The sequence below is a fragment of the Veillonella sp. LMAG:90 genome, assembly GCF_008679445.1.
Taxonomy (GTDB): Bacteria; Bacillota; Negativicutes; order Veillonellales; family Veillonellaceae; genus Veillonella_A.
The window spans coordinates 1390515-1448185 of the sequence record NZ_NAND01000001.1; the positions used below are offsets into that span (position 1 = coordinate 1390515).

A 57671-nucleotide genomic window follows, 5' to 3' on the forward strand; every position below is an offset into this window, starting at 1 on the left:
TGTATCGCAAGCTGTTTATGTTGGCAAGACGGCGCGGTGAGAGGGGGATTGTGCTCTATGGCTGGTAATTCGTGGTTTAATCATAATGAATGTTTACAAAGTTGTGCCCTTGCCGGTGCTGCCGCTATGGCTGCTGGCATTACCGATGCGTATATTGTCGCGAACGGCCCTACCTGGTGCTACTTTTATGCTATGAAGGTTACTGACCGCCCGGGTCTAAACTTGGGTCAACGCTTTCTGTGTACCTATCCATCCAATGGGGCTATCGTGTTTGGTACTGAAAAAGAATTGCTGCAGACGTTGGCAGATTTAACTAAACTGCCAAAAGCACCGGGATTAGTATTAGTTGAAAATAGTTGTGCTTTTAGTCTGATAGGCGATGATTTGTCGAGCATTGTCAGCGAATCTGATTTGACTTGTCCTATACTTACTATGGACTCAGGTGGTACTTTGGGTGACTTTTGGGCTGGCTATCGTAAAGCCTTGCTTGATTTGCTGAAATTGGTGGATTTTCAAAATGTTGAAAAATCTGCTGATACCAAAAAGAATGGCAAAGTCCATAACGAAGAGTGTGGCCAAGAAAATGGCAATGATAGAATGACTAAGTCACAGTATACGGTAAATCTAATCGGTTGTTCCGTCACGTATTATAATGAAATAGACGATTTGGCAGAGTTGGAACGGCTTTTGAAAATAGTGGGGATAGACGTCAATCTGATATTGGCCGTCAATCATAATATGGCTGATTTGAAGTGTTTGTCGCAGGCTGATTTAAATGTAGTCATTCATCCTGAACTCAGTCATGAGGTGGCTGAGTGGTTATTGAAAAAACTAGCCATGCCGTATATTGAACCGGTTTTGCCATATGGCCTGGAAGGGACGCTTACATGGGCACATGAAATAGTGACGGCACTCATGAAACAGGCCCATGCTGCAGGTTCTCAAGCTGATGAATCTGATACATTAACTAAGTCCGACGATAGAGATGAAGCGCAAATTGAAATACGCTTAAAGCCCCTAACAGACCTTATTCAAAGCGAAAAGGCCCGTCAATTTGAACGGACTAAAGAGATTCAACGTTTATGCGGTGAACCTTGGTTTGATTCTGTTTTAGTATCAGCGCCAAGTTCAGTTGTGCGTGGTATGGAACGGGCCCTTAATGATGAATGGCTTGATGCGGGGCAGTTTACTTATGTTGTGCATGACGATAGCAAATCTAATCCGGACTATTATTCCTATGTACAAGGCCATGATTGGCAGGCCGCTTTGCAAACCGGCGAGAATGGTTTATTATTAGGAAGTGATCAAGAGCGACGTTTATGTGTGCCGGATAAGCATATTGCATATCAAACAATCAGTAATCCGGAACCGGCTGAGATTGTACTGGCTGAACGCCCTTTTATGGGGATTAGAGGTCATCGCCATATGCAAGAAATTATTTGGAATTTATATATTCACAGTTTAGAAAATGGATAAGGACTAAAGAGTCATGGATACTGACAATAAGGCAAAAATACCTGCTTTTGATACTGATATGAAGCATACAGCTACAAATATTGTCGGTGAGCACGGTTTGGATACTCCAATGAATCTGAGTATTGAGGGGGGCCATGAAAAAGCGATAACTGAAGCGATTGTGATGGACGAGTCAATCCACGACAATTTACTCAGCATTAGTGATATGGCGAAACTTCATGGCTTAACGCGTCCAACGCTTTTGTATTACGATTCTATCGGGCTTTTTTCACCGGTTTTTACGGCATCAAATGGTTATCGTTATTATAGCCGTGTGCAGATTCCGCTCTTGCGTGAAATTTGTTTTTTAAAAGCTTTAGGTATCAGTTTGAAAGAGATTCAAGGACATTTAAATAATCGTACACCGGAAGCAGAATTAGAGTTATTGGCCGAACAGGAATTAAAGATTCAGAAAGAAATGCAAGAGTTAGGGCGTAAGCGTTTAGCTTTGCAGCAGCGACTCTATATGTATAAGGAAGCGGTCAACGCCGTGCCGAGACCACAGGGGGAACCGTTTTTGCGACATTACAAAGAACGTACCATTATTTTTAAAACATTTTTAGAAAACGACTCAGGTGATGTGGATCGTCAAAATATCCACTTAACGTCTATGGAGCTTTGGCGCGATTTATATAATCATGAGTTTTTGCCGGCCTATAGCTATGGTTTTTTGATAAAAGAAGAAGCACTTAAAACGGATAACATGCTTAAAGACGGGGGCTGCTATATTCGAGTTCCCGTGGGGAATTTTGAATTTGAGTCAACTGTCTTGAATTTGCCGGAAGGCGATTATATTTGCTGTTATAAGCGGGGGCGCCCAACTGATTTAACTGTTTTAAAACAGCTCTTGGCTTGGATTGCGGAAAAGGGGTATACCGTTTGCGGTGATGTGGTGGATTCCTGTTTCTTGGATACGACGTTTGACGAAGTTCTTCATGACGAAATTTTTACAATACTTCAGATTCCGGTAGTCAAAAAGTAACGATTTTACATTGTTTGCGTATTGATTTTGTGTTGCTTTTATATTGCCTTTGTATTGCCTCTGGTGCACATTTATACTGAATATTTAAAATAGTGATAAGATACTATAGAAAATATCATATAAACTTCATCTAATATTTAGGGAAAATCTATTGACTGTAAAGTTACTTTATAGTTTAGAATAGCGTCTATAGAAAAAGTAGTCCCTATGGTAGGACAGTAGTTGAGATGGAGGGATGCAGTATGATGGCAATTTTAATTTTGATTAATAAAGCAATCGAAGATTGGCTCAAAACTTTCTAATGGGAACAAAGAGAATGATGACAACGCAACTAAATAATCGTTACTTTGTAAAAGTGACAGAGAAAGCATCGTAGTTATTTTAAAAATAACTGTGGTGCTTTTTTGTTTACCTATAACTGACAGTAAGTTGACTATGATTATATTTTATTTGAAATATGAATCAGAGTTATTTTATTGACAATACATGTGTTCGCGGTTATTATTAAATAAAGATAAAAAAGATGGAGGATACCTAATGAAACAGTGTATGGATGCGGACAATTTACATCGCCGCCTCAAGAAAATTATCGGGCAAGTGCAGGCGATAGATAGAATGGTAGACGAAGACGTACCATGTGAGGATATTTTATCCCAAATTAATGCTGCAAAATCTGCTTTAAATCGTTGTGGGCAGGTTATTCTGGAAGGCCATATTCGTCACTGTGTATGCGATGGGTTAGAGCACGGCGATGTGGATAAAACCCTTGATAAATTCACTAAAGCAGTAGAACGTTTTGCCAACATGCAGTAGCAGTAACATGTAGATGTAAGGTGATTGATTCGTCGGTGTATGTTTACGAATAAAATTGAATAGTAAGTCCTTAAGGCGAAGAGAAAATCTTCGTCTTTTTTATTTTCTTATTGACAACCTATACCCCTATAGGTATAATGCAAGTGTAATAACTTATACCCCTATAGGTATAAAAGTTCGAAAATAAGCCCATATAGGTAGCGCATAAAGAGTCTGCCTATGTGGGCATTATAAGCAACAACATATGAATACTTGCTTATATATTATGATATGTTCGTTTATATTTCATTATTATCATATCGGTATCATCAGTCAAACAGGAGGTTTATCATGGAAACGGCTATACGAAAGTTGGAAACCAATGTATTTAGCAAATTAGAGTATTTATTGGAATTAGGCGGTATTAAAAAAGATATAGCGTTTTTGGTATTATCCGGCTTAGCTGTATTAGCCAGCTTGTTTGATTATCAGCCGCTACCGTTTGATATTGCTTGGGTGGCGATTATCCTTTGCGGCTTGCCGATTATTATAGAAGCCATTATCGGCCTTGTAACTGAGTTTGATATAAAAGCTGATGTGTTGGTATCCTTGGCCTTGATCGCGGCTGTGGCGACCGGTGAAATTTTTGCGGCTGCCGAAGTGGCGTTTATTATGCAAATTGGTGCGCTCCTTGAAGATATTACGGTAGCTAAAGCAAGAGCCGGTATTGAAAAGCTCGTTAATTTAACACCTCAAGAGGCACGTGTTTTAACGGCTAGTGGGGCTCAATTTGTTAAAGCTGATGAAGTCCAAGTGGGCGATATTTTGCGCGTGTTACCGGGCGAAACGATTCCGGTGGATGGTGAAATTATCGCCGGTGAAACTTCGATTAACCAGGCCGTACTTACCGGGGAATCTTTACCGGTGGATAAAACGGTAGGTGATATGGTGTCCAGCGGTACGGTGAATCAGTTTGGCAGCTTTGATATGCGTGCCGTAAAGGTTGGTGAAGACAGCTCTATTCAACGTATGATTCGCTTGGTTCAGTCCGCTGATGCAGGCAAAGCGAAGATTGTAGGCCTTGCGGATCGTTGGGCTACTTGGGTTGTAGTGATTGCTTTACTTTCCGCTATCGGCACTTGGGCCGTGACCGGTGAAATCCTGCGCGCCGTTACTATACTCGTTGTATTTTGCCCTTGTGCCTTGGTATTGGCTACGCCGACGGCCATCATGGCGGCTATCGGAAATGCCACTAAACATGGCTTCTTGGTGCGTGAAGGGGATGCGCTGGAACGGTTAGCTAACGTGAAGACTGTTACCTTTGACAAAACCGGTACGTTAACGTTCGGTATGCTTAAGGTCATTGCGGTTGAACTGATTGATTCTCCGGTGGGTTGTACCAGTGATTCGGTCTATCGTTTGGCAGCCAGCTTGGAAGCGTTATCGGAGCATCCGTTGGGCAAAGCTATTGTTAAGTCGTTTAAAGAAGGTTCTAAAACGGATATATTGCCTGTTACTGAATTTAAAATGCTACCGGGTCGTGGCGTTTCCGGTAAAATTGCAAGCCAGTTAATCGTTGCCGGTAATGAACGCATGATGGCGGAAGCGGGTATTGAAATTGCATCTTCTGTGAAAACAAGCGGCGCTAGCTATCTTGATCAAGGCGGCACCATTGTTTATGTGGCAGTTGGTCAATATTTGGTAGGTTACTTGGTATTGGCTGATACGGTGCGTAGCGAAAGCCAGGCAGTTATTGATAAACTAAATCGTATCGGTGTTGAGACGGTTCTCTTGACCGGCGATAATGAAAGTGCGGCCTACACTATCGGCTCTCAATTGGGCATCCGCAGTATTCGTGCGAATTGTTTGCCGGAAGACAAGTTAAACTACATTGAATCTCATGAAAATCAATCTATTTGTATGATTGGTGATGGTATTAATGATGCGCCGGCTCTTAAAAAAGCACAGGTAGGTATTGCTATGAGTGGCGTAGGCAGTGATATTGCGGTTGATGCGGCCGATATTGCCCTCGTTGATGATGAAATTAAAGAATTGCCTCATCTTATGGCCTTGTCTAAACGCATGATGAGCACCATTAAGTGGAATTTGGTGTTTGCCATGATTCTAAACTTTACGGCCATCGGTTTGTCCTTCCCGGGCATTTTAACACCGGTAACGGGTGCGTTGGTACATAACGCGGGCTCCGTATTAGTTATTATTAATTCCGCCTTGCTTTTGACGTGGCGTAGCAGAGCGTAGATATATAACAATATTATAGAGGCACATATGGCTTGATAATCTGATTAAAACCTCCTCATAGTTTATGGGGAGGTTTTTGGCGGTTAATGTATAATTCAAATAATGATTTGTAAAAAGGAGTTTAATTGAGATATGTCGAAATCGATAAGAGGGAAGTTATTATGTTACTTTTTTATTAGCATAATTAGCGATTACTACTGTTTATTGGGGAAAGGGGATTATTATGAAAAAGATAGTTTCAGTTCTTGTTGGTGTTAGTGTATTTTTGGGGATAAGTGAGATAAATCTTGTGGTTGACACTAATTTTTCACATGTAGAGGCAGCCGTAGTTGCTCAACAAGATTCAAGTCAAAAGATGCCGGCAAAGAGTAAGGTAAAGAGTTCTTTGATTAATATGACGGGGAAATATGATAATGTCAAACCGGGGCGACTTTATGGAACAATGATTTCTAAAGAAGAGAAAGTTATTGCCGGTGTAAGCTTAGGTTCTTCCTTTGAAAGTATTATTAAAAGTCTGGGTAAACCTGATAAAATTGATTATATTGGCAATAGAATATCAGCTGTAACCTATGGTGGGATTTACTTTAGTAGTTTTATGGGGAGTGAAGAAATGTACATGATTACTGTGTCAAATCGTGATGCAGTGACAGCTCGTGGAGTGGCCGTAGGAGATACCTTGGAGAAGGTTTATTCTTTATATGGCCAACCAGATACAGTTTCTCAAGATAAAGATAGCTGGTTTTATGGTAGATTCATGCCCATGACTGATAATGTAGCCGGAATACGATTTGTGCATGATGGAAATAGAGTAACTAAAATCATTATTCTATAATTAGGGTTATAGAATGTTATAATTAATTACAATTGCTTAATTACAGTTAAAAAATAGATACAGTTAAGAAAGGAATTTTTATGGAAATTATATATTGGTCAGATTATGCTTGCCCGTTTTGTTTCATTGGACGCAAGCATTTAGAGGCTGCCATTGAGAAAATAAATAAAGAAAAAGATGAAACGTTTACAGTAACAATGAAGGCATTTGAACTGGATCCGAGTGCACCTACAGTAGTGGAAGGGACTGCTACTGAGCGTCTTGCATCAAAATACGGTTTAACGATGGAAGATGCAGCTGATAGAATTAATGGCGTAAATATGATGGGGCAGGCTCTCGGTATCGATTTCAGATACGATTTGGCAAAACCTTCAAATACCTTTGATGCGCATCGTATTACGAAGTTAGCTCAGGCAAAAGGCAATGATGTAGCCGAAGTTTTGACTGAATTATTGTATGAGGCGTATTTTGTAAAACATGAAGTGTTGGCAGACCATGCTGTATTAATGTCAAAAGCCAAAGAAGCCGGCTTGGTTGAAGACGAAGTAAAAGCTGTGTTAGATTCGGATATGTATGCTAATGAGGTTCGTGAGGAAGAAGCGTTAGCTGCTCGTTATGGCATTAACTCCGTGCCGTTCTTTGTAGTAAACGATAAAGTAGCATTACCGGGGGCACTGCCAATTGAAGAATTTGAAAAAGTTCTTCGTGAAATGTTGGAAAAAGAAGTCGAATAGTATGTATTTATAAAGTGAGGAGCTGATTATCATGGGCAAGAATATTTTAATCGTTGTGGATATGCAAAATGATTTTATTACCGGTTCGTTGGGGACGGCTGAAGCGCAAGCGATTGTACCTAAAGTGGCAGCTAAGATTGCCGAGTTTGATGGCGATGTTTTCTATACCATGGATACGCATGATGAAGCGTATTTAAATGAACAGGAAGGGCAGAACTTACCGGTATTGCATTGCCAAGAAGGCACGGAAGGTTGGCAATTAGCTCCTGAGATTATAAATGCAGCGCCGATTGATCCGGAAAAAGTATATTGCAAAAATCAATTTGGTTCGGTTGAATTGGCGGAAGATTTGCAATATTTGAATGAGGAAGAAGAAATCGATTCTATTGAACTCGTTGGTCTTTGTACCGATATTTGCGTCGTATCCAATGCCATTTTGTTAAAAGCTTTTTTGCCGAATGTGCCGATTACGGTATGGGCTGATAGCTGTGCCGGGGTAACGCCTGAGAAACATGAAGCGGCTTTGGAAACGATGCGTAGTTGCCAGATTATAGTTAAATAAAAATAAAAAATAAAAAAAGTCCTAAATCAGACCTTTACAAAAGTCCTAATTCGTACTATAATAACTATTGTAGTTAAGTCTGAATTAGGACTTTTTGGTTTATATTATAGTTGGCAAATATGGAATATAGTTTTTTAATAATCGGGAGGTATTATTTTGGAACAATTACGCAAGCAACAAATACAAGCACTTGGTTGCTATTTTGGTCGCATAGTGGAATTATATGCTGATTGGGCTAAACAAGAAGGTCTTAGCTACAATAAGTTAGCTGTGATTATGACTATTTTTTACGGTGAAAAGGCTACACAGCGTGAAATTTGCTCGGAATGGGCCTTGCCAAAGCAGACCGTATCGACGATTTGTAAAGGTTTTGAGCAAACCGGTCTTATTACGTATACGGCCGGTACTGAAGATAATCGTGAGAAGTATATGGCACTAACCGCTAAGGGGCTCGCGACGTATAGGCCCGTTATGGAGAAGTTACAAGCGGTTGAGTTTTATGCTTTGCAAAAAATGGGCGACGAAAAAGTCGCTTTAATGTTAGCTTGTATGGAACAATTTACTTCGGCATTTGCCGAAGGTGCTAAGGAGGTTACTAAATGATTGGTTATTTATTTTTAGGTGCAGCTATTTTATTGGAGATTTTTTCGACATCCATGTTAAAGCTATCTATGGGATTCACTAAGTTGATTCCATCCGTCGTATTTGTAGTGGGTATGAGTTCCTCATTTTATGTGTTGTCCAAGGCATTAAATTTGATTCCCCTCAGCATTGCCTATGCCATTTGGTCAGGTATCGGGACTGCGTTAACAGCCCTTATCGGTGTATATATTTGGAAAGAAGAGCTTTCTATGACAGCTGTAATTGGTATCGCACTCATTGTAATCGGGGTAATATTATTAAACCTAAAAGGTGCAGCCCATTAATTGGTAGATTCAAAGTTTATAACATAATTCCTTGTATTAGGGGCCCCGAGGTGGGCTCCTTTTATTTTACTAAAAAAGAATCTCATTTAAATCTAAAAGTTCACTAAATCTTCATCTTGTTTTAATGTAGCAGGCATAGAGTAATGATTACAGAGTTGTTAAGAGCAACGAAGTAAATAGAACAAATAACAAGGAAGAAGATGATAGAGTAAGGAAACCTTTGTTGATAACGGTGGTAGCTGTTTTAGTAATTCAACATATGAATTATTAGAATTATTATATGGTCGTTGTTTGAAAAACAAGGGTAGATTTATGATTATCGATGTGCTATAATGAAGTTGTAAGTGATAATAAATACTTTTAAAGAATTAATCAAGCTTAGTGATGTGAATCACGGCTCCATTACAGCATGTAAATTTCTGCGTGGTGTAACATTAATTAAAAAATTAATTGAGAAGAAAGGCTTCAGGTGAGTTTACCATGAACAAAAAAATCGCAAAAGCATTAAACGAACAAGTTATTTTTGAATTTAATTCCGCATATTTATATTTAGCATTATCCTTGTCAATGGCTGATGCACGTTTTAAAGGTTTCTCCGCTTGGTTGCGTTTACAGTACCAAGAAGAAATGGATCATGCATTCAAATTTATTGACTATTTAGAAACTCGTAACGAAACAACTACTTTGGGTGACATCAAAGCTCAGGCCGTTGAAGTTAGCGATCCATTGAAAGTAGCTGAAATGGTTTACAACCATGAACAAGTTATTACCGGTAAAATTAACGAAATTTATGCATTAGCTATCAAAGAAGAAGACTATGCAACTGTTAACTTCTTGAACTGGTTCATTAATGAACAGGTTGAAGAAGAAGCCAGCGCTCGTGACTTGGTTGATGAATTCAAATTTGCCGGTGACAGCCGTGCCAGCCAGTTGTTTGTTGACTCTCGTTTGGGTAATCGTCAATAATTCTAAGTTGATTGTGAGTACAATCTGACTTAGTCTAATATCAATAGTTTTAACTGATAAAAAATTACACAAGCTTAAGTAAGCTAAAAGAGACGCTCTTCGGAGCGTCTTTTTTGGCTCTTTGTCAAATTTTGGGGCGCTAAAGAGTCTATGCACTTTGAGGAAGGACATGCGACGTAACTGTTGCGTGTCCTTTTCTTGCATTGATGAATAAAATCCGGTTACGGAAGTAGTGGAAGTTCCGTATCCCAAAAGAGCAACGTTTTAAAACTTTAATTTTGTTATTGCAACCCTCGGTAAAGCCATTTGAATATGGTAAGGTTAAGGCATTAATAATTTCGTCGCTCCAAGAGGAGAACGTTTTTAAGAGGGATTGAAATTCAGGTAGTTCAGAGTCAAAAACTAATGAAAGCCATTCATTTATGGACCTTAGAATATCGGGCCTCCGTTTAAATTTCAACACTGTATGGAAGGCATATTTTAGCATATAGGCACGGTGTAATCTCGATGAATAGTGAAACATATCCATAAGTTTTGCATATTCATTGTCAGTTAAATCCTTAAAATGTTTAGTCAATATTCGCTTATTCGTTTTGAAGGTTCGGCTTGCATTAGTTAAGGTATTTTGCTCAGCTTTACGCACTCGCTCAAGGGCAAAGGTCACCAGCCGGATTAAGTGGAATCTGTCAGCAACAATATGAGCTTTAGGGAAGCATTGCTTCATGACGGAGCGGAATTGGAGGGACATGTCCATTGTGATGTATTTTACGTTGTTTCGTACGTGTCTTGGGAATTGCAAAAAGTACTGTATTAACTTGACCGTATCTCGTTTAGGCAGAATATCCAGTATTTTATGGTCATTAGGATCGGTAAGGATGACCTGGTATTTTTGGCCGGCTGCATTGCCTTTAAATTCGTCAATAGATAATACCGCAGGTAATGTCTTGGGTCGGCTATAGTTAATTTCCTTAAAAATGCGAATAACTTGAGTTACGCTAATATGACAATATCTAGCAACTGCTGTTAGAGATTTTACCTCTGACAATTCAGTAATGACCACTTCTCGTAGTCGGGGCGTAGTCCTAAGATAGCGTGTAGAGAATTCTGTTTTTTCATTAAACGTGCGTCCGCAAGTGCAGCTATACCGGCGTTGACGATAGATAAGGCGAATCGGCTTTTCATTGGTTGTAGTGTGGCGGATTGTGCGATGTGTGTAGCCTTTTATACGAGTTGTTTCCTTATGGCAATTAGGACAAACATGAGGTTTTACCGGTACCATCACATGTAATACATATTCTTCTGAAGTTTCTCTCATATTTTGGATATGTGAATCTTTTATTCCGAGCATTTTTCCTATATAATTAAGACTAGACATATTGAATAAACATCCTTTCGTTAATTGTTAGCACCTTTATTGTATCGGATTTTATTCAATATGTCTTTTTTGTGCAAAAAAAGTAGGCGCCAAGAGGACACGCAACTAGCGTTTCTCTTTAGCGCCCCAAAATAAATTATAGAACCTCTTTTTTGTATTCGGATTTTCTTTGTCTTTTTAACAAGTAGCGTTGTTTGACTTTTGTAATTTTTCACTAAAAGGTAAAAATACAGCTTAGTCTGATGGCTTAAAAAGCCTTATAAATACTGATTAAAATAAAAAGTCAAATTTTTTATATTTTTTTGACTTTTTAGCTTGACAAAAGTCAAAAAGTCAACTATTATATAGACAAGGTCAAAAGAACAAAAGGTAAAAAGGTTAAAAGGTGAGACGAAATAAGTTGAACTAAAAGTTAGCCGAAAGTCGACCGAATCATAAACAGAATGAAGGTATTATATGATGCAGAGTGTATTAATAGATATAAAGTTTGGAGAGATGATGTATGGGAATTTTAGCGGATCGAATTGAAAAGTTTATTTTAGCTAAATTATTGGAAGAGCAGGCAAATAGAGAAGACGGTATTGTGTTACGCCGTAACGAATTAGCTGATGAGCTCAATTGTGCGCCGTCGCAAATCAGTTATGTCTTAAGCACCCGTTTTTCCAACGACCGCGGATTTATCGTAGAATCGAGACGTGGTCTGGGTGGTTTTATCAGCATCACTCGTATTCCGGTGAAAGCACTGTTAGAAGCGCCTAAACAAGATACCAATGAAGAAACAGCCACTGACAAACCATTGACCATGGGTATGATAGATAATTCGTTGTTTGAATTGATGCAGCAGAAGTTCTTACGTAAACGAGAGGCAGCTCTTTTACATGAAGCGTTCGCCATCTTGATGGAAGAACCGGATCGCAAAACGCGGGAAGCAAAAGTTCGTCGTTTGTTTGAACAAGTAGTCTCCATGGTGAAGGAGGTATGATGCGTTATGTTATGTGATAATTGTAAAAAAAATGAAGCCACTGTCCATATGACTCGGGTGGTTAACGGTAAGAAAAGTGAACGTCATTTATGTAATGCCTGTGCTAAACAGCAGGGCGAAGATTTCGGCGGTCAAGGTTTTATGAACTTCGGCCCATCCTTATGGGACAATGATTTCTTTACTAATGACTTCTTTACCAATTCATTATATCCTGACAGCTTATTGAATCCTCGCCAGGAAACGCGTTGCAGTCAATGCGGTATGACATTCAGTGATTTTAATCAAACCGGTAAATTCGGATGCGATCATTGCTATGAAGCGTTTGAAGTACAGATTGCACCTTTGGTAAGACGTTTACAAGGTTCGTTAAATTATGAAGGCCGTGTACCGAGTCGCGGTACGGGCGTTTTCAAAACAAAACATCAAATTAAACGGTTGCGTCAGGAACTTGATAAAGCGGTTAAAGCGGAACAGTTTGAAGAAGCCGTTCGCTTGCGTGATGAAATTAAATCGCTGGAACAATCCTTGGGTAACACCGACAAATAGGAGGGACAATTATGTTAGATAAAATTTTAGATGAACCGCTTAGCGGTTGGCTGAAAAGCAGTGATCCTTTAGGCAAGATGGATTCGCATATCGTATTGTCCAGCCGCATTCGGTTGGCTCGTAACTTCAAAGGATTGCAATTTACTAATCGGAATAACGAAGAGTCGCTGAAAAAGGTCGACACCATGATGCGCGGTGTGCTTGGCACTTTAAAAGCCGCCGATGGTCGCGATTATTCCAATATTAGTTTAGATAAATTATCTGATACGGAACGTGAAATTCTTGTTGAAAAGCATTTGATGAGTCCGCAAATGGGACAAAAAGCGATGTATCGCAGCTTAATTGTTGCCAATGACGCGTCTGTGGCCATCATGGTCAACGAAGAAGATCATATTCGTATCCAGGCTATGGAACCGGGCCTTAAGCTTAAAGAAGCGCTGGAACATGCATTTCTTATCGATGATGCCATCGAAAGCAAATGTGACTATGCGTTTAGCGAACGGTACGGCTATTTAACCGCTTGTCCGACTAATGTGGGGACGGGGCTTCGCGCTTCCGTAATGTTACACTTGCCTGCATTAGCCATGACGGGTCGGATTAACCGTTTGGTTCGTAATATTACGCAGCTTGGCTATTCGGTTCGTGGTCTCTATGGCGAAGGTTCGCAGGCATTAGGTAATATTTATCAGATTTCCAACCAAGTAACGATGGGGATTAGTGAAGAAGACACAATTCAACAAATTCAGAAAGTAATTGAAAAATTAGTTCAAGAAGAAGTGAAGGCTCGTGAGGCCATTAAAAGTAACGACTTTGAAGCGTTTGAAGACCGTGTATGGCGTGCGTTTGGTACTTTGCAATACGCACGGCGCTTATCCGGCGAAGAAGCGCTGAGTCTTTTGAGTGATGTTCAATTAGGTATGGATATGGGCGTGTTGCCACAACATTCCGCTGATGTGTTCAGTGAGCTCGTGGTAACTACAAGACCTAACTTTTTAAGTAAATATGCCGGGAAAGAATCGATGACAGCTCCGGAACGCGACAGTTATCGCGCTAAAGTTGTTCGTGACAGATTAGCCCGCTAAGATATGAGGTGATTATATGTTTGAACGTTTTACAGACGGTGCGCAACGTGCTTTAGGCATTGCGCAGGAGAAAGCTAAGAAGTTCGGCCACGACTATGTGGGTACGGAACATTTGCTCCTTGGCTTATTGGAAGAAGATGACAGCGTAGCATCTAAAGCGCTCCATTCTTTGGGCTTGGAAGATAAAGCTACGGAAAAAGCTGTGTTGGATGCGGTAGGCCGCGGTAACAGCCATGGTAATGAATTGTATATTACGCCGCGTACCAAACGTGTATTGCAATTGGCCGTGGAAATTGCCAACCAAATGCAGCATAACTATGTTGGTGCCGAACACTTATTGCTCGGTATTTTGCAAGATGGCGGCGGGGTAGCTGTCAATGTCCTCTATGGTATGGGCATTCGTGCTAATGACGTTGTCAAAGCTATTAACAGTATTTACGGCTCCGAACAAAACGGTGCTGAAGGCGGATCCGGCAACGGTGCGAATGGTGCCGGCGGCAACAGTAATTTGGGTGATTTAAAAGATTTTGCCACCGATTTGAATGAATTGGCAAAACAAGGCAAGATTGACCCGGTTATCGGCCGTGATAATGAAATTAACCGTGTAATTCAGATTTTAAGCCGTCGCACAAAGAATAACCCGGTACTTATCGGTGAACCTGGTGTCGGTAAAACAGCCATTGCCGAAGGCTTGGCACAGCGTATTGTAACGCAGAACGTACCTGAAATTTTACGTAATAAACGTATTATTTCCTTAAGTTTAACAGCTATGGTTGCCGGTGCTAAATACCGTGGTGAATTCGAAGAACGTTTGAAAAAAGCTATCGACGAAGTACAGAAACACGATGATATGATTATTTTCATCGATGAACTTCATACTTTGATTGGTGCCGGTGCTTCCGAAGGCTCCATGGATGCAGCTAACATTTTGAAACCGGCCTTGGCTCGTGGTACGTTCCAAGTAATCGGTGCTACGACCCTCGATGAATATAAGAAACACATCGAAAAAGATGCCGCTTTGGAACGTCGTTTCCAACCTGTATTGGTCGGTGAACCAAGTGAAGAAGAAGCTCTTGAAATTTTGAAAGGCTTGCGTGACCGCTACGAAGCGTTCCACAAAGCTAAGATTACCGACGAAGCTTTAAAAGCTGCCGTTGAATTATCCAGTCGTTACATTTCCGACCGTTTCTTGCCGGATAAAGCTATCGACGTAATGGATGAAGCAGCCTCTAAAGTACGTATGAAAGTATTTACAGCGCCACCTGATGTGAAAGATTTGGAAACTCGTCTGGCCGATGTTCGTAAAGAAAAAGAAGCAGCCGTAACCGGACAAAACTACGAAGAAGCAGCCAAACTTCGTGATGAAGAAAAGAAATTGGTTGATGAAATCGAAGCTAAACAACAAGCTCGCAGCAAAGAAGACGAAGAAAAACTTGTTGTTACCGAAGATGATATCGCTGCCGTTGTTTCTCAATGGAGTGGGGTACCGGTTGCGAAAATTGCTGAAGAAGAATCGCAGCGTCTGCTTCGTTTGGAAGACGAACTTCATGAACGAGTTGTCGGTCAGGATGAAGCTGTAGTAGCTGTTTCTAAAGCCGTACGTCGTGCTCGTGCGGGCCTTAAAGATCCGAAACGTCCTATCGGTTCGTTCTTATTCTTAGGCCCTACCGGTGTCGGCAAAACAGAATTGGCTCGTGCCTTGGCAGCTAACCTCTTCGGTGATGAAAATGCCATGATTCGTCTGGATATGTCCGAATATATGGAAAAACACACCGTATCTCGTTTAGTCGGGGCGCCTCCGGGCTATGTGGGCTATGATGAAGGTGGTCAGTTGACCGATGCCGTACGTCGTAAACCTTACAGTGTCATCTTGTTTGACGAAGTTGAAAAAGCTCATCCGGACTTCTTCAACATCTTATTGCAGGTATTAGACGACGGTCGTTTGACTGATAACCAAGGTCGTACGGTTGATTTCCGTAATACGGTTATTATCATGACGAGTAACTTAGGCTCCAACTTCTTAAAAGAAGATAGCGCCGCTATGGGCTTCTTAGCTGCCAAGAATAAAGAAGATGCTAAGAAGAACGCCGAAAGCTCCTTTGCGGAAGCCAAGAAAAACACGTTGGATGCCGTTAAACGTCATTTCCGCCCTGAATTCTTGAACCGTATCGATGAAATGGTTGTATTCCATCCATTGACCGGTGAAGATTTAGGTAAAATTGTTAACATCTTGCTTAAAGATGTAACAAAACGTTTGGCTGAACGTAATCTTACTTTGGAAGTATCCCCTGAAGCTCTTGACGTTTTGGTTAAAGAAGGTTCCGACTTTGCGTATGGTGCGCGTCCATTGAAACGTGCTATTCAGCGTTTGGTTGAAGACCCTATTTCCGACTTAATCTTAAAAGGTGATGCCCCTGAAGGTTCGGTTATAAAAGCAAATGTGGTGGACGGCGACATCACAATGGTAGTATAATTAACAGGATTTGATTAACAGTTACAGATTTGGTTGATTATAACGCCGATTTACCAATTTATTCATGAAAAATTACTCCTCTGTTTGAAGGATATTGCACTAAAAATCACGAATACTATTTAAATGGTGTTCGTGATTTTTTTTATAAATAATTATGAAAAAAAGGTTCTCAATTTGAAGTTGATTTACGAGTATATAAAGAAAGGGAATCTATGGCAAAGGTTAAGACAGCATATTTTTGTAATAATTGCGGTGCGGAATCGGCCCGTTGGCTCGGTAAATGTCCGCAGTGCGGTCAATGGAATACATTGGTAGAAGAAGTAGTCCGTGAAACGAAGCAAAAGGGAACCGCCTCTTATGCGCCGGTAGACAAGGCGGCTACTAAGCCGGTGGCGCTTGCGGATATAAAAACGGAAGATTCACCGCGTATATCCACCGGTTACGGTGAGATTGATCGCGTATTGGGCGGCGGTATCGTGCCGGGAGCGCTCATTTTATTAGGCGGCGATCCGGGCATCGGTAAATCGACGATTCTTTTACAAGTATCGGGTAAAATCGCCGATACTCATGGTAAGGTGCTCTATGCGTCGGGCGAAGAATCGCAGATGCAGTTAAAGCTTAGGGCTGAACGCTTGGGCATTCAAGGGCAAAACTTAGCGGTTATGGCGGATACTAATTTGGACTCTATTTTGCAAGAAGCAAGTCAACATAAGCCGTCCCTTCTTGTCATTGACTCGATTCAGACTATGTTTACAGACGCTCTCGATTCGACGCCGGGCAGTGTGGGGCAGGTGCGCGAATGTACGGCTCGTTTACTCCGCTTTGCCAAAGAGCAGGGCGTGCCGGTTATTATCATCGGTCATGTGACTAAAGAAGGTAATATTGCCGGGCCGCGTATGTTGGAGCACATGGTGGATGTAGTGCTCTATTTTGAAGGGGAACGGTCTTATCAGTTCCGTATTTTGCGCGGCATTAAAAACCGTTTCGGGTCTACCTCGGAATCGGGTCTTTTTGTCATGGAAGAGGAGGGCCTTGCGGAGCTTATTAATCCATCGGCGACCTTATTGGCGGAACGGACGGAAGAAGAAACAGGTTCCGCTGTTATGGCCTATTTGGAAGGGATTCGACCGATTCTCGTTGAAGTGCAAAGCCTCGTGGCAACGACCGCTTTCGGTATGCCGCGCCGTACGTCCATTGGTTATGATTTAAATCGTCTTATTATTCTCTTAGCCGTTCTTGAAAAACGTTGTAATCTGACACTGGGAAATAAAGACGTGTACGTTAATGTTATCGGCGGCTTAAAGGTGAATGAACCGGCTTGTGATTTATCGGTGGCCGTGGCTATCGTGTCGAATTTAAAAAATCGTCCGGTACCGGCCGATATGGTGATTCTCGGTGAAGTAGGCTTGACCGGTAACATCCGCAGTATACCACGTATTGAACAGCGTATTGCGGAAGCCGCCAAAATGGGTTTTACTCGTTTTGTAGTGCCGGCGGGGAATGCGAAACAGGTGAAGACGAACCGCAAGGATATTACGATTCACGGCGTTACCACGGTACAAGAAGCGATGCAACTCGTATTTTGACAGCTTTTTTAATAATGATTTAATGATTTATTTATAATTTTAATGTACAATATAGGTGTACACAGTGAAAGGAGGTGAAATGAATGGTATATAAGATTTTACGTTATGTCATAGCCTTATTGGTTGGGATTATGGGTTATATGTTGACGGACAATTTCATGCCCGTATGGGAACCGATTATTGATGTGAAGTTCTGGACAATGGGCTTCTTCGGTATTTCCATAATTAAAATTTTAGCCTTAGCTTTGGGCGGCTTAATTGGTGCTCTAATCGGCTTTGTTATCGCTTTGCCGATTATTAATCAGGGGTTAAAATTGGCCAGAAGAATTGAAAGTCTCTTATCCCGTGTACCTAATCAGGAATTAATGGCCGGCACAGCCGGATTACTTTTTGGACTTATAATAGCAAATCTTATTGGCTTGGCATTTTATCGCGTTCCGATTATCGGTTCGTATATTCCTATTATTTTAAGTGCTATCTTCGGTTATATCGGGATGCGTTTGGCATCGCGCAAAGGACCGGAGCTCTATGCCAACTGGTTGCAGAGCCGCACAGTGGCAAAAGATAAGAAAAAAGACGTTGTACCTAAAGACAGCGAACAGGCGGCAATACCGGTTATCTCTGAATTTGAATCGGTATCGGTAGCAAAGTTATTGGATACGTCGGTTATTATTGACGGTCGTATTGCCGAATTGTGTGAAACGGGCTTTTTGGAAGGGCCTTTAGTAGTGCCTTTATTCGTGCTTGAAGAATTGCAACATATTTCCGACTCAGCCGATGTGTTGAAGCGTAATCGCGGTCGTCGCGGGCTCGATATTTTGCAAAGCATGCAACAAAAAGAGATAATCGCCATCAAAGTAATTGCCGATGATTTTGAGGATATTACAGAAGTAGACTCCAAATTGATGCGTCTTGCTTTGGACAAAAAGTGGAAAATTGTAACGAATGATTTTAACTTGAATAAAGTAGCCAGCTTGCAAGGCATCGAAGTACTTAACTTAAATGATTTGGCCAATGCATTGAAACCGGCCATGATTCCGGGCGAATGGATTCGTGTCCAGGTTATTAAAGAGGGCAAGGAAGATAATCAAGGTGTCGCTTATTTAGATGACGGTACGATGATTGTTATTGAAAACGGGGCCCAATATGTGGATACGTCCATTGATGTTATGGTTACGTCAGTATTACAGACCAGTGCAGGTCGTATGATTTTTGCGCGGGCGAAAGGAACTAAAGAATGATCAGCTGTATTTTATTAGCCGCCGGCGCCGGTAAACGGATGAAATGCGAGGCTAACAAAATATTTTTGCAGCTTGGAAATTATTCCGTGTTGCAATGGAATTTGCATCATATGACGGCAGTGGCTGATATTTCGGAAGTGATAATTGTAGCTGCTGCCGGTGAAGAGCCTGTTATTGCCAAAGAAGTGGCGGCTATGGGCCAATTGCCTTGGGAGCCGCGTATTGTAGCGGGTGGCAAAGAGCGTCAAGATTCGGTGCGAGCCGGCACATTGGCTGTCAGTGAGTCAGCGGATATTATTTTGGTCCATGATGGGGCACGTCCCATGGCAAAACCGGAATTATTCACGGCTGTGGCTAAAGCTGCTGATGAGTATGGCGCAGCGGTAGCCGCTGTACCGGTCATCGATACGATTAAACGCGTGTCGGACGATTTATTGGTTACACAGACGCTCAAACGCAGTGAGTTATATGCGGTTCAAACACCACAAGGTTTTCAGCGTCAATGGCTCATGGACGCACAGGCCTACGCGGCTGAGACTGACTTCTTGGGGACTGATGATGTATCTTTGGTAGAGCATCAAGGTAAACCGGTTCATATCGTACTGAGTGATTATACCAATTGTAAACTCACAACCCCCGAGGATATTATAAGAGCTAAGCAATATTTAGGAGTGACAGAACCTATGATGCGAGTAGGCTTCGGTTATGATGTACATCGTTTTAAAACAGGCAGACCTTGTATTTTGGGCGGTGTACAAATCGAGAGTGAATTCGGCCCTGATGGCCACAGTGATGCGGATGTATTGATTCATGCTTTGATGGATGCTTTATTGGGAGCGGCCGGTTTACCCGATATCGGGTATTGGTTTCCGCCGGAAGATGATGCGTTCAAAGGTATTTCAAGTATGGAATTATTGCGCCGTGTTGTGAAACTACTACACGAAAAAGGATTTAAGGCGTATAATGTAGATGTTATGGTCATTGCGGAAGCGCCTAAATTAAAGCCGCATATCGGGGCTATGAAGGAAAATCTGGCCGGTGCCTTAGGGATTGGTGAAGATTTTATCAGTGTAAAAGCAACGACTCATGAGAAGATGGGGGCGTTTGGTCGCAAGGAAGGTTTGGCTGCTCAGGCGGTAGTAACGCTTTATAAAGCCTAATCATTAGCAACCTGTCACCCTATAAATAAAATGTATTAAGTAAAGGAGCGGATATAAACATGGCAAAGATGAAGGTACGATTTGCACCAAGTCCGACAGGACCTTTCCATATCGGTGGTGCCCGTTCAGCCCTTTTCAACTGGCTATTGGCACGTAAAGAAGGAGGTACATTCCTTCTGCGTATTGAAGATACAGATTTGGCGCGTTCTACGCGTGAAAGCGAAGAGAATATTAAAGCCGCTCTTAAATGGCTCGGCATGGATTGGGATGAAGGTATTGACGTAGGCGGTGAACACGGTCCGTATCGTCAGACTGAACGTCTCGATATTTATAATGAAGTAACGCAGCGTTTATTGGATGAAGATAAAGCTTATCGTTGTTACTGCACCGAAGAAGAATTGGAAGCGGTACGTCAGGAACAATTAGAACGCGGTGAAACACCTAAATACAACGGTCATTGCAGCCATTTAACAGAAGAACAAATCGCTGAATATGAAAAAGAAGGCCGTAAACACACGGTTCGTTTGCGTGTGCCTTTGAATCAGACCATTGCCTTTGATGACATGGTGCGTGGTCATGTGTCCTTTGAATCCAATGGCGTTGGTGATTTCGTTATTGTAAAATCCGACGGGATTCCCGTTTATAACTACGCTGTAGTTATTGACGATCATACCATGGAAGTAACTCACGTAATTCGTGCGGAAGAACATCTTTCCAATACGCCGCGTCAGATTGCAATTTATAATGCTTTGGGCTGGGAAGTGCCGACTTTCGGTCACATTTCCTTAATCCTTGGTAAAGATTACAAGAAGATGAGTAAACGTCACGGTGCTACTTCCGTTGATCAGTATCGTCAGCTCGGTTACTTGCCGGAAGCCATCGATAACTTCTTGGCATTGCTCGGTTGGGCACCGGACGGTGAACAGGAATTATTTACACAGGAAGAGTTGATTCAAAACTTCTCCATGGACCGTGTAGCTAAGAATCCGGCCGTGTTTGATATCGATAAATTAAATTGGATTAACTTCAACTACATGAAGAATTTATCCGATGAAGAATTATACGAATTATGCTTGCCTCATTTGCAGGAAGCCGGTTATGCTTCTGAAAACCCTGATGAAGCGGAAAAAGCTAAACTCATCATGCTTTGCGTATGCTTAAAAGACCACATCAGCTTCGGTGCTCAGATTAAAGAAGAAGCAAAACTAATCTTTGAAGATATGGAGGCTCCGGATGCCGAACACGCTGAAGAAATTAAAGCGGTATTGGCTGAAGAATCTTGTCCGACCGTGCTCAATGCATTCCGTGCAGCCGTAGCGGATTTGGACGAAATTACGCCGGATGTAGTAAAAGCTACCATCAAAGGTATTATGAAAGAAACCAAATTGAAAGGGAAATTCGTATTTATGCCGATTCGTATCGCTACGACCGGTCAAATGCACGGCCCTGATTTGAATTACATTATCACCTTGTTTGGTAAAGAAAAGACGTTGGCACGCCTTGATGCGGCTATCAGTCAGTTATAATTGATTATATTTAGTAGGTTACATCCTTTATTGACGGTCAATTTTTGAGTACGGGAGGTTTCCTCCCGTACTCTTTTTTATATTCTTTCTTTTTTTAAAGGAGGCTATAATATGGAATCTATGGTTGAACTTTTTTTGCGGTACACTAAAACAAACACGCGCTCTGATGAAGCGGCTACTTCAGTACCGAGTACTCAGACTCAGGTTGAGTTTGCCAAAGTATTGAAAGCGGATTTGGAAGAACTGGGCTTAAGTGATGTGAAAATCAACGAAAAGAACGGGTTTGTTATTGGTGCTTTACCGGCTAATACCAACGACCAGGTACCGGCCATCGGCTTTATTGCTCACATGGATACAGCTGATTATAATGCGGAAAACATTACCCCGCGTATTATCAAAGACTATGACGGGCAGGATATATTGCTCAATGAAGCAAAAGGTATCTACAGCCGTGTTGCCGATTTTCCTAATTTAGCCAATTATAAAGGCAAAACTTTAATTGTTACTGACGGCACCACCTTGCTTGGCGGCGATGACAAAGCGGGCATCGTGGAAATCATGGAAGCGTTACGTTATTTGAAAGAAAATCCGGACATCAAGCATGGTCTTATTATGTGTGCTTTCGGACCTGACGAAGAAATTGGGCGCGGTGCAGATTTATTTGACGTAAAAGATTTTCCGGTAGATTTTGCGTACACCATTGACGGTACCCGCCTTGGTGAATTGGAATACGAAATATTCAATGCCGCTTCTGCTACCGTTGAATTACACGGTATATCCGTGCATCCGGGCTCTGCAAAGAATACCATGATTAACTGCAATAAATTGGCCATGGAATTTGATCGTTTATTGCCACAAGCCGCTGTTCCTGAATTAACGGAAGACCATGAAGGCTTTATCATGCTTGCAAGCAATGAAACGGGTGTAGAATCAGGCACCATGAAATACATCATTCGTGACCACGACCGTTCCTTCTTTGAAGCCAAAAAACAATTATTCGTGCTGGCTGCCAAAGTATTGAACGAACGTTACGGTCGTGAAGTAGTCACCTTGACACTTAAAGATCAATATTACAATATGTACGATATCATTAAAGATCATATGGAATGTGTAGATATTGCGAAAGCAGCTATGGAAAAAGCCGGTGTTAAACCGCTTATTCAGCCGATTCGCGGCGGCACTGACGGATCTAAAATTTCCTTTATGGGTATTCCGACACCTAATTTGTTTACCGGCGTGGAAAACCTTCACGGTCCTCACGAATACGCTTGTGTTGAACATATGGAGTTAGCGGTTAAGACGATTGTTAATATTGCCACGGCAGCCAAATAAGAGCAAAATAACAGGCGAAATAATTAGAAAATTAAATATAACGGAACCACTTGCACACGATTAAATTTTAGCCGTATAATTTGTATAGAATTAGTCGTAATACATTGACTTTATAAGGGTTTTATGATATTATTCTCTATATATCGAATAAAATTGTTATTAAAGACGATGAACGAAAGAAGTACTTTGTGACTAACTTTACAGCGAGAACTAACTGGTGGAAGGGTTTAAGTATAGCCAAGGGAAATGCATTCGGGAGTTAACAGGCTGAATAGAGTAAGTTTGTTCGGATACGCCCGTTATGCGTTGGAGAGAGTGCTATCAGTACTTAACAGAGTGGAACCGCGGGCCACCGTCTCTGTAATGAGATGGTGGCTTTTTATATTTTAACGGAAGAGAGGCATCGGTAGCGATGAGAGAAATTAAAGTATACAATACGATGACAAGAGAAAAAGAAGTATTTAAGCCGGTAAAGGAGGGAGAAGCTAAGATTTACGTATGTGGCGTAACGCCGTACAACCACCCTCATATCGGTAATGCTCGTCCTTTTGTTACCTGGGATGTAATTCGTCGCTATTTGACACATGTAGGCTATAAAGTGACGTATGTACAGAACTTTACAGACGTGGACGATAAAATTATTAACACATCTAATGGGGAAGGTGTGTCCTGGGATACGATTGCCAATCGCTATATCGATTCCTATTTTGAAGTTATGGATGCCCTTCACGTTAAGCATGCTGATGTATATCCGCGTGTATCCGAACACATTGACGAAATCATTGAAATGATTGCTACGTTGATTAAAAAAGGTTTTGCTTACGAATTGGACGGCGACGTATACTACAGTGTTGAAAAATTCGAAGATTACGGCAAATTATCGGGCCGTACTTTGGATGATATGGAAGCGGGCGCTCGTGTAGACGTAGATGACCGCAAACAGAATCCGATGGACTTTGCCCTTTGGAAGAGCGCTAAACCGGGTGAACCTTATTGGGAAAGCCCATGGGGTAACGGTCGTCCGGGATGGCATATTGAATGCTCTACCATGAGCAACAAATACTTGGGTGAAGAATTTGACTTCCATGGCGGCGGCAGCGATTTGATTTTCCCTCATCATGAAAACGAAATTGCTCAGTCTGAAGGCTGCACCGGTCACCATCCGTCTGTACGTTACTGGTTGCATAATGGTTTCATTACCATTAACCAAGAAAAGATGAGTAAATCTTTGAACAACTTCTTCTTGGTAAAAGATATTTTGAAAGAATACAGTCCTGATGCACTTCGCTATTTCTTGATGAGCACTCATTATCGCAGCCCGCTTGATTTCAGCGATGAACGCTTGGAAGAAGCCAATAAATCCTTAGAACGCATGACAACGGCTATTCAGAACCTTTTATACTTGGAAAACCAAGAAGAAGGCGAATGTGATGACGAAGCAAAAGCATTACTCGATAATGCTCGCAAATATGCGGAAGAATTTGAAGAAGCTATGTCCGATGACTTCAATACGGCACTTGCCGGAGCGCCAATGTTCGGCTTGGCTAAAGAAATCAACATTTACTACCAAGCAGTACAAAACTGCAACGGTAAAGTTTGCCATGAAACATTAGCAGAAGTACGTGACATCTTCAAGATGATGACTGATATCATCGGTATTTTGGAACAGGCTTGGGAAGGTCCACAAGGCGGTGCCGGCGCTGAAGAATACGAACAGTTAATGCAAGTAATCTTGAATGTTCGTCAAAATGCCCGTGAACAGAAACTTTGGGACTTAGCCGATGCCATTCGTGATGAATTGGGCAATATCGGTATCGTAATTGAAGATTCGCCGCAAGGGGCACGGTGGAAGAAACGTGAATTTTAAGCGCTATCAATTTTTACGAGCCACGGCTATTGAAAAATTAAAAGCAACAACTACGCATGAGGGAATTGTACCGGCTGAAGCTGAGGATTCCCTCATGCTTGCCTATATAGGCGATGCCGTGTATTCGCTCTATATCCGCGAGCGCATGACGGAAGCGGGCATTTCTAAGGTTCAGGTATTACATAACCTGGTTACGGAGTGCATTTGTGCTAAGGCACAGTCAAAGGTTCTCCATGCGTGGGAAGAGTCAGACTATTTAACGGATATGGAAAAACAGGTGGCTAAACGAGCTCGTAATAGTAATGTACATGTACCGAAAAGTGCCACCGTACAAGAATATCGTGCCAGTACAGCCTTTGAAGCAGTACTTGGCTATTTATATCGTTCGGGTCAGAACGAGCGACTACAGACTTTGATGAAAGCTGCATTTTGGTATACTTTGGACAGTATGAGTTAGATGCGTTATGATAGAGTAAAGGAGACATATCATGAGTGATTATATTGTAGGACGCAATGCGGTACGTGAAGCTTTGCGATCGGGACGAACCATTCAGCGTTTGTTTATTACGAATGATAAGGTGCAGGGCTCCTTACAGGAAATCATAGGGTTGGCTAAGGATAAAGGAATTGAGCTGCGCCGGGTGGATGACAAACAGCTTAGTAAATACGCTGACGGTGTGGTTCATCAAGGGGTCGTGGCTTTGGCGGCACCGGTTAAATTTGCCGATTTAGGTGAAGTGCTTCAAAATTGGTCTTCTGATAAAGCGCCACTTTTAATCTTGTTGGATGGCATTGAAGATCCTCATAATATGGGGGCAATCATTCGAACTGCCGAATGTTGCGGTGCTACGGCCGTTTTAATTCCGAAGCGCCATACAGCTCCGATTAATGCTACCGTTGCCAAAACGTCGGCCGGTGCTTTAGAATCTATTCCGTTAGTGCAGGTTGGCAATGTGGCACAGACAATTGAAGAACTTAAAAAGCAAGGCTTTTGGGTTCTCGGTGCTCACATGGAAGGTCAGCAAACCTTGTATCAGGCCGATTTGACGAGTCCTTTAGTGCTCGTTATCGGCAATGAAGGGAAAGGGCTTAGTCGCCTTACTAAAGAGCGCTGTGATTTTCTCGTAACGATTCCTATGTACGGTCGTATTAACTCATTAAATGCATCGGTAGCGGCGGCTATTTTGATGTATGAAGCGGTTCGGCAGCGTCAATAAAAGGAGTGAGGCTCCGACATGAGAGAAGATATTTTAATTGTTGACGGGTATAATGTTATATTTGCGTGGCCGGAACTGAAGAAAATCAGTAAAAGTTCCTTGGAACATGCCCGGTCGCGAATTAAGCATATGCTTCAAAATTACGGTAAACATAAGGGTTACCGTGTTATACTGGTATTTGACAGTAAATATGCCCATCCCGGCAGTGCCGAAGAGTTTATTACCGATGATTTTTTGGAAGTGTATACGGCTGATGGGGAAACAGCGGACTCTTATATTGAACGGACCGTTTTCACTTTTAAAAACACCTATGCCAATGTATATGTATGCACCTCTGATTATGCGGAACAGAGCCAAGTACTCGGTTTTGGTGCTTTGCGTATCTCCGCGCGTGAGTTAAAAGCCCAGGTTGAACGGGCTAAAATTGACGAACAGCGTTATTACAAAGGGCTTCACAACCGAGATAGTTTGCAATTACAGCGTAATGAACTGGGACATCAAATTGATGGTGAAGTAGCTAAGCAGTGGGAAACCTTGCGTCGAGGGAAGAAATGACCTTGCAGAACCGAGGGCTATCAAGTATAATGAGAGATACATTAGTAAGGTTCTGCGAATCCGGCAGAGTGGGAGGTCGGCATGTGCGTTAATCCACGCGTAAATGATGAGTACCGTCGTTATGTAGATTTAACAGATGAACAAATTTGTAAATTAGCGCAAGAACAAGATGACCACTTAGCGGTGGACTATCTTGTGGATAAATATAAAAATTTTGTGCGTGCCAAGGCACGGTCTTATTTTTTAATCGGTGCTGATAAAGAGGACATTATCCAAGAGGGCATGATTGGCCTCTATAAAGCTACGCGCGATTTTAAAGGGGACCGACTGGCGTCGTTTAAGGCCTTTGCCGAGTTATGTGTAACACGGCAAATTATTACGGCTATTAAAACCGCGACGCGGCAAAAACATATTCCGCTCAATTCCTATATTTCGCTGAATAAGCCGATTTATGCGGATGAGACGGAACGAACCTTGATGGACGTATTAGTGGAAGGCCAGGGTACGGATCCTGAAGAATTATTCATTAATCGGGAAGAATTTTCCGATATTGAAGCAAAAATGGGATCTATATTAAGTGATTTGGAAGGCAAAGTGCTGATGGGGTACTTAGACGGCAAGTCGTATAATGAAATTGCCGCTGAATATCACCGCAGTGTCAAATCCATTGATAATGCATTGCAACGCGTAAAGCGTAAATTAGAAAAGTATTTGGAACATCGCAGTGAATTGGCGAAAAAGAATGAGCCTTAGGAAGGATGACAATTGTGAGAAATTTCTTGATGTTTGCAGAAGTGGTAGTTGCTATTTTATTGATTATGGTGGTTGTATTACAATCCAGTAAAAGTGCCGGTATGGGCGGCGCCGTAAGTGGTGCGGCTGACTCCGTATTTGGCGGTAAAGCACGTGGTATCGACGGTTTATTGTCGAAATGTACTATCGTGTTGGGGATTATTTTTGCCATCTTGAGCTTATTCTTAGGGATTTACTTGAATCAATATTAATAGCGAGCCTGCCTTGTGCAGGCTTTTTTGGTAGGGGTATAAAGCTATGGAAGAGATGAAAGATAAGATTTTAGCGTTTTTTAAGGCCATTAGTCCGGAAGCGTATCATATCGAAGATGCAGCATATATTTTGGGCATAAAAGGGTCTGAAGAGTTGGAAGCCTTTATGGGAGATGTGGAAGCGCTTACCGAAGCGGGCTTATTAGAAGCACGGCCCGGCGACTATTACAAATTCATCGACAAGGCTGAAAAAACAGCATTAAAAATTGAGGAAGTAAGAGAGTTTGAAGGTATTTATAAGAGCCTTCGTAACGGCCGCGGGCTTGTTATTGACGAGACGGGGCAACATGAAGTAAATATCGGTGCCGGCGATCGTAACGGTGCCATGCATAATGATAAAGTTTTGGTACATTTTTTCCGCTTCGGTCGTATCGGCGAACAGCGCCATGAAGGCCGTGTGGAAAAAGTGATTCAACATGTGAATACATCCATTGTAGGGACTTATGATCGCCAACAGATGTTTGGCTTTGTAACGCCTGATGATGAACGCTTAGTTGATGATATCTATGTAGCTTTGCCTGATACTATGGAAGCGCGCAGCGGGGCTAAAGTATTGGTGGAAATTACTCGTTGGCCTGATGCTAAAGGACGCCAGCCGGAAGGTAAAATTACGTCCATTTTAGGTTATAAGGGCGACGTAGGTGTGGATATTAACTGCGTAATGGCGCAGCATAAAATTCCGTTTTCATTTCCTGAGGCGGTTTTAAAAGAAGCGGATCGCGTATCCTTTGATGTAGCCCTGGGCGGTAAACGTCTTGACTTACGCGAGGTGCCGATGATTACTATCGACGGCGAAGATGCTAAAGATTTGGACGATGCGGTAAGTTGTAAACAGCTGGCCAACGGTCATTATAAATTAGGTGTTCACATTGCCGATGTAAGTCATTACGTACGGGGCAATACACAGCTCGACAAAGAAGCCTATAAACGTGGTACCAGTGTGTATTTGGTTGACCGTGTTGTACCGATGTTACCGACTAAATTGTCCAACGGTATTTGTAGTTTGAATGCCAAAGAAGATCGCTATGCCATGAGCTGCATTATGGAAATCAACCATGCAGGCCGTGTGGTGGACTTCCAAATCAGTCCGTCCGTCATTCGCGTGGATCGTCGTTGCAGCTATCCCGAAATATATAAAGCATTGACTCAAAGCATCATTCCCGACGATTTGTTGCCATTGATGCCAATGGTGCATGAACTTCACGAAGTGGCCAAGATTTTAATTGCCATGCGTGAAAAATCCGGTGCCATTTCCTTTGAATTCCCTGAATACAAGATTCTGTTGGCCGAAGATGGTACACCACTCAAGATTGTACGTAAAGACCGTACTATTGCTGAAAAAATCATTGAAGCTTGTATGCTGATTGCCAATGAAACGGTAGCTTGCTATTTACGTGACACTCATAAACCGGGGATTTATCGTATTCATGAGCAGCCAAGTGAAGAAAAGTTACAAGCTTTACAGACGGTTGTTACCTATTTAGGCAAACCGTTCCATTTGGCCGACAGCCATGTTGAACCAAGAGATATTCAGAAGTTCTTAGACAGTATAGCCGGCACTGACATTGAACCGATTGCGCAGATTATGACCTTGCGCTCCATGCAGCAGGCGCGTTATTCGGCAGTCAATGTGGGACACTTTGGTTTGGCGTCCGCTTGTTATACCCACTTTACATCGCCAATCCGTCGTTATCCGGACTTAATTGTTCATCGTTTGCTCAAAAAACGGTTACACTGGGGCGATGGCTATAATAAATACGATGATATGGAGGATTATTTGGCGAAAGCGGCCGACCATTGTTCGATTCAGGAACAAATTGCCGTAGCTGCGGAACGCGATACAAATGATCTTAAAAAAGTTCAATACATGGAACCGTTTATCGGCGAAGTCTTTGACGGTAAAATCAGCTCCATCACATCATTTGGGATGTTTGTAGAGCTTGAAAATGGTATTGACGGCTTAGTTCATATTGCTACCATGGATGATGATTATTATTTCTTTGACGAAGAACATTTCTTGCTGGTTGGGCGCCGTACGGGCAGAACCTATCATTTGGGGCAGGAAGTAAAAGTAACACTTATCAAAGCGGATAAAGATAAGAAACAAATAGATTTCTTGCTTGGGGAAGTGGATGCGCAGACTCTGATTGAAAAATCGCTAGCCGGTGAACATCGTCGAACCGGTTTAGGCAGTCGCGGTATGCGCTCCGGCAAGTCCGGTAAAACCGGTAAAAACGGTAAAGCAGGTAAGAGCGGTAAAAGTTCTAAGTCTGAAAAGTCCGGTAAACGTGAAGCAAGCGAAAAAGACAGCAAGAATAGTAAACGTAAGAGCACAAACAGTAAATATAACTGGCAAAGTGATTACGAAGATAATACGCCGGCTGCTTTTGCCAGATTTGCCAAAAAATCTAAAAGCAAAAAACAAAGTAAAAAAGTAAGCCGCAAAAAGAAATCAGGTAAGAAAAAATAGCAGTACCGAAGTTTAGGAGGTAGTTTGTGAGTAAAGCTAAGAAAGACAGTACCAGTTTAATCGCCGACAATCGTAAGGCCAGACATGATTATCACATTCATGAGACTTATGAAGCGGGGATTGCTTTAACCGGTACTGAAGTTAAGTCGATTCGCCAGGGCCGACTTAATCTGAAAGACAGTTATTGTGCCATTCAAAATGGTGAAATATTCCTCTATCAGGCTCATATCAGCCCATATGAACAGGGTAATCAGTTTAACCATGAACCGATGCGTACGCGTAAATTATTGATGCATCGCAGTGAAATTCACAAATTGTTGGGACAGGTGAAGGAAAAAGGCTTTTCTTTGGTGCCACTTAATTTTCACTTCGCTCATGGCTTAATTAAGGTAACTGTAGGCCTCGTTACAGGTAAGAAAAATTATGATAAGCGCCAGGATATGGCTGAGCGCGATGCGCAGCGTGACATTCGTCGCCGCATGAAAGAACAGAGCCGCGATTATTAAGCTAAAATAAAAGACGTCTGCAGGTGTGTTCCTTTGAATGCACCTGAGGCGTCTAAATTAATGCCTGATTTGTTGAATCACTAACTTGTTTTCGTTATGCTCTATATTTGGCGATTTTTTACCTATAAACCGTTAGTTCAAAATTCGTCATTTTGTTTGACAGTACTGTCACAGTTGTTTATAATTAATCATGCACACATGGGGACGTAATGGTTTCGACAGGGGTGCGTGTATCACAGATAGCGAGTCGGCGTTTCCATTTGGCCGTTAAACGGTGGAACTTTTAAATTAAACGCAAAAGAAAACTTTGCATTAGCTGCATAAGCTACGTCTTACTCTGATCTGCCCGTGATCGGGGATAAGGCGTCAAACTACGGGCTCGCCTAATATATTTGCTCTAGTATAGTAGGTTAAACAACAGAGCTGGGTTAATATAGTTTGTCGTTGTACGAAAGTTAGCTAAGATCTAAAACAGCGTCTGCACTCGGAGAAGTCTGTGGGGCAACACTTTTGGACAGGGGTTCGATTCCCCTCGTCTCCACCACTTAACATTATTGGCCTATAGGACATTTTGAGTTGGTTTTTAGACCGATGAGACTAGTATTTATCTAGTCTCATCGGTCTTTTAAATTTTTTATTAGATTTTAAAGGGTGGACAAAATGAGTTGGTAAAAAGTCTGAAACCCCTTGCTATATAAGGGTTAAATAAGGTTATATCTTTCTAGAAAATATATTTTTTAGGAGGTATTACTTTATGAAAAAAATTAGATGTCCTTATTGTGGTTTTGACTGTATAAAGTATGGAAAAACTCGAATAGGTAGGCAGCGATGGCGTTGTAAAGAATGTCATCAAGTTTTTACTAAGCCTTATGATCATACAAACTCGGATTTTCGCCTTTTTCTTCAATGGTTGTTCAGTAAAAATGTACAAAAAGATATGCCCGGTGCCGGTCGTAATTTTCGCAGAAAAACAGCTAAATTTTGGGAACTTTGGCCTTTACCACCTAAAATTGAAACTCAAAGCTCGATTGTATTCATTGATGGTATTCACCTAGGAAGGAAAGCCTGTATATTAATCTGCTGTGATGAAAAGCATGTATTAGGTTGGTATGTATGCAGAGCTGAGCGAGCGAGGGCTTGGGGGGCTTTGATGAGCCGTATTGCTACGCCCACGGTCGTTGTATCTGATGGTGGTCCCGGCTTTCGGAAGGCATTAAAAAAAGTTTGGCCAAAGGCCAAACTTCAAAGATGTATTTTTCATGCTTTTCAACAAGTAAAAAGGTATACAACAACTCGTCCTAAAACAATTGCCGGTGCAGAGCTATATGGGCTTTCAAATGATTTATTTAAGGTAAATTCTACGACTGCAGCATTACATTGGATTAGAAGTTTAACAGACTGGAAAATTAAGCATAAAGCCTTTTTAGACGAAGTATCTTATGACGAGTATGGAAAACCTAGGTTAAAACATGAAAGACTTTTAAAAGCAGAGCAATCACTTCTTGTATTAATTAAATCTGGTACCTTATTTACCTACCTAGATGATACATTAGACTTTAACTGTCCATCTACTAATAACCGTATTGAAGGTGGCATAAATGCTCAATTAAGAGCTATGCTTCGTAACCATAGAGGAATGAATATTGAAAGGCGAATAAAAGCGGTTTTCTGGTGGTGCTACATGCACTCACCGAAACCGCTTTCACCCGCTGAAATACTCGAGGTTATGCCGACCAACAAAAGTATTTCTAAACTATATGATACCATGAATTCCAGAGAAAAATTAGAAGATTCTATTCCAACCTGGGGCGATGCTATTGTATGGAGTGATTTTCATTTCTCAGATCCATATCCTAACTATCTATGGGATTAAATTACCAACTCAAAATGTCCTATAACCCACATTATTAATCAAAATAAGACCGCTCAGGCAATGGCCGAGCGGTCTTTTTGTTCTTGATTGAGTATAATTTTTGGCTTATAGGACAAAAAGTGTGTGTGGCTTTTTTAAATTAATCCCAATAAATTGGAAATTCCGTGGACATATGGAACTCATTCCAAACAATGGCATCCCCCCATTGCGGCAAGATATTATCCACACGGTTATTCCGCATTATCCTACGGTAAGTAGCAGCGATTGTTTTATCTGTAGGCATACATTTTAATATTTCAGCAACAGGAAGCGGTCTAGGTGAGTGCTCGTAACACCACCAATAGACCGCTTTTAATCGTCTTTCTAAGGATAACCCTCTGTGATCTCGTAACATCCCCCTAAGTTGCGCATTAACGCCTCCTTCCAGTCGATTGTTCGTTGTAGGTACGGTAATATCTACAAACGTCAGGTAGGTAAATAGAGTGTCATCTCTAATTAATCGTAAAAGTCCTGCCTCAGCTTTTAAGAGGCGTTCATGAGTAGCCCTTTTATTCCCATTTTCGTCGACTGTCATTTCCCGTAAGAAGTCATCAAATTCTTCTCTCCAAGCTAATAATCCATCAATCCAAGTATAAGCATCATCTATCGATTGAATCTTAAATAAACGCTTTGCCAGTTCATATAAAGCCTTGCCGGCTATTGTTTTTGGTGCAGAAGTTGTATACCTTCTTACTTGCGCAAAAACGTGAAATAAACAACGTTGATGGTTACTTGTCGGCCACCTCTTTGCCAAGGCCTTAGCAAATCCGGATCCGCCATCTGAGATAACAACACGCGGAGGAGCAATACGGTCCATTAATGCTTGCCAAGCTCTAGAGTTCTCATATCTACATACATACCAGCCTAACACATGGTCCTTACTACAACAAATAAGTACACAGAGCTTACGCGTTAAGTATATGCCGTCAAAGTAAAGCACATCATATACTTCCTCAATCTTTGGAGGGAGGCACCATATGGACCAAAATTTAGCGGTTTTACGTCTAAATGTACGCCCTCCTCCAGGCATATCCTGCTGCAACTGTTTACTAAATAACCATTTTAAAAACAGCTTTAGATCATTACTCTCGGTGTTAATTGTGTTAGTGAAAGCGACTTTACAGTGCTTACAAAACCATCGCTGAGAACCGGATTTCAATATACCGTGTTTTATACATTTTCGACCACAATCAGGGCAAACTACTTGTTTAATATTAATCATCCTCCTATTTATGTTTTTATTTAGGAAGATATAATACCATTTTAGTCAGTAGTTATGTGGGTTCACGCATGTTTTTACACACACTTTTTGTCCACCCTTTATCTTTGTCAAAAAAAGATAAAAGTGCTATAAACCCAGTATCTATCTAGGTTTACAGCACTTTTTACACACACTTTTTGTCCTATAACTCTAATTTTTAGACAGTTATTTTAAATAATCTGAATTAGATTAATTTCGGCAAAATAAATTCAATCCAAGGAATACCTACTACGATAAATACAACGAGGTAGATGATACCGAAGATGGCACCCAATTTCCAGAATTCAGGGCCTTTTACATAACCGCTGGCGAACCATACCGGGCTATGACCGGTACCGTATGGTGTTAAGATACCCATAATACCCATTGGTAAGAGTAAAATAATCATAATCTGACTGGCATCAGCACCCGGAATTTGAAGTGCCAAGGTAGCAAATAAGCCAACTATAGCAGTTACGTATGCTGTACCGGAAGCGAAGAAGTAACGAAGTACACAGAAGGCAAAAAGCATACCTAATGTCGCCATAGTTACATCGAGACCTACGAGGTAACTATGGCGGATTTTGCCAACCAGTCAAGGAAACCTACGTTTTTAAGACCCGCAGCCATTGGTACTAAGGTAGCAAACCAAGTCAATACGTTCCAAGCCGGCTTGTTAGCTAAGAAGTCATTCCAGGTGATGATTTTAAAGAGAACCATAAGAATAATAACTAGTAAAGCCGTTGTGGTTGGGTTTACACCAAAAGTAGAGGAACCAATCCAAAGCGTTAAGGCAATGAGGGAAATAACCGCCATGGCGATTTCAGAAGCACTCATGGCGCCTAATTTATGGAATTCTTCTTTGGCCCATTCGGCGATTTCAGGCGAACCTTTAACTTCCGGCGGGCAAAGGTAGTATGTCAAAATTGGGGTAATTAAGAACAAGATAATGCCTACCGGTGCAACTGCTAAGAACCAGCTTGTCCAGTTAACGGTAGCAACGCCGGATTTGGCAGCGAGTTCAACCGCCAATGGGTTTGGCGCCTGGCCGGTGAGGAATAAGGTACTGGACACACAAGTCGTTGCCAAGCTGATCCAACATAAATAGGAGCCGATACGGCGCGGGTTTTTATCCGGATAGCTGTCAAACATCGGGCAAATACTGGAAACGATAGGGTAGATAGTACCACCGCTACGGGCTGCATTACTTGGGATAAATGGTGCTAAGATAAGGTCGGTAATAGCAATGGCATACCCGAGACCCAAGGAGGATTTACCTAATTTTTGAACTAAGAATAAGGCGATTCGGCGACCGAGACCACTGTTTTGATAGCCGATACCAATCATGAAGGCGGCAAAGATTAACCATACGATGGCATTGGAGAAACCGCTGAGGCCCCTGCCTGACCGGCTGTGGTAGGCACAATTTTACGGGCTTTTTCTACAACCGGCATACCTACACGGAATAGAACGGCTAAGGTAATCGCAATCATACCGATAAAAGCAGGTGGCATCGGTTCGAGAATAAGACCCACAACTAAGGCTGCAAAAATACTTACAAAATCCATGCACCTGCGGATAGGTCTTCCGGCGCGCCAATCGCAAATACAATGAGTCCCACAATAATTGGGGCTAAGTACTTCCATAAGGCATTAAAACTCAACTTTGATATCATATTTTTTTATCTCCTTTCTGATGATACAAAAGTACTTTATATTATATAGAAATATAGGAAATAGTAAAGTGAATTATTGATTAAAATTACACATTATGAGAAATAGATATAAGTTACCATATATATTTTGCGACTTTGAAATTTTTTTGTAAAAAATGTGTTGACAGGTTTGTAAAGTTTGCGTATAATAGTCATTGTTCCGAACGCGCCGGAGTGGCGGAATGGCAGACGCACTTGACTCAAAATCAAGCGGGTAACACCGTGTGGGTTCAAGTCCCACCTCCGGCACCAAGCTAAAAGACGCTCAGTTGAGCGTCTTTTTTTGTTGCCTGTTTATGGCATCTTACTGGCTCTTTGTCAAATTTTGGGGTGCTAAAGAGTCTATGCACTTTGAGGAAGGACATGCGACATAACTGTTGCGTGTCCTTTTCTTGCATTGATGAATAAAATCCGGTTTCGGAAGTAGTGGAAGTTCCGTATCCCAAAAGAGCAACGTTTTAAAACTTTAATTTTGTTGTTGCAACCCTCGGTAAAGCCGTTTGAATATGGTAAGGTTAAGGCATTAATAATTTCGTCGCTCCAAGAGGAGAACGTTTTTAAGAGGGATTGAAATTCAGATAGTTCAGAGTCAAAAACTAATGAAAGCCATTCATTTATGGACCTTAGAATATCGCGCCTCCGTTTAAATTTCAACACTGTATGGAAGGTATATTTTAGCATATAGGCACGGTGTAATTTCGATGAATAGTGAAACATATCCATCAGTTTTGCATATTCATTGTCAGTTAAATCCTTAAAATGTTTAGTCAATATTCGCTTATTCGTTTTGAAGGTTCGGCTTGCATTAGTTAAGGTATTTTGCTCAGCTTTACGCACTCGCTCAAGGGCAAAGGTCACCAGCCGGATTAAGTGGAATCTGTCAGCAACAATATGAGCTTTAGGGAAGCATTGCTTCATGACGGAGCGGAATTGGAGGGACATGTCCATTGTGATGTATTTTACGTTGTCTCGTACGTGTCTTGGGAATTGCAAAAAGTACTGTATTAGCTTGACTGTATCTCGTTTAGGCAGAATATCCAGTATTTTATGGTCAGTAGGATCGGTAAGGATGACCTGGTATTTTTGGCCGGCTGCATTGCCTTTAAATTCATCAATAGATAATACCGCAGGTAATGTCTTGGGCCGGCTATAGTTAATTTCCTTAAAAATGCGAATAACTTGAGTTACGCTAATATGACAATGTTTAGCAACTGCTGTTAGAGATTTTACCTCTGACAATTCAGTAATGACCACTTCTCGTAGTCGGGGGGTAGTCCTAAGATAGCGCGTAGAGAACTCTGTTTTTTCATTAAACGTGCGTCCGCAAGTGCAGCTATACCGGCGTTGACGATAGATAAGGCGAATCGGCTTTTCATTGGTTGTAGTGTGGCGGATTGTACGATGTGTATAGCCTTTTATACGCGTTGTTTCCTTATGGCAATTAGGACAAACATGAGGTTTTACCGGCACCATCACATGTAATACATATTCTTCTGAAGTTTCTCTCATATTTTGGATATGTGAATCTTTTATTCCGAGCATTTTTCCTATATAATTAAGACTAGACATATTGAATAAACATCCTTTCGTTAATTGTTAGCACCTTTATTGTATCGGATTTTATTCAATATGTCTTTTTTTGTGCAAAAAAAGTAGGCGCCAAGAGGACACGCAACTAGCGTTTCTCTTTAGCGCCCCAAAATAAATTATAGAACCATCTTACTTATTATGGGCACCTATATTTGGATACATTCAATAGTAATTCTGTCAACTTACTCATAATTCGAGTAAACTGTTTTTATATTTTTGTTCAAAAATCGGTAAACTTAAATGCATTTTAATTATGATTTTTATTCGTGTTTTTGATTGACATATAAAAATTTGATTGAATTTGAATTTATTTGAGCGTTTTTAATGGCGTTTTAATCAGTAAAGTGCTAAAATACTATTATTAAAGTAGTATTTGCAAGAGAAAGGGGGCTTTGTGATGAAAGTAGGTTTTAACTACATCACAGAACCAAGCAGACGTCGTGTAGGATTGTCTGTTTTAATCGGTATTATAGTCGGCATTATCGGTGCCATTGCTAAGTGGGGTTGGGAAGTGCCGTTTCCACCGCGTAATCCTGATATTTTCTGGCCGGTTGACGCCATGTCTCGTGTAACACCGCCAAAAGTTGTGTTGGATATGTTACATATGCCTGATTTATCCTATACATTCTCCGGTGTTCAGTTACCGCTTGATGTATTTATTGTGCATGTTTTATTCTCCATTGTATTTGGTATTATGTATTGCGTAATCGCTGAATATTGGCCACGCATTAAAATGTGGCAAGGATGTGTGTTCGGTTTCTTTGTGTATTTATTTGCTCATGTAATCGTAATGCCGCTTATGGGCTTGGTACCGCCATTGGCAGAAATCCCATTTGATGAAAACTTGTCTGAATTATTCGGTCATCTTTGGTGGCTTTGGATTATGGAAGTGGCTCGCCGTGACTTACGAAATCGTATGACCGGTGAACTTGATCCTGAAAAGTATATTTAATTAATAAAACCTCTTTGTTTTAGGTGCTCGGTAATGTTGTTTACAACAGCATTTATGACCAAGCTAACTTTAAAACAAAGGGGTTTTTATTATATCGAAAAATATAGTAGGATATAGTATAATAATTATTGACAAAATTATATTTTTTCGATAAACTGAAACATGGTACTAGAGTTTTCAGTTCGGTTTTCATTAGTTTTATATAAGTTGAATTGAAAGCGTTTTTAGAATAAAAATGTTGGTAATGTGTAATGCTTATCAATTTTTTATATAGTGTTTACTTTAGAATCTGCAAAGTATGTCAGAACTGTGGTAAGTACGGTTATGTAGTGATTGTTATAGTGTAGTGATTATCCTTATAAACAGGGTAAGCAGTATAGTGTAATGATTGCTTATTTTTCTATTTTAGTGTGTGGAAGTGATTCATTATGTGTATGTGGAATTACAGTGTGAATGTTGATGGAGGAGGCGACAATGAAACAACGAATTCTTGATGCGGCTGTAGCCGAAATAGAGTTACATGGCTCGTCATTTCGTATGGATGACTTGGCTAAGCGCCTTAATATTAGTAAGCGTACTTTGTATGAAAATTTTCATTCCAAGAATGAAATCATTGAGCGTATTTTATTCGACAAGAGTCAGGACTTTTATAATTTGCATAAGCAGATTTTAGAAGATGACAACTTGGATACGGTTACTAAGCTCAAACGCTATTTTACGGTTAAATCTGATTTGTATGCGACAATCAGCGGCGATCATTATCGACTTATGTTTGCCTCGGTGCCATCGTTGGTAGACCAAGTAATGCGTACAGTTGAAAAAGATTGGGAGTTACTGGGGAACTTTTTAAAAGAACAACAACGATTAGGTGTTATTAAAGATGTGGATATTGATGTATTAATACTTATGTTTAAAGGTGTTTTACGCATAGTATTTTACGATAGTCTAGCTAACCCGGAAGATTGCAAAGAGCTTTTGTCAGAGGCTATGAACTTAATATTGCATGGTATTTTGAATGAGGAGGATAAGAATGAGTAAGTTTCGATTATTGGGTGGCATTGTAGCCGGGTTGGCGATGATGCTGGTGGTTGCCGGTTGCGGTAAGGAAGAAGCGCAACAACAGGCAGTTGCAGTCAACACATATAAAATTGTGGCCACCGATACACAGATTGCAACGTCCTTTAACGGTACCGTTACATCGCAGAATAGTACAGCCATTCATGCGCGTGTTTCCGGTCACGTTGTAGAGAAGTATGTTAATGGCGGCGAACAGGTTGTTAAAGGCCAGCCTTTATTCCGTTTGGATTCCCGTCAGTATGAAGCTAATTTAGCCAGTGCTCAGGCTAATGCAGCATCGTCCAATGCATCCTATTTAAATGCGGAACGCGATTTGCAGCGTTATCAGCAATTAGCTAATGAAGATGCCATTGCTCGTCAGACTTTGGATACCCAAGCCAGCACGACGGAACAGCAAAAAGCTGCTTTAGCGGCTAATGATGCAGCTGTTCGTATTGCTCAGGATAATTTGCAGGATACAGTTATTTATGCACCGTTTGACGGTACCTTAGAAATGGATGATGTCGATTTAGGTGCTTATGTAACTGCCGGCAGCACTACTTTAGTTACTATTAATACAGTAGATCCTGTATATGTAGAATTTGCCATGAGTGAAGCTGAATATCTTGACTTCATGAAGAATAAGCAAGGTCAGAATTTGGCTAATGTACCATTACAGCTTCGTTTATCTGACGGTTCTATTTATCAGTACACCGGTACGTTGGTGCAGGCCGCCAAAAACCTCGACAGCACATCCGGTCAGTTGATGTTTAAAGCGTCCTTCCCAAATCCACAGCATATGTTATTACCTAATATGTATGCGTCTGTTGTTTCTCCCGGGGATATTATTAAAGATGCTATCTTAGTTCCTACTAAAGCTATTACGTATGTACTCGATAAATCCTTCGTATTTACGGTTGATGAAAACGGTAAAGTTACTCAGACTCCGGTTGAAACAAGCGGTACTCAGGGTATTTATACAATTGTTAAGAGTGGTATAAAACCGGGGACAACGGTTGTTGTTGACGGCTTAACCAAGATTCGTAACGGTGTAACAGTTAACCCTACGGCGTTGACTAAAGACCAGATTGAAAAGACGAAATAAGGGGGGATACTGTGTCGAAATTTTTTATTAACCGACCTATCTTTGCCATCGTTTTGTCCTTGATTATTACGATTGTCGGCCTTGTGTCAATGTTAACCTTGCCGATTGCGCGTTATCCGGAGATAACACCGCCACAGGTTCATGTAACGACTAGTTACGTCGGGGCATCTGCAGACGTTGTAAGTGATACGGTAGCGTCCGTAATCGAATCCCAAATCGTAGGGGTTCAAGATATGGACTACATGACATCAACCAGTAGCAACAGCGGCAGTTACTCTTTGACAGTCCAATTTAATCAGGGTACCGATGCGGATATGGATACGGTAAATACTCAAAACCGTGTACAGCGTGCCTTAGCTTCCTTACCGTCGGAAGTACAAAGTGTCGGTGTTATTACAACTAAATCTACCGGCGATATGTCCTTGGTATTTGCGTTGAAATCTAATGATGCTGATTCATATGACCAGACATTCTTAAAAAACTATGCATCCAACTACATGATGGATGAAATTAAATCCATTAAAGGTGTTGGTAGTGTGCAGGAATTCGGCGCTGACTTTGCTATGCGCGTTTGGCTCGATCCAAGTAAAATGGCTCAGCATAATGTAACGATTGCTCAAGTAACCAGTGCTATTTCCGCACAGAATAGACAGGCGGCAGCCGGTTCTTTAGGTACCGATCCAACGCCTAGTACACAGCAAATTAATCGTAACATTTCCATTCAAGGCCGTTTAATTACGCCTCAGGAATTCGGTAATATCGTTATTAAAACAGATAGCAACGGTAATTTGCTGCGCTTAAAAGATGTGGCTACTATCCAACTTGGCTCTGAAGATTATGGTTTTAATGCCAAGAGTGATGACCGTCCAATGGCTGTGTTTACCGTATCTTTAACAAGTGATGCGAATGCGATTGAAACAATCGGTCAAGTAAAGCAAGTTCTGGAAAAACAAAAAGATAGTTTACCACCGGGCGTTGAATATACGGTTATCGTAGATAATACGAACTTCGTTATTGCGTCCATCGAAGAAGTAGTTCAGACCTTCGTAGAAGCGTTGATTTTGGTAGCTTTGATTGTATATATCTTCTTACAGTCCTGGCGCTCCACATTGATTCCGATGATTGCCGTACCGGTATCCTTGCTTGGTACCTTCGCGGCGTTTGAAGTATTAGGCTTTACCATCAATACGTTGACCTTGTTCGCGATGGTACTTGCTATAGGGCTTGTAGTCGATGACGCCATCGTTGTTATTGAAGCGGTTGAATACGAAATTAAAGTCAATGGTTTGACGCCTCATGACGCAACGATTGCAGCTATGAAAAACGTACAAGGTCCGGTTGTCGGTATCGCTTTCGTATTGGCGTCCGTATTCGTGCCGGTATCCTTCATGGGCGGTATGACAGGTATTCTTTACAAACAGTTCGCCTTGACCATTGCCGTATCTGTTGCCATTTCTGCGTTCGTAGCGTTAACCTTGACGCCGGCACTTTGTTCCATGATGTTAAAACCACATGTACCGCAGGAACATGAAAACTTGTTGCATCGTGGACTTAATAAATTTAACGATGCCTTGGAACGTTTCAGTGATTGGTACGGGTATCAGTTAGCTCGCTTGGCTAAACACTTATGGATTACTGTGGCTGCTTTATTGGCGTTTGCCTTGGTTTCCGCAGGTGTGTTCCGCGTATTGCCATCCGCTTTCGTACCACCGGAAGATAACGGTTATTACATGGTAGCCGTAAACTTGCCGGAAGGGGCTACTTTATCCCGTACGATTGCCGTGCTCGATAAAGTGCAGGGCTTCATGAGTGAAGATCCGGATATTGTCGATAAAGCAGGGATTGCCGGTTTCGATATTTTAGCTAGTGCTCAAAAATCAAGCGGCGGTTTGATGTTTGCTACCTTATCCGATTGGAGCCAACGTAAAGGGGCCGGACAGGATGTTAACAGCAAAATCGGTAAATTAATGGGCTATGCCGCTACCGTTCCGGAAGCGACTATTTTACCGTTGAATCCACCACCAATTCCGGGGTTAGGTAACTCCGGTGGTTTCTCCATGTATATTATCAATAAGGCAGGGGATTCCACAACTGAAATGGCAACCGTTGTTAATGACTTCTTAAGTGAAGCTCGTAAACAACCGGTATTTGGTTCTATCTACACGACCTTTACTGATAGCACACCAACTTATAATTTTGATATTAACCGTGATAAAGCGGCTCAAGATGGTGTGAGTGTGTCTGATATCTTTACGACCTTGCAAGGTTATTACGGTTCGATCCAGGTTAATGACTTTAACCAGTTCGGTAAGACTTATAAGGTTGTTATTCAAGCCAGCCAGGATTACCGTGTTTCACCGGAAAATAACAACAATATCTATGTAGCTAACAGTAGTGGTACTTTGTATCCGGTAGCTAACTATGTTAAAGCTGTATCCACAACATCGGCTTCGACGATCACTCGTTTTAACAACTATCCGGCTGTTAAAATCGGTGGTTCTGAAGCGGACGGTTACAGTTCCGGTGATGCCATTGCAGCTCTTGAAGAAGCAGCGAAAACGTTACCTCAGGGCTATGACTATGACTGGGCCGATCAAAGCCGTGAAGAAGTTAAAGCCGGTTCCCAGACGATTCTTATCTTAGGCATGGGGATTATCTTCGTATTCCTCGTATTGGCCGCCTTGTATGAATCGTGGAAAGTACCGTTTGCCGTATTGTTCTCCGTACCGTCCGGTATCGTAGGGGCAGCTTTAATTCCTTGGTTATTGAACTTAACCGGTGCTTATAGCTTAACCAACGATATTTATTTACAGATCGGGTTGTTGACCTTGGTCGGCTTAGCGGCGAAGAATGCAATCTTGATTATCGAATATGCTAAGATTCGTGTTGATGAGCGTGGCATGCGCTTTGTCGATGCGGCTATCGAAGCGGCGAAGATTCGTTTACGTCCTATCTTGATGACGTCCTTAGCGTTCATCTTAGGTTGTATTCCGCTCGCAATCTCCAGCGGCGCCGGTGCGGGTGCCCGTGTATCCATTGGTATTACCGTAGTAGCCGGTATGACATCTGCTACCTTATTCGGCATCTTCGTTATCCCGATGTTGTTCATCTTTATTGAAAACATCGGTGCCGGTAAGAATAAAAAACATTAATACGTCAGTCTAGGTACTTTAAAAACTTACAATAATGTAAGTTTTAAAGTGCATGACCTGTAAATTATTAAGCGAGTATGCTCTTTTGAGTGTACTCGCTTTTTACATATAATTCGATTGTTGCATATTATGTATAACTTAAATGAAAGAATACATGATATAATGATGGTAATTATAAAGTACATACGTGTACATGTAGGAGGCGATGCGTAGCTGGTGAGGTGTAACGGTGATGATTTATTATAATTATATATCTAAAAGTCACCGGGTTGTGTCTACGGTTATTGGGGGATAGCCGTCAGTAGGTTCGTTGTAGTAGTGAGGAGGTAAGTAAGTGAATATTATTATTTCGGTAATTGTCATTCTCTGGATTGGTACTTTAGTATTCAAACGATATAAAGCGCAAGCCGTTTTATTCATCGGTGGTATGGTACTATTAGCATTAGCCTATTTGATGGGTTACGGCACAATTCTTGGTGCTAAACAACAAACGGGTAACTTTATTTTTGATATTTATGAACTCATTCGCATTTTATTCAGTGAACGTGCTGCTAAATTAGGCCTTAATATCATGGCCGTAGCCGGTTTTGCCCGTTACATGGACCACATTGGTGCATCCCGTGCGTTAGTTACCTTGACAATTAAACCGCTTAAAAAATTAAAATCCCCGTATTTAGTACTCAGTGCTTGTTGGGTAGTAGGGATGATTATCGGTCTTGCTATTAACAGTGCCTCCGGTTTGGCCATGTTATTAATGGTTACTATGTATCCTGTATTAATTGCGTTAGGCGTAAGTAAGTTGTCCGCAACGGCTGCCATCGCAACGACTCTTTGTCTCGACTGGAGTCCAAGTGATACAGGGACTATCTTTGCCGCTGAACTGGCGGGCATCGATCCTGTAACATACTGGCATTCCTATCAGGTACCGGTAGCTCTTTGGGTATTCCCGGTAGTTGCAATACTTCATTATGTTGTACAAAAATACATGGATAAACGAGATGGTCATATTGTAGTGGCTCAGGACGCTGTAGTTCACGAAGAAAAAATGACCAATGAAGACTTAAAAGAAGTTAAAGCACCTTTATACTATGCGATTTTACCGATTATTCCGCTCGCTTTAATTTTATCCTTCTCCAGTCTCTGGATTTCTTGGATTAAGATGAACATTATCATGGCCATGTTAATCGGTACGACTGTGGGCATGATTTTCCAATATTTACGTACCTTTGAGGGTAAGTCTACGCTTGCTGATTTACAGGTTTACTTCGACGGCATGGGTCGCCAAATGGCAAACGTAGTCAGCCTTATCGTAGCCGGCGAACTCTTTGCCAAAGGCCTCATGGCTATCGGTACCATCGATGCCCTCATCAACTGGACTAAAACGTCCGGTTTCGGCGGTATCGGCATTACCCTCGTAATGGTATCCATCATCGGCATTTCCTCCATCGTTATGGGCTCGGGGAACGCTCCGTTCTTCGCCTTTGCTAACTTGGTGCCGTCCATTGCGGCGTCCACCGGCGTTTCGGCAGCCCTCATGATTTTACCGATGCATTTTATCGCCAGTGCGTTCCGTACCATTTCGCCGATTACGGCTGTAATCGTGGTAGCCGCCGGTATGGCCGGTATTTCACCGTTTGATTTGGTTAAACGTACTGCCATTCCGATGATTGGTGCCGGCTTTACGCTCGTTGTTGCGAACTTTGTAATGTTCTTATAATTTACAATGTTGAGCTAAAAGATTTGTAAATTATTTATATGTGTACTTTTAAATTTTAAAATTGTATTTCATATCTCCATCCGACATTGTGTCGGGTGGAGATATTTGTTTGTAAAAAGCATGCTATAATGCTCATTTACTCATACTGCAGAAGGGTAATTTATGGTATAATGAATAAGATAAATTAACTTCGTTAATTCTAATTTTTTTATGAGGTGATATACATGAGTGAAAATGTAATTTTAGTAACCGGCCATAAGAGCCCTGACACGGATTCCTTCTGTTCTGCATTAGGTTATGCTAATTTGAAAACCCAGATGGGTATGCCTGCCAAAGCAATTTGTGCCGGTAAAGCTAACAAGGAAACTTCCTTCGTGCTTGATTATTTCAAAGTAGAACATCCTGAAATCGTGACAAGTTTTGCCGTTCGCATTAAAGACGTTATGGAAAAAGTACCGGCTGTTGATGCTTCTGCAAGCTTGGAAGATATTTTGGCATGGCGCAACACTCATGACATGAACCGTGTACCGGTTGTAAAAGACGGTAAATTCGTAGGCGTAATTTTACCAAGTCGTTTGATTGATGCTTTAGCCGGTGCTTGGCTCGATAAGAAAACTGTAACTGCCGCCGACATCGTATCTAAAGCGGGTTGTCAGTTGGTTTCCCCTGAATTAAAATTAAAAGAATTCGACCGCGGTCATGCCGGTGCGTTCCCGGTAGTAGACGGTGACACTTACTTTGGTATGGTTCGCTCCAAAGTGGAAGCACCTAAAGAAAAACAAAAAGTTGTATTAATTGACCACAATGAAAAAGTACAGATTATCGACGACATCGAAGATGCCGAAATTATCGAAAACATCGACCATCATCGTATCGGTGGTTTAACAACGGAAAACCCTATTTTCATCCATTACGAACCGGTTGGCTGCTCTTGCACCATCGTGGCTAACTTCTACTGGCAGTACGGTCAGGAAATTCCTAAACACATTGCGGGCTTATTGTTATCCGCCATTATTTCTGATACAGTATTGTTCCGTTCGCCGACTTGCACACCAAAAGATGTGGAAACAGCTAAGAAATTGGCTGCTATCGCCGGTGTGGATTTGGAAGCGTACGGCCTTGAAATGTTGAAAGCCGGTGCCGATGTATCCGATTTCAGCGATGAACAAATCGTTCGTACAGATATGAAAGAATTCGGTGCTAACGGTCAGGTTATCAGCATTGGTCAGTTGACTACCATGAACGCTGAAGAAGTATTGACTCGTAAAGCTGCTTTGTTAAAAGCTTTGGAAGAATTGCGTGCATCTAACAAATATGCTGCATCTTACATCATGGTTACCGATATCTTGAAAGAAAGCACTAACTTATTATTCGCCGGCGATGCCGATGCTATCGTTAAAGCTGCTTTCGGTCAAGAACCTAAGGAACAGGAAGTATTCTTGGCTAATACTTTGTCCCGTAAAAAACAAATCGTTCCTCAAATCTTGGGAGCTATGAAATAATACGACTAAGTAGCTATATAAGTAAAACAAAAACGTTGCAAAGGGCAACGTTTTTGTTCATTCTGATTACACTGTGTAGAAAGGACTGTTATGAGTAGTATATTTGACGGCTTGAATAAAGAGCAACAAGAAGCAGTACGCACTACGGAAGGGCCACTGTTGATTGTAGCGGGCGCCGGATCCGGTAAGACGCGTGTACTGACGTATCGCATTGCTTATTTATTGTCACAGGGTGTAAATCCTTATGAAATTTTAGCCATTACCTTTACCAATAAAGCGGCTAAAGAAATGAAGAGCCGTGTGGAGGATTTGGTTGGTTCCATGGCGGATCGCATCTGGCTCAGCACTTTTCATTCCTTTTGTGCAAAATTTTTACGTTTTGAGCTGGATAACTTCCTCGGCTACAGCAAAAATTTTACGATTTATGATACAGGGGACTCACAAGCCGTTATTAAGGGGGCGTTGAAGAGCCTGAATCTGGATGATAAATACTTTCCGCCGGGAGCTATGCTTAGTGCTATTTCCGATGCCAAGAACCGACTCTTGATGGCCCACGAATTTCGCATGGAAGCTCGTGATTTTTACAGTCAAAAAGTGGCTGACGTATACGAATATTATGAGAAAGAACTCCGCAAGAATAATGCGCTCGACTTCGATGATTTGTTGATGGTAGCGGTTAAACTCTTGCAGAGCCGTGAAGATATTCTTCAGAAATACAGTAATCGCTTCCGTTATATCATGATTGACGAATATCAGGATACGAACCATGCTCAATATACGTTGGCTCATTTATTGGCCTCCAAATGGCAAAATATTTGTGTCGTAGGGGATGCGGACCAGAGTATTTACGCTTGGCGCGGTGCGGATATTCAGAATATTCTTGATTTTGAAAAAGACTATCCGGCTACTAAAACCATAAAACTGGAGCAGAACTATCGCTCCACGAAGACGATTTTGGAAGCGGCCAATGCGGTTATCGATAACAACGAAGGGCGTCCCGACAAAGTCCTTTGGACGGATAAAGATATGGGACCGAAAATTCGTCATTTCGAAGCTCAATCGGAACTGGAAGAAGCGGCTTTTATCAGCGAAACTATTGCCAAACAGCATGATATTCATGAAGTACCGTATGGTAATATGGCTATTTTATATCGTACCAATGCTCAGTCCCGTGCCCTTGAAGAAGGCCTCATCAAACGAGGCATTCCTTATGTAATGGTAGGGGGGACGAAGTTCTACGACCGTAAAGAAATAAAAGACGTGTTAGCCTATTTAAAGGTACTCTTTAATCCCTTTGACGATTTGAGCTTGATGCGTATTATTAACGTGCCAAAACGCAGTATCGGTGCTACGACGGTTGCTAAATTGCAAGATTATGCTCGTGAAACAGGCAATTCTTTATTCATGAGTTTGACCATGTTAAGCAATATTCCGACAATTAAGGGCAAAACGAAGGAAAAACTGGAGGAATTCGGAATTCTGATTTTTACTTTGGTTGCCATGATGGATAACCACAATGTATTGCAGATTTTGGAAGCTATTCTAGAAAAAACAGGTTATCTTAAAGAATTGGAAGACAGCACGGACCCTCAAGACGAAGCCCGCGTTGAAAATATCGGTGAATTGTTATCCGTAGCCAAAGTATTCTTAGATGAAAATCCAACAGGCACGGTGCAAGACTTCTTGGAACAGGTGGCGCTAGTCAATGATGTGGATACGTATGAACAAGCTGATTCTAAAGTAACCTTGATGACCCTTCATTCAGCCAAAGGCTTGGAATTTCCGATTGTCTTCTTAGCCGGTATGGAAGAAGGCTTATTCCCACATAGCCGTACCCTCATGAATCCGGAAGAGATTGAAGAAGAGCGTCGCCTTTGCTATGTAGGGATTACCCGTGCGGAAAAAGAACTGTATCTTTTAAATGCTACGACCCGTACCGTATTCGGCCGCACCAACGGCTATTTGCCATCGCGCTTCTTAAAAGAGATTCCGGAAGGCTTGATTGAAGAGTTACGACCAAAACGCAAAGTGCGTGAGGATGTACAGCGTCATGTACCGTCTCATTTATCCGTAATGTCTCGTCCCGTAACGAAGCCTACTTTGCGTAATCCTGTTGTGGAAAACTGGCAAGTCGGTGATACGGCGGTTCATTCCAAATGGGGGAATGGCAAGGTTATCGAACTTCAGGGATCCGGTTCCGGCTTGAAGTTAAAAATAGACTTCCCAACTCAAGGGGTTCGCTTAATTATGGCTCAATTTGCACCGGTTAAGCGTTTAGAAAAATAACCTGTTATATCATTGTTTTACAAAAGACGGTAGGAGAAAGACTATGCCAGCAATGAATGAATTAAGAGCAGCTGTAGCCAATGCGGCTACGGAAGAAGCAAAAGCCCATGCCCTGCAACAATTATTGGCTCATGCCGGATATTTGTATTATGTAAAAGATGCGCCGGAAATGGAAGATTATGAGTACGATAAACTCTATCGGGAATTACTCGATTTGGAAACGGCGCATCCCGAATTTATCACATCCTATTCACCGACACAGCGCGTAGGCGCCAAGATTGAAGGGGATTTTCCGAAAGTCGTACACGGACGACCAATGCTGAGTCTTGGTAATGTTTTCAGTGATGCTGAAGTGCGTACGTTTGCGGAACGAACCGAACGCGAGCTCGGTCATCGACCTGAATATGTCATTGAACTTAAAATCGACGGCCTCGCTTGTAATCTTCATTATGAAAACGGTGTTCTCGTAAGAGCCGTAACCCGCGGTGACGGCCGTGTCGGGGAAGATGTAACGAATAATGTGCGCACCATTCAATCGGTACCGCTTTGTATTGAAAATGCACCGCCGTATATTGAAATACGCGGTGAAGTATACATGCCTCATAAAGAATTCCAACGCATTAACGAAGAGCGTGAAGCGGCCGGTTTGCCGACGTTTGTAAATCCGCGCAATGCCGCCGCCGGTTCTTTGCGCCAGTTAGATCCGGCCATTACAGCCAGTCGTAACCTCGACTTCTTCGCCTATGCTGTAGGTTCTTCGGAAGGCTCCGATATTCACTCCCAGAGTGAACTATTAAAGCGTTTAGCGGAATATCATTTCCATGTAAATCCAAATTACAAAGTGTGCCAAACCATTGATGAAGTAATTGAACGTATTGCTTATTGGGATACGGCTCGTCATGAATTGGCCTATGATACGGACGGTATGGTAATTAAAGTGAATTCCTTTGAAGACCAGGAACAATTGGGGGCTACCGTTAAAGATCCCCGGTGGGCTACGGCTTTTAAATATCCGCCGGAAGAAGTAGAAACCATCGTCAAAGATATTACTATCAATATTGGCCGTACCGGCGTTTTGACACCAACCGCGGAATTGGAGCCGGTCTTTGTATCAGGCACCAATGTAGCGCGCGCCACCCTTCATAACGAAGATTTTATTAAAGACAAAGACATTCGCATCGGTGACCATGTGATGATTCATAAAGCGGCGGAAATTATTCCGGAAGTCATTAAATCCTTACCGGAAAAACGCACCGGTGAAGAGCGTGAATTTAGCATGCCGACCAACTGTCCGATTTGTGATTTTCCGACCGTGCGCCAACCCGGTGAAGTCGCGGTTCGTTGCAGTAATCCGCATTGTCCGGCTGTGGAAAAAGAAAAAATCATTCACTTTGCCTCCCGTGATGCCATGAATATTGACGGCTTGGGGCCGAGCATTGTGGAAAGCCTCATTGCCTATAAGTTAATTGCTACGGTAGCCGATTTGTACAAATTAACGGAAGAACAGCTGGTTACGATGGAGCGCATGGGTAAGAAATCGGCGCAGAACCTCTTAAAAGCCATTGAAGAATCTAAAACCCGTGGTCTCGGTCGACTGCTCTTTGCTTTGGGGATTCGCTTAATCGGTGCTAAAGCAGGCCGAACTATTGCGGAACATTTTCCCACTATGGAGGCTTTACAGGCTGCTACCGCTGAAACTTTAACGGCGGTCAGTGAAATCGGGCCGACCATGGCGGACAGCTTGGTGGCTTATTTTAAAGAGCCGTATAATTTGGAACTCATTGCAGCCCTTCGCGAAGTGGGCGTTGTTATGGCAGAAGAACAGGTGGAACCGAGCGGCACCGAACTGGAAGGGGAAACCATTGTTTTAACGGGAACACTTGAAAGTATGGGGCGTAAAGAAGCAGGTGAACTCTTGGCGGCTCACGGCGCTAAGATAACAGGCTCCGTAAGTAAGAAGACAACTATCGTTATCGCCGGTGCCGAAGCAGGCAGTAAGCTCACTAAAGCGGAATCTTTGGGTATTCGCGTCATGGATGAAACGGAGTTTTTAGAATTAATCAAGGACTGGCAATAAATTCGGCCTTTTGGAATCAAACAAAGATGGGCAATAGATGCGGCCTTTTGAAATACATCACAAATTGACCCTACGATTTTTAAAATAGGCAATATATCAGCTTATTTTGTATTGTCATAGTCAATTTGATATAATAATAAAATGGAAAGGATGTGTACGCATGAAAATTGATCGGGAAGAAATAAAAAAGATTGCTTTATTATCTCGTTTAGATATTAGCGAAGAAAATATGGGCACTGTAGAAAAAGCGTTAAATGACGTATTATCTTATGTTGCTGAATTGGAAGAATTGGACCTTGAAGGGGTAGAACCTATGGCCCATGCAGTTCCTTTACACAATGTATTCCGTAAGGACGAAGTGATTCCTTCGTTGCCACATGATTTGGCAATGCAGAATGCACCTGAAGAAGAAGACGGTTACTTCAAAGTGCCGCGCGTTATACAGGAATAGGAGGAAGCACTGTGACCATTCATGAATTACATCAGAAATTAGTGGCCAAAGAATTGTCGGCCGTTGAATTAACGAATGCCGTAATTGCCCATAAAGCAAAAACAGAACCGACAGTACATGCGTATTTAGCGGATTCTCACGAACAAGCTTTAGCGGTAGCAGCTAAAGTTGATGAAAAAATTGCAGCCGGTGAAGCCATTTCGCCGTTAGCCGGTATTCCGGGGGCTGTAAAAGACAATATTTGTATTAAAGACCAACAGGCTACTTGTGCGTCTCGTATGTTGGAAAACTTCGTACCGCCATACAATGCGTCTGTTGTTGAAAAGTTAACCGGTGAAGACTATGTAAGCCTTGGTAAACTTAACATGGACGAATTCGCCATGGGTAGTTCTTCCGAAAGCTCCGCATTTGCTAAAACTACGAACCCTTGGAACGCCGAGTATGTACCGGGTGGTTCTTCCGGCGGGGCGGCTGCTTCCGTAGCAGCGGGCAGTGCTGTGTGGGCTTTGGGTTCCGATACGGGCGGATCTGTTCGTCAGCCGGCGTCCTATTGCGGCGTAGTTGGTTTAAAACCAACTTACGGCAATGTGTCTCGTTACGGCCTTATTGCGTATGCTTCATCGCTTGACCAAATCGGCCCTGTGACCCGTGACGTAACTGATGCGGCTATCGTGCTTAACGCTATCAGTGGCCACGACCATCGTGATTCCACGTCTATTCCGGGCGAACGTCCTGATTACACGAAAGCCTTGGTAAATGACGTAAAAGGCCTTAAAATCGGTATGCCAAAAGAATATTTCGGCGAAGGTCTCAACAGTGAAGTCCGTGAAGCGCTTGAAAAAGCCGCTAAAGTATACGAAGGTTTGGGTGCTGAAATCGTAGAAGTAAGCTTGCCGACTTCTAAATATGCTTTATCCGCTTATTATATTATCGCTTTGGCGGAAGCCAGCTCCAACTTGGCTCGTTACGACGGCGTAAGCTATGGTTTGCGTGTACCGGCTGATAACTTGGTTGAAATGTCCACGAAGACTCGCTCCCAAGGTTTTGGTGCCGAAGTACAGCGTCGTATCTTGCTCGGTACCTATGTATTGAGTTCCGGCTATTATGATGCTTATTATTTGAAAGCCTTGAAAGCTCGTCGTTTGATTAAAAACGAATTTGATGCGGCTTTTGAAAAAGTAGACGTATTGTTAACACCGACTGCACCAAATACAGCGTTCAAGTTCGGTGAAAAAATTAACGATCCGTTATCCATGTATTTAGAAGATATTTGTACCACCCCTGTTAACTTGGCCGGTATTCCGGGCATTTCCATCCCGGCAGGTTTTGCATCCAATGGTATGCCAATCGGTATGCAGTTGTTGGCACCGGCTATGGGTGAAGAAGTCTTATTCCGTACGGCTTATACATTCGAACAGGCTTGTCCGGAATGCAATAAAATCGCATCCATTGGGGAGGTAACACTATGAAATACGAAACAGTCGTAGGGCTGGAAGTCCATACGGAGTTAAAGACTAAATCTAAAATCTTTTGCGGTTGCACTACTGAATTCGGCGGCGACCAAAATACGCATGTTTGCCCTGTATGTTTAGGTTTACCGGGCGTTATGCCGGTACTTAACCAAAAAGTGGTTGAATATGCTATTCGCGTCGGCTTAGCTTTGAACTGTGAAATTTTACAATTCAATAAATTCGACCGTAAAAACTACTACTATCCGGATTTGCCAAAAAACTGGCAGACATCCCAATATGACTTGCCAATCTGCTTGAATGGTCATATTGATATCGAAGTGGGCGGCAAAACTCGTCGTATCCGCATTACGCGTATTCATATGGAAGAAGATGCCGGTAAATTGGTTCACAGCGGCAATACCATCAGCACATCCGATTCCTCCAACGTTGACTACAACCGTACCGGTGTACCATTGTTGGAAATCGTATCGGAACCTGATCTTCGCTCCGGTGAAGAAGCTCGTGCCTATGTTGAAAAAATCCGTTCCATCATCAAATATTTGGACGTGTCCGACGTTCGTATGGAAGAAGGCAGCTTGCGTTGCGACGCCAATATTTCCGTACGCTTGATGGGCGACGAAAAATTAGGTACTAAAACTGAAATTAAGAATATGAACTCCTTAACTGCATTGCAGAAAGGTGTTGAATATGAAGCCATTCGTCAGGCGGAAACGTTGGAAGACGGCGGCACTATCGTTCAGGAAACCCGTACTTGGGACGACAGCAAGGGCATGACATTGTCCATGCGTAAGAAAGAAGCGGAAAACGACTACCGTTATTTCCCTGAACCTGACTTGGTACCAATCGTGATTACGGATGAACAGATTGAAGCGGCTCGCCAATCCTTACCGGAATTACCGGATGCAAAAATGGCTCGTTTCCAAGCCGATTACGGTTTATCCGAAGAAGATAGTGCGATTTTGACAACTATGCGTGAAACCGCCGATTACCTTGATGAAGCTGTTAAAGCCGGTGCTGATGCTAAAACAGCAGCTAACTGGATGCTAGGTGATTTGTCCAAAATGGTGAACGAAGCCAATATTACCTTTGCCGATGCGAAAGTTAAACCGGCTCAATTGGCCGCTATGATTGAACTCATCAACAAAGGCACTATTTCCGGTAAAATTGCGAAAAAAGTTATCGTTTCCATGTGGGAAACCGGTAAAGATCCGCAAGCTATCGTTGAAGAACAAGGTCTTGTTCAGATTACCGATACCGGCGCTATTGAAGAAATCGTAAAACAAGTTATTGCCGATAATCCTAAGTCTGTAGAAGACTTCAAGAGCGGTAAAGGCAAAGCTATCGGTTTCTTGGTTGGTCAGGTTATGAAACTCAGCAAGGGCCGCGCTAATCCGGGCGTTGTTAACGAATTATTGCAGAAACATTTGAACGCATAAATTTAAAAGTTTTCAGCTTATATAATATAGAATTATGGTTATACATAATTCCATATGAGTAAGCGTAAGACCTATTAATTCCGATTCTTTGATTTAAAACACAGGAGATTGCTATGGAAGATAAACAATCTTATGATTCTAAACAGACGAGTGTGTTATCGGAAGAAGAACGTCGTGCGTTTGACGGCGTGACCATAGATGAAACCGGGCGTGAGCAATCTGAAGAGGATATTCGTCGTGAAAACCGTGCCAAGACTCATGAAATGTCTGATGGCACCGGTTTTAATGATTATTTTCAGCAGACAATTCCGGGCGTAAAAGTATTTACCTTCAGCTCTGTGGGCTGGAAGGGTAAATTAATCATGGCAGCTCTCGTAGTTGTTCTTTTTAGTGTGTTAACTTTCTTTGGTGGTTTATTTTTAATTGGATTTATTGTGTTGGGACTAGGCGTCGGTATATGGGCGCTCTTACGAAAGCTTTTTTAATGGTATAAAGACTTCTTCATTCCAGTTCGCTATCCGGCGTGCATGCACGAAAGGCTAGCTTGCCCAGAATGGAGAAGTCTTTTCGCGTATATAAAAGCAATTGCCAAGAAAGGAGAAGTTATGAGTTCTAATGAAAAGCCGATTGTGGCTTTGATGTATGATTTTGATAAAACGTTGTGTACTAAGGATATGCAGGAATATGGTTTTATTCCGGAGCTTGGAATGACGACGGCGGATTTTTGGCGTGAGGCTAATGGTTTAACCGATAAAGACGGCATGGACGGTATTTTGGCGTATATGTTCATGATGGTTAAGATGAGTAGGCTCCATGAAGTGCCGATTACCCGGCAAACGTTAAATAAACTAGGGGAAGGAATTGAATATTTTCCGGGCGTAATTTCTTGGTTCGACCGCATCAGTGCTTACGGTGAGTCAAAAGGCGTGCAAATAGAGCATTATATTGTATCGTCCGGCGTGAAAGAAATTATCGACGGTAGTAAGATTGCGAAGTTTTTCAAAAAGATTTACGCCTGTGAATTCAAGTATGACTATAACGGTCTTATCGAATGGCCGAAGATTGCCGTTAACTATACAGCCAAAACACAATTCTTGTTCCGTATTAACAAGGGCGTATTGGATATTACTACGAGCAGCGATAAAGAGCTGAATCAGTATACACCGGAAGTGGAACGACGAGTACCATTCAGTAACATGATCTATATTGGTGACGGACTCACCGACGTGCCATGTATGAAACTTGTTAAGGTGAATGGTGGTCAAGCCATTGCCGTATATAACCCGGAACAGGAAAACGGAATTAATGTGGCGAAAAATCTGATTAAAGATAATCGCGTTAATTTTGCCTGTCCGGCCAATTATGATGAAGGCAGTCGATTGGATAATATTGTGAAGACTATCATTGATAAAGTAAAAGCTGTTGAAACATTGCAGAGAATGTAATATTGTAGACGAGATTCTGTATTATCGTGAAGATGAAGACGAGGAAGAAGAATGGTAGGTTGAGTCTACTGTATTGATAAAAAATCATAACAATCATATCTATTTATTATACATGTGTAGTAAAAAATTGAAAAGTATTGTAATATTAAAATAGTAAGTAGTGTCGTGTTTATATTTAGGGAGGGGTATTATGAAACGAATATGGGGTATTGTTTTGATGTTTATTACCGTCCTGGCTGTTCTGGGCTGCGGTACTGACAGCATTACCGGCGGTTCCGGGAAAAGTATTTTTACAGAACCGGGTTTGGCGGCTAAGGCTATTTCCGAATTGAAAGAAACACCTGCATTAAAGGGGAAAGATATTCAGGTATTTCAAAATGTACTGGTTAGTGATCTTAAGGGTGTAGGAAGCCGCATTGATATTAATATCCTCGTTCCTGACACTAATGATAAAGTTGATAATTATGTGTACCAAAATGGTAAATGGGCTGCTCCACAACCGGTTCAAATTTCGGGCGACGGTGACATGAAAGACAATGTTATGCCATTAGATGCTATCGATTACAGTAAGATTCCGGATATGTATAAAATAGCCCAAGATAAGGCCAAAGAGATTGAAGGCGGTAAAGTAGATGAACAGCTGATTTACATTTTTAAAATTAATGAACGTAAATATGATGCTCATCTTAAAATCGAAGGAGCCAGAGAAAAGTTCGACGCCATTTTTGACTCTAAAGGCAACCTCATTGAAATGAAAAAAGAATAGTAATGATTAGTCGCTAGTTTTACACAAGTAAAAAGTGAATAAGTTGGTGTTTAATAATTTTGAGACGCTACTGCTATTGTAAACAGTAAGATTTAGTGTAAAAACTATTGTCGTTGGAGAATTTCTAATTTTAGATTGTGTTCGACTCGGCAATAGTTTTTTATCTTTTAAAATTGTATAGTTTACTAACCATATCGTATGTTTGCATGAAATTTCCTATTGGGAATGTCGTTAGTGTTATTTAGTTTTATATATAGGAGGGGTATTATGAAAAGATTAATGGGGATTATTTTCATGATTATCACTGTAATGGCCATGTTAGGCTGTGGTGGTGACAGTGATACCGGTGGTGGTAAAAAAAGTATAATCACTGAACCGGGCTTAGCAGCTAAGATTATTACCGAATTAAAAGAACAATCAGAATTTAAGGGAAAAGTAATTAAGGTGTTCAACAATGTAGTAGTTTCGGATACAGAAGAGTATGGAAATACGATTAGTATTGATGTTTTGGTTCCCGGCACCAGTGACAAAGTTGACAAATATATTTATATGAATGGCAAGTGGCAAAATGCAGGCGCGGCGTTCATTCCCGATGGTCTTACTGTGAAAGATAATCTTATGCCAATCGATGCCATCGACTATAGTAAAATCCCTGAGATGTATAAAGTGGCCGAGGAAAAAGCGAAATCTATTGAAAACGGTAAAGTTGAAAAATCAGTGGGATATATCTATTATGCTGGCAATCACTCATATAAAGCCTACATTCTAATTGATGGCTCTAAAGAATCATATTCAACAGAATTTGATGCTAAAGGTAATTTTGTTAAATTTATTGACGGATGACAAGATCTAAATTTCACGCTTGAAGATGATTTTTTTATTTCATATTACTCCTATTTTTTCAATCTATAATTACAATCAATACAAATAAAAGTTATAATATAGATATAGTTAGATGTAAAAAGTACATTGAAAGGAGATATGATTATGAAAATAGGAAAGTATTCAAAGTACAAAAAGGCATTACGAGCTATGGTTCTTATGGGAGCGACATTAACGGTGGGTGGATTAATAAGCTCGGTAAGTGCGGCCGATTCTTTGGATTTTAAAATCCAAAATTATGAAACGCGTACGATGACAGTTGACGGTAAGGAAGTAACCTTTAGAGCTTATGAAAATATTCCGTATGTAGCCAATCCGGTGGATACGACCTATCAGTCTATGAATGTGTATATTCCGGAAGCCTAT

General features: G+C 41.7%; 48 protein-coding genes, 1 tRNA gene, 1 other RNA gene, 1 pseudogene and 1 other annotated feature (2 of these 52 cut by a window edge). Of the genes and pseudogenes, 47 read left to right on the plus strand and 4 right to left on the minus strand.

All coding sequences use genetic code 11. From position 1 onward, the window contains the following. The 11 genes from CCC71_RS06090 to CCC71_RS06140 all read left to right on the plus strand — a co-directional run. Nucleotides 1-68 carry the final stretch of a nitrogenase component 1 gene (locus tag CCC71_RS06090; protein ID WP_156705777.1) on the plus strand. It extends 1273 nt beyond the left edge of the window, so 68 of the gene's 1341 nt are visible here — the last part of the coding sequence; its start codon lies off the left edge, out of view; its stop codon occupies nucleotides 66-68. Next, entirely contained in the window at nucleotides 58-1476 is a 1419-nt protein-coding gene (locus CCC71_RS06095) for a nitrogenase component 1 (protein WP_021842465.1), read from the plus strand. The genes CCC71_RS06090 and CCC71_RS06095 overlap by 11 nt, the downstream gene beginning before the upstream one ends. A 13-nt stretch (nucleotides 1477-1489) precedes the next feature. Beyond that, complete coding sequence (locus CCC71_RS06100; protein WP_296333259.1) at nucleotides 1490-2497, plus strand: MerR family transcriptional regulator; 1008 nt, start codon at nucleotides 1490-1492, stop codon at nucleotides 2495-2497. Between the two features lie 537 nt (nucleotides 2498-3034). After that, nucleotides 3035-3310: a metal-sensing transcriptional repressor gene (locus CCC71_RS06105; RefSeq protein ID WP_296333264.1), complete on the plus strand. Its 276-nt coding sequence runs from the start codon at nucleotides 3035-3037 to the stop codon at nucleotides 3308-3310. A 330-nt stretch (nucleotides 3311-3640) separates the two neighbouring features. Further along, complete coding sequence (locus CCC71_RS06110; protein WP_156705781.1) at nucleotides 3641-5548, plus strand: heavy metal translocating P-type ATPase; 1908 nt, start codon at nucleotides 3641-3643, stop codon at nucleotides 5546-5548. Nucleotides 5549-5771: 223 nt separating this feature from the next. Continuing rightward, nucleotides 5772-6380: a hypothetical protein gene (locus CCC71_RS06115; RefSeq protein WP_296333269.1), complete on the plus strand. Its 609-nt coding sequence runs from the start codon at nucleotides 5772-5774 to the stop codon at nucleotides 6378-6380. Nucleotides 6381-6460: 80 nt separating this feature from the next. Continuing rightward, a complete protein-coding gene (locus CCC71_RS06120) occupies nucleotides 6461-7114 on the plus strand; it encodes a DsbA family oxidoreductase (RefSeq protein ID WP_021842461.1) in 654 nt (217 codons plus the stop codon). Nucleotides 7115-7145: 31 nt separating this feature from the next. Then, complete coding sequence (locus CCC71_RS06125; RefSeq protein ID WP_021842460.1) at nucleotides 7146-7676, plus strand: cysteine hydrolase family protein; 531 nt, start codon at nucleotides 7146-7148, stop codon at nucleotides 7674-7676. A gap of 156 nt (nucleotides 7677-7832) precedes the next feature. Continuing rightward, nucleotides 7833-8279, plus strand: a complete 447-nt coding sequence (locus CCC71_RS06130) for a MarR family winged helix-turn-helix transcriptional regulator (RefSeq protein ID WP_247240032.1) — start codon at nucleotides 7833-7835, stop codon at nucleotides 8277-8279. Next, nucleotides 8276-8602, plus strand: coding sequence for a DMT family transporter (locus CCC71_RS06135; protein ID WP_021842458.1), 327 nt, complete (start codon nucleotides 8276-8278; stop codon nucleotides 8600-8602). Before CCC71_RS06130 ends, CCC71_RS06135 begins: the two co-directional genes overlap by 4 nt. Nucleotides 8603-9082: 480 nt before the next feature. Continuing rightward, nucleotides 9083-9568, plus strand: coding sequence for a ferritin (locus CCC71_RS06140; protein ID WP_021842457.1), 486 nt, complete (start codon nucleotides 9083-9085; stop codon nucleotides 9566-9568). Between the two features lie 148 nt (nucleotides 9569-9716). On the opposite strand, the gene CCC71_RS06145 is transcribed toward CCC71_RS06140, so the two are convergent. Continuing rightward, complete coding sequence (locus tag CCC71_RS06145; RefSeq protein WP_296332791.1) at nucleotides 9717-10883, minus strand: ISL3 family transposase; 1167 nt, start codon at nucleotides 10881-10883, stop codon at nucleotides 9717-9719. A gap of 562 nt (nucleotides 10884-11445) precedes the next feature. Between CCC71_RS06145 and CCC71_RS06150 the strand changes: the two genes are divergently transcribed. The 19 genes from CCC71_RS06150 to CCC71_RS06240 all read left to right on the plus strand — a co-directional run bounded on the left by CCC71_RS06150 (nucleotide 11446) and on the right by CCC71_RS06240 (nucleotide 32423). Then, nucleotides 11446-11925: a CtsR family transcriptional regulator gene (locus CCC71_RS06150; protein ID WP_021842456.1), complete on the plus strand. Its 480-nt coding sequence runs from the start codon at nucleotides 11446-11448 to the stop codon at nucleotides 11923-11925. Nucleotides 11926-11931: 6 nt separating this feature from the next. Next, entirely contained in the window at nucleotides 11932-12471 is a 540-nt protein-coding gene (locus tag CCC71_RS06155) for a UvrB/UvrC motif-containing protein (RefSeq protein WP_021842455.1), read from the plus strand. A gap of 11 nt (nucleotides 12472-12482) precedes the next feature. Then, on the plus strand, nucleotides 12483-13553 hold the full coding sequence (locus CCC71_RS06160) for a protein arginine kinase (protein ID WP_021842454.1): 1071 nt from the start codon (nucleotides 12483-12485) through the stop codon (nucleotides 13551-13553). 16 nt (nucleotides 13554-13569) lie between these two features. Continuing rightward, entirely contained in the window at nucleotides 13570-16026 is a 2457-nt protein-coding gene (locus CCC71_RS06165) for an ATP-dependent Clp protease ATP-binding subunit (RefSeq protein WP_247240030.1), read from the plus strand. 212 nt (nucleotides 16027-16238) lie between these two features. Next, nucleotides 16239-17612, plus strand: a complete 1374-nt coding sequence (gene radA / locus CCC71_RS06170) for a DNA repair protein RadA (RefSeq protein WP_021842452.1) — start codon at nucleotides 16239-16241, stop codon at nucleotides 17610-17612. A gap of 83 nt (nucleotides 17613-17695) precedes the next feature. Further along, nucleotides 17696-18853 (plus strand): PIN/TRAM domain-containing protein, encoded by a 1158-nt coding sequence (locus CCC71_RS06175; RefSeq protein ID WP_156705793.1) that lies wholly within the window; start codon nucleotides 17696-17698, stop codon nucleotides 18851-18853. Next, nucleotides 18850-20013, plus strand: coding sequence for a 2-C-methyl-D-erythritol 4-phosphate cytidylyltransferase (gene ispD, locus CCC71_RS06180; RefSeq protein WP_247240029.1), 1164 nt, complete (start codon nucleotides 18850-18852; stop codon nucleotides 20011-20013). Before CCC71_RS06175 ends, ispD begins: the two co-directional genes overlap by 4 nt. Nucleotides 20014-20072: 59 nt before the next feature. Beyond that, nucleotides 20073-21539, plus strand: coding sequence for a glutamate--tRNA ligase (gene gltX, locus CCC71_RS06185; RefSeq protein WP_021842449.1), 1467 nt, complete (start codon nucleotides 20073-20075; stop codon nucleotides 21537-21539). 111 nt (nucleotides 21540-21650) lie between these two features. Then, entirely contained in the window at nucleotides 21651-22871 is a 1221-nt protein-coding gene (gene pepT, locus CCC71_RS06190) for a peptidase T (protein WP_296333273.1), read from the plus strand. A 159-nt stretch (nucleotides 22872-23030) separates the two neighbouring features. Then, nucleotides 23031-23234: a binding site (T-box leader), on the plus strand. A gap of 49 nt (nucleotides 23235-23283) precedes the next feature. Continuing rightward, nucleotides 23284-24738 (plus strand): cysteine--tRNA ligase, encoded by a 1455-nt coding sequence (gene cysS, locus CCC71_RS06195; protein WP_296333276.1) that lies wholly within the window; start codon nucleotides 23284-23286, stop codon nucleotides 24736-24738. Then, nucleotides 24728-25195, plus strand: coding sequence for a Mini-ribonuclease 3 (locus CCC71_RS06200; protein ID WP_021842446.1), 468 nt, complete (start codon nucleotides 24728-24730; stop codon nucleotides 25193-25195). The genes cysS and CCC71_RS06200 overlap by 11 nt, the downstream gene beginning before the upstream one ends. Nucleotides 25196-25226: 31 nt before the next feature. Further along, nucleotides 25227-25955 (plus strand): 23S rRNA (guanosine(2251)-2'-O)-methyltransferase RlmB, encoded by a 729-nt coding sequence (gene rlmB, locus CCC71_RS06205; protein WP_021842445.1) that lies wholly within the window; start codon nucleotides 25227-25229, stop codon nucleotides 25953-25955. An 18-nt stretch (nucleotides 25956-25973) separates the two neighbouring features. Next, on the plus strand, nucleotides 25974-26510 hold the full coding sequence (locus CCC71_RS06210; RefSeq protein ID WP_296333279.1) for an NYN domain-containing protein: 537 nt from the start codon (nucleotides 25974-25976) through the stop codon (nucleotides 26508-26510). Nucleotides 26511-26591: 81 nt separating this feature from the next. Then, nucleotides 26592-27263 carry an RNA polymerase sporulation sigma factor SigH gene (gene sigH / locus CCC71_RS06215; protein WP_021842443.1) on the plus strand — a complete coding sequence of 224 codons (672 nt, stop codon included), beginning with the start codon at nucleotides 26592-26594 and terminating at the stop codon, nucleotides 27261-27263. A gap of 14 nt (nucleotides 27264-27277) precedes the next feature. Next, nucleotides 27278-27514: a preprotein translocase subunit SecG gene (gene secG, locus CCC71_RS06220; protein ID WP_127058512.1), complete on the plus strand. Its 237-nt coding sequence runs from the start codon at nucleotides 27278-27280 to the stop codon at nucleotides 27512-27514. A gap of 55 nt (nucleotides 27515-27569) precedes the next feature. Next, a complete protein-coding gene (rnr, locus tag CCC71_RS06225; RefSeq protein WP_308694432.1) occupies nucleotides 27570-30044 on the plus strand; it encodes a ribonuclease R in 2475 nt (824 codons plus the stop codon). Between the two features lie 26 nt (nucleotides 30045-30070). After that, a complete protein-coding gene (gene smpB / locus CCC71_RS06230) occupies nucleotides 30071-30550 on the plus strand; it encodes an SsrA-binding protein SmpB (RefSeq protein WP_021842440.1) in 480 nt (159 codons plus the stop codon). Nucleotides 30551-30750: 200 nt separating this feature from the next. Further along, nucleotides 30751-31094: a transfer-messenger RNA gene (ssrA, locus tag CCC71_RS06235) on the plus strand. A gap of 210 nt (nucleotides 31095-31304) precedes the next feature. Continuing rightward, nucleotides 31305-32423 (plus strand): IS1249 family transposase, encoded by a 1119-nt coding sequence (locus CCC71_RS06240; protein WP_295241471.1) that lies wholly within the window; start codon nucleotides 31305-31307, stop codon nucleotides 32421-32423. Nucleotides 32424-32562: 139 nt separating this feature from the next. Here CCC71_RS06240 and CCC71_RS06245 read toward each other — a convergent pair whose 3' ends face one another. Next, complete coding sequence (locus tag CCC71_RS06245) at nucleotides 32563-33675, minus strand: IS1249 family transposase (protein ID WP_296333622.1); 1113 nt, start codon at nucleotides 33673-33675, stop codon at nucleotides 32563-32565. A gap of 232 nt (nucleotides 33676-33907) precedes the next feature. Continuing rightward, a pseudogene (locus tag CCC71_RS10875) lies at nucleotides 33908-35377 on the minus strand (DASS family sodium-coupled anion symporter). A 207-nt stretch (nucleotides 35378-35584) separates the two neighbouring features. Between CCC71_RS10875 and CCC71_RS06265 the strand changes: the two are divergent. Further along, nucleotides 35585-35668, plus strand: a tRNA-Leu gene (locus tag CCC71_RS06265). Between the two features lie 90 nt (nucleotides 35669-35758). Here CCC71_RS06265 and CCC71_RS06270 read toward each other — a convergent pair. Further along, on the minus strand, nucleotides 35759-36925 hold the full coding sequence (locus CCC71_RS06270; RefSeq protein ID WP_296333285.1) for an ISL3 family transposase: 1167 nt from the start codon (nucleotides 36923-36925) through the stop codon (nucleotides 35759-35761). 478 nt (nucleotides 36926-37403) lie between these two features. Between CCC71_RS06270 and CCC71_RS06275 the strand changes: the two genes are divergently transcribed. From CCC71_RS06275 to CCC71_RS06350, 16 genes are all read left to right on the plus strand, one after another. Then, complete coding sequence (locus CCC71_RS06275; protein ID WP_021842105.1) at nucleotides 37404-37958, plus strand: YagU family protein; 555 nt, start codon at nucleotides 37404-37406, stop codon at nucleotides 37956-37958. Nucleotides 37959-38432: 474 nt separating this feature from the next. After that, nucleotides 38433-38996, plus strand: coding sequence for a TetR/AcrR family transcriptional regulator (locus tag CCC71_RS06280; protein WP_226974036.1), 564 nt, complete (start codon nucleotides 38433-38435; stop codon nucleotides 38994-38996). Further along, nucleotides 38989-40119, plus strand: coding sequence for an efflux RND transporter periplasmic adaptor subunit (locus tag CCC71_RS06285; protein ID WP_156705439.1), 1131 nt, complete (start codon nucleotides 38989-38991; stop codon nucleotides 40117-40119). The genes CCC71_RS06280 and CCC71_RS06285 overlap by 8 nt, the downstream gene beginning before the upstream one ends. Before the next feature lie 11 nt (nucleotides 40120-40130). Further along, nucleotides 40131-43271: an efflux RND transporter permease subunit gene (locus tag CCC71_RS06290; protein ID WP_296333289.1), complete on the plus strand. Its 3141-nt coding sequence runs from the start codon at nucleotides 40131-40133 to the stop codon at nucleotides 43269-43271. A 334-nt stretch (nucleotides 43272-43605) separates the two neighbouring features. Next, the gene (gene dcuC / locus CCC71_RS06295) at nucleotides 43606-44988 is read left to right on the plus strand and encodes a C4-dicarboxylate transporter DcuC (protein WP_156705443.1); all 1383 of its coding nucleotides are present in this window, start codon (nucleotides 43606-43608) and stop codon (nucleotides 44986-44988) included. A gap of 224 nt (nucleotides 44989-45212) precedes the next feature. Then, nucleotides 45213-46490: a manganese-dependent inorganic pyrophosphatase gene (locus tag CCC71_RS06300; protein WP_021842109.1), complete on the plus strand. Its 1278-nt coding sequence runs from the start codon at nucleotides 45213-45215 to the stop codon at nucleotides 46488-46490. Nucleotides 46491-46580: 90 nt separating this feature from the next. Then, nucleotides 46581-48776 (plus strand): DNA helicase PcrA, encoded by a 2196-nt coding sequence (pcrA, locus tag CCC71_RS06305; protein WP_156705733.1) that lies wholly within the window; start codon nucleotides 46581-46583, stop codon nucleotides 48774-48776. A 52-nt stretch (nucleotides 48777-48828) separates the two neighbouring features. Then, nucleotides 48829-50853: an NAD-dependent DNA ligase LigA gene (gene ligA, locus CCC71_RS06310; protein ID WP_296333624.1), complete on the plus strand. Its 2025-nt coding sequence runs from the start codon at nucleotides 48829-48831 to the stop codon at nucleotides 50851-50853. A 160-nt stretch (nucleotides 50854-51013) separates the two neighbouring features. Beyond that, nucleotides 51014-51304, plus strand: a complete 291-nt coding sequence (gene gatC, locus CCC71_RS06315; RefSeq protein WP_021842112.1) for an Asp-tRNA(Asn)/Glu-tRNA(Gln) amidotransferase subunit GatC — start codon at nucleotides 51014-51016, stop codon at nucleotides 51302-51304. An 11-nt stretch (nucleotides 51305-51315) separates the two neighbouring features. Continuing rightward, nucleotides 51316-52773, plus strand: coding sequence for an Asp-tRNA(Asn)/Glu-tRNA(Gln) amidotransferase subunit GatA (gene gatA, locus CCC71_RS06320; protein WP_156705731.1), 1458 nt, complete (start codon nucleotides 51316-51318; stop codon nucleotides 52771-52773). Beyond that, nucleotides 52770-54212, plus strand: coding sequence for an Asp-tRNA(Asn)/Glu-tRNA(Gln) amidotransferase subunit GatB (gene gatB, locus CCC71_RS06325; protein ID WP_021842114.1), 1443 nt, complete (start codon nucleotides 52770-52772; stop codon nucleotides 54210-54212). Before gatA ends, gatB begins: the two co-directional genes overlap by 4 nt. A gap of 113 nt (nucleotides 54213-54325) precedes the next feature. Beyond that, entirely contained in the window at nucleotides 54326-54697 is a 372-nt protein-coding gene (locus CCC71_RS06330) for a Bax inhibitor 1 family protein (protein WP_021842115.1), read from the plus strand. Nucleotides 54698-54817: 120 nt separating this feature from the next. After that, the gene (locus CCC71_RS06335) at nucleotides 54818-55657 is read left to right on the plus strand and encodes an HAD family hydrolase (protein ID WP_156705729.1); all 840 of its coding nucleotides are present in this window, start codon (nucleotides 54818-54820) and stop codon (nucleotides 55655-55657) included. A 190-nt stretch (nucleotides 55658-55847) separates the two neighbouring features. After that, entirely contained in the window at nucleotides 55848-56423 is a 576-nt protein-coding gene (locus CCC71_RS06340; RefSeq protein WP_021842117.1) for a hypothetical protein, read from the plus strand. Nucleotides 56424-56690: 267 nt separating this feature from the next. Beyond that, on the plus strand, nucleotides 56691-57266 hold the full coding sequence (locus CCC71_RS06345; protein ID WP_156705727.1) for a hypothetical protein: 576 nt from the start codon (nucleotides 56691-56693) through the stop codon (nucleotides 57264-57266). A gap of 144 nt (nucleotides 57267-57410) precedes the next feature. After that, nucleotides 57411-57671: the 5' end (the start) of a subtype B tannase gene (locus tag CCC71_RS06350; protein ID WP_296333295.1), read on the plus strand. 1341 nt of this gene lie beyond the right edge of the window; 261 of the gene's 1602 nt are visible here — the first part of the coding sequence; its start codon is at nucleotides 57411-57413; its stop codon lies off the right edge, out of view.

What these genes read in the sequence shown, in the direction of transcription:
- CCC71_RS06095 (WP_021842465.1), top strand. Translation starts at nt 58, where the DNA reads ATGGCTGGTAATTCGTGGTTTAATCATAATGAATGTTTACAAAGTTGT.
- CCC71_RS06100 (WP_296333259.1), top strand. Translation starts at nt 1,490, where the DNA reads ATGGATACTGACAATAAGGCAAAAATACCTGCTTTTGATACTGATATG.
- CCC71_RS06105 (WP_296333264.1), top strand. Translation starts at nt 3,035, where the DNA reads ATGAAACAGTGTATGGATGCGGACAATTTACATCGCCGCCTCAAGAAA.
- CCC71_RS06110 (WP_156705781.1), top strand. Translation starts at nt 3,641, where the DNA reads ATGGAAACGGCTATACGAAAGTTGGAAACCAATGTATTTAGCAAATTA.
- CCC71_RS06115 (WP_296333269.1), top strand. Translation starts at nt 5,772, where the DNA reads ATGAAAAAGATAGTTTCAGTTCTTGTTGGTGTTAGTGTATTTTTGGGG.
- CCC71_RS06120 (WP_021842461.1), top strand. Translation starts at nt 6,461, where the DNA reads ATGGAAATTATATATTGGTCAGATTATGCTTGCCCGTTTTGTTTCATT.
- CCC71_RS06125 (WP_021842460.1), top strand. Translation starts at nt 7,146, where the DNA reads ATGGGCAAGAATATTTTAATCGTTGTGGATATGCAAAATGATTTTATT.
- CCC71_RS06135 (WP_021842458.1), top strand. Translation starts at nt 8,276, where the DNA reads ATGATTGGTTATTTATTTTTAGGTGCAGCTATTTTATTGGAGATTTTT.
- CCC71_RS06140 (WP_021842457.1), top strand. Translation starts at nt 9,083, where the DNA reads ATGAACAAAAAAATCGCAAAAGCATTAAACGAACAAGTTATTTTTGAA.
- CCC71_RS06145 (WP_296332791.1), bottom strand. Translation starts at nt 10,883, where the DNA reads ATGAGAGAAACTTCAGAAGAATATGTATTACATGTGATGGTACCGGTA.
- CCC71_RS06150 (WP_021842456.1), top strand. Translation starts at nt 11,446, where the DNA reads ATGGGAATTTTAGCGGATCGAATTGAAAAGTTTATTTTAGCTAAATTA.
- CCC71_RS06155 (WP_021842455.1), top strand. Translation starts at nt 11,932, where the DNA reads ATGTTATGTGATAATTGTAAAAAAAATGAAGCCACTGTCCATATGACT.
- CCC71_RS06160 (WP_021842454.1), top strand. Translation starts at nt 12,483, where the DNA reads ATGTTAGATAAAATTTTAGATGAACCGCTTAGCGGTTGGCTGAAAAGC.
- CCC71_RS06165 (WP_247240030.1), top strand. Translation starts at nt 13,570, where the DNA reads ATGTTTGAACGTTTTACAGACGGTGCGCAACGTGCTTTAGGCATTGCG.
- radA (WP_021842452.1), top strand. Translation starts at nt 16,239, where the DNA reads ATGGCAAAGGTTAAGACAGCATATTTTTGTAATAATTGCGGTGCGGAA.
- CCC71_RS06175 (WP_156705793.1), top strand. Translation starts at nt 17,696, where the DNA reads ATGGTATATAAGATTTTACGTTATGTCATAGCCTTATTGGTTGGGATT.
- ispD (WP_247240029.1), top strand. Translation starts at nt 18,850, where the DNA reads ATGATCAGCTGTATTTTATTAGCCGCCGGCGCCGGTAAACGGATGAAA.
- gltX (WP_021842449.1), top strand. Translation starts at nt 20,073, where the DNA reads ATGGCAAAGATGAAGGTACGATTTGCACCAAGTCCGACAGGACCTTTC.
- pepT (WP_296333273.1), top strand. Translation starts at nt 21,651, where the DNA reads ATGGAATCTATGGTTGAACTTTTTTTGCGGTACACTAAAACAAACACG.
- cysS (WP_296333276.1), top strand. Translation starts at nt 23,284, where the DNA reads ATGAGAGAAATTAAAGTATACAATACGATGACAAGAGAAAAAGAAGTA.
- rlmB (WP_021842445.1), top strand. Translation starts at nt 25,227, where the DNA reads ATGAGTGATTATATTGTAGGACGCAATGCGGTACGTGAAGCTTTGCGA.
- CCC71_RS06210 (WP_296333279.1), top strand. Translation starts at nt 25,974, where the DNA reads ATGAGAGAAGATATTTTAATTGTTGACGGGTATAATGTTATATTTGCG.
- sigH (WP_021842443.1), top strand. Translation starts at nt 26,592, where the DNA reads ATGTGCGTTAATCCACGCGTAAATGATGAGTACCGTCGTTATGTAGAT.
- rnr (WP_308694432.1), top strand. Translation starts at nt 27,570, where the DNA reads ATGAAAGATAAGATTTTAGCGTTTTTTAAGGCCATTAGTCCGGAAGCG.
- CCC71_RS06240 (WP_295241471.1), top strand. Translation starts at nt 31,305, where the DNA reads ATGAAAAAAATTAGATGTCCTTATTGTGGTTTTGACTGTATAAAGTAT.
- CCC71_RS06270 (WP_296333285.1), bottom strand. Translation starts at nt 36,925, where the DNA reads ATGAGAGAAACTTCAGAAGAATATGTATTACATGTGATGGTGCCGGTA.
- CCC71_RS06275 (WP_021842105.1), top strand. Translation starts at nt 37,404, where the DNA reads ATGAAAGTAGGTTTTAACTACATCACAGAACCAAGCAGACGTCGTGTA.
- CCC71_RS06280 (WP_226974036.1), top strand. Translation starts at nt 38,433, where the DNA reads ATGAAACAACGAATTCTTGATGCGGCTGTAGCCGAAATAGAGTTACAT.
- CCC71_RS06285 (WP_156705439.1), top strand. Translation starts at nt 38,989, where the DNA reads ATGAGTAAGTTTCGATTATTGGGTGGCATTGTAGCCGGGTTGGCGATG.
- CCC71_RS06300 (WP_021842109.1), top strand. Translation starts at nt 45,213, where the DNA reads ATGAGTGAAAATGTAATTTTAGTAACCGGCCATAAGAGCCCTGACACG.
- pcrA (WP_156705733.1), top strand. Translation starts at nt 46,581, where the DNA reads ATGAGTAGTATATTTGACGGCTTGAATAAAGAGCAACAAGAAGCAGTA.
- ligA (WP_296333624.1), top strand. Translation starts at nt 48,829, where the DNA reads ATGAATGAATTAAGAGCAGCTGTAGCCAATGCGGCTACGGAAGAAGCA.
- gatC (WP_021842112.1), top strand. Translation starts at nt 51,014, where the DNA reads ATGAAAATTGATCGGGAAGAAATAAAAAAGATTGCTTTATTATCTCGT.
- gatB (WP_021842114.1), top strand. Translation starts at nt 52,770, where the DNA reads ATGAAATACGAAACAGTCGTAGGGCTGGAAGTCCATACGGAGTTAAAG.
- CCC71_RS06330 (WP_021842115.1), top strand. Translation starts at nt 54,326, where the DNA reads ATGGAAGATAAACAATCTTATGATTCTAAACAGACGAGTGTGTTATCG.
- CCC71_RS06335 (WP_156705729.1), top strand. Translation starts at nt 54,818, where the DNA reads ATGAGTTCTAATGAAAAGCCGATTGTGGCTTTGATGTATGATTTTGAT.
- CCC71_RS06340 (WP_021842117.1), top strand. Translation starts at nt 55,848, where the DNA reads ATGAAACGAATATGGGGTATTGTTTTGATGTTTATTACCGTCCTGGCT.
- CCC71_RS06345 (WP_156705727.1), top strand. Translation starts at nt 56,691, where the DNA reads ATGAAAAGATTAATGGGGATTATTTTCATGATTATCACTGTAATGGCC.